The sequence below is a fragment of the Algibacter luteus genome, from assembly GCF_900141715.1.
In the GTDB taxonomy this organism is placed as follows: domain Bacteria; phylum Bacteroidota; class Bacteroidia; order Flavobacteriales; family Flavobacteriaceae; genus Arenitalea; species Arenitalea lutea.
In genome coordinates this window covers 1-57,671 of record NZ_FQYK01000004.1, presented here as the reverse complement: position 1 = coordinate 57,671, position 57,671 = coordinate 1, and the positions used below count along the sequence as shown (strand labels likewise).

At 33.1% G+C, this 57,671-nt stretch carries 33 protein-coding genes (1 of these 33 running past the window's edge); 6 read left to right on the top strand and 27 right to left on the bottom strand.

Going from position 1 to position 57,671, the window contains the following annotated elements:
- The 14 genes from BUA46_RS08685 to BUA46_RS08620 all read right to left on the bottom strand — a co-directional run.
- Window positions 1–177, bottom strand: the start of a protein-coding gene (locus BUA46_RS08685) for an alpha,alpha-trehalase (RefSeq protein WP_019386655.1). Its footprint begins 1,692 nt before the window's first position; the window shows 177 of its 1,869 coding nt (coding positions 1–177); its start codon is at window positions 175–177; the stop codon falls past the left edge of the window.
- Complete coding sequence (locus tag BUA46_RS08680) at window positions 177–1,403, bottom strand: MFS transporter (protein WP_019386656.1); 1,227 nt, start codon at window positions 1,401–1,403, stop codon at window positions 177–179. Before BUA46_RS08680 ends, BUA46_RS08685 begins: the two co-directional genes overlap by 1 nt.
- 18 nt (window positions 1,404–1,421) lie before the next feature.
- A complete protein-coding gene (locus tag BUA46_RS08675) occupies window positions 1,422–2,735 on the bottom strand; it encodes an MFS transporter (protein WP_019386657.1) in 1,314 nt (437 codons plus the stop codon).
- A 37-nt stretch (window positions 2,736–2,772) separates the two neighbouring features.
- On the bottom strand, window positions 2,773–4,911 hold the full coding sequence (locus tag BUA46_RS08670) for a glycoside hydrolase family 97 protein (protein ID WP_019386658.1): 2,139 nt from the start codon (window positions 4,909–4,911) through the stop codon (window positions 2,773–2,775).
- A 296-nt stretch (window positions 4,912–5,207) separates the two neighbouring features.
- On the bottom strand, window positions 5,208–6,533 hold the full coding sequence (locus BUA46_RS08665; protein ID WP_019386659.1) for a vanadium-dependent haloperoxidase: 1,326 nt from the start codon (window positions 6,531–6,533) through the stop codon (window positions 5,208–5,210).
- 19 nt (window positions 6,534–6,552) lie between these two features.
- Window positions 6,553–9,768, bottom strand: coding sequence for a VCBS repeat-containing protein (locus tag BUA46_RS08660; protein WP_019386660.1), 3,216 nt, complete (start codon window positions 9,766–9,768; stop codon window positions 6,553–6,555).
- Window position 9,769: 1 nt separating this feature from the next.
- Window positions 9,770–13,069, bottom strand: a complete 3,300-nt coding sequence (locus BUA46_RS08655) for a VCBS repeat-containing protein (protein WP_019386661.1) — start codon at window positions 13,067–13,069, stop codon at window positions 9,770–9,772.
- Between the two features lie 2 nt (window positions 13,070–13,071).
- On the bottom strand, window positions 13,072–13,644 hold the full coding sequence (locus tag BUA46_RS08650; protein ID WP_019386662.1) for a hypothetical protein: 573 nt from the start codon (window positions 13,642–13,644) through the stop codon (window positions 13,072–13,074).
- Entirely contained in the window at window positions 13,631–16,879 is a 3,249-nt protein-coding gene (locus tag BUA46_RS08645) for a VCBS repeat-containing protein (RefSeq protein ID WP_019386663.1), read from the bottom strand. Before BUA46_RS08645 ends, BUA46_RS08650 begins: the two co-directional genes overlap by 14 nt.
- A gap of 83 nt (window positions 16,880–16,962) precedes the next feature.
- Window positions 16,963–18,570, bottom strand: a complete 1,608-nt coding sequence (locus BUA46_RS08640) for a RagB/SusD family nutrient uptake outer membrane protein (RefSeq protein ID WP_019386664.1) — start codon at window positions 18,568–18,570, stop codon at window positions 16,963–16,965.
- An 11-nt stretch (window positions 18,571–18,581) separates the two neighbouring features.
- Window positions 18,582–21,596, bottom strand: a complete 3,015-nt coding sequence (locus tag BUA46_RS08635; RefSeq protein ID WP_026009950.1) for a SusC/RagA family TonB-linked outer membrane protein — start codon at window positions 21,594–21,596, stop codon at window positions 18,582–18,584.
- 375 nt (window positions 21,597–21,971) lie between these two features.
- Window positions 21,972–22,856, bottom strand: a complete 885-nt coding sequence (locus BUA46_RS08630; RefSeq protein ID WP_019386666.1) for a carbohydrate kinase family protein — start codon at window positions 22,854–22,856, stop codon at window positions 21,972–21,974.
- A gap of 12 nt (window positions 22,857–22,868) precedes the next feature.
- Entirely contained in the window at window positions 22,869–24,470 is a 1,602-nt protein-coding gene (locus BUA46_RS15300; protein WP_019386667.1) for a glycoside hydrolase family 32 protein, read from the bottom strand.
- A gap of 20 nt (window positions 24,471–24,490) precedes the next feature.
- Window positions 24,491–25,807, bottom strand: coding sequence for a sugar porter family MFS transporter (locus tag BUA46_RS08620; protein ID WP_019386668.1), 1,317 nt, complete (start codon window positions 25,805–25,807; stop codon window positions 24,491–24,493).
- Window positions 25,808–25,996: 189 nt separating this feature from the next.
- Between BUA46_RS08620 and BUA46_RS08615 the strand changes: the two genes are divergently transcribed.
- On the top strand, window positions 25,997–28,030 hold the full coding sequence (locus tag BUA46_RS08615; protein ID WP_019386669.1) for a kojibiose hydrolase: 2,034 nt from the start codon (window positions 25,997–25,999) through the stop codon (window positions 28,028–28,030).
- A gap of 85 nt (window positions 28,031–28,115) precedes the next feature.
- Window positions 28,116–29,138: a LacI family DNA-binding transcriptional regulator gene (locus BUA46_RS08610; protein ID WP_019386670.1), complete on the top strand. Its 1,023-nt coding sequence runs from the start codon at window positions 28,116–28,118 to the stop codon at window positions 29,136–29,138.
- A gap of 7 nt (window positions 29,139–29,145) precedes the next feature.
- Here BUA46_RS08610 and BUA46_RS08605 read toward each other — a convergent pair whose 3' ends face one another.
- A complete protein-coding gene (locus BUA46_RS08605) occupies window positions 29,146–30,039 on the bottom strand; it encodes a LysR family transcriptional regulator (protein ID WP_019386671.1) in 894 nt (297 codons plus the stop codon).
- A gap of 82 nt (window positions 30,040–30,121) precedes the next feature.
- Between BUA46_RS08605 and hutH the strand changes: the two genes are divergently transcribed.
- Window positions 30,122–31,615, top strand: a complete 1,494-nt coding sequence (gene hutH / locus BUA46_RS08600) for a histidine ammonia-lyase (RefSeq protein ID WP_019386672.1) — start codon at window positions 30,122–30,124, stop codon at window positions 31,613–31,615.
- Between the two features lie 7 nt (window positions 31,616–31,622).
- Window positions 31,623–33,620, top strand: coding sequence for a urocanate hydratase (gene hutU, locus BUA46_RS08595; protein ID WP_019386673.1), 1,998 nt, complete (start codon window positions 31,623–31,625; stop codon window positions 33,618–33,620).
- A 72-nt stretch (window positions 33,621–33,692) separates the two neighbouring features.
- On the opposite strand, the gene BUA46_RS08590 is transcribed toward hutU, so the two are convergent.
- From BUA46_RS08590 to BUA46_RS08530, 12 genes are all read right to left on the bottom strand, one after another.
- A complete protein-coding gene (locus tag BUA46_RS08590) occupies window positions 33,693–34,457 on the bottom strand; it encodes an SDR family NAD(P)-dependent oxidoreductase (RefSeq protein WP_019386674.1) in 765 nt (254 codons plus the stop codon).
- A gap of 34 nt (window positions 34,458–34,491) precedes the next feature.
- Window positions 34,492–35,781 (bottom strand): MFS transporter, encoded by a 1,290-nt coding sequence (locus BUA46_RS08585; protein ID WP_019386675.1) that lies wholly within the window; start codon window positions 35,779–35,781, stop codon window positions 34,492–34,494.
- A 74-nt stretch (window positions 35,782–35,855) separates the two neighbouring features.
- Window positions 35,856–36,560 (bottom strand): FadR/GntR family transcriptional regulator, encoded by a 705-nt coding sequence (locus BUA46_RS08580; protein WP_019386676.1) that lies wholly within the window; start codon window positions 36,558–36,560, stop codon window positions 35,856–35,858.
- Window positions 36,561–36,615: 55 nt separating this feature from the next.
- Entirely contained in the window at window positions 36,616–37,530 is a 915-nt protein-coding gene (locus BUA46_RS08575; protein WP_019386677.1) for a polysaccharide lyase family 7 protein, read from the bottom strand.
- A 95-nt stretch (window positions 37,531–37,625) separates the two neighbouring features.
- A complete protein-coding gene (locus BUA46_RS08570) occupies window positions 37,626–39,752 on the bottom strand; it encodes a PKD domain-containing protein (RefSeq protein ID WP_072794742.1) in 2,127 nt (708 codons plus the stop codon).
- A gap of 22 nt (window positions 39,753–39,774) precedes the next feature.
- Window positions 39,775–40,992, bottom strand: coding sequence for a hypothetical protein (locus BUA46_RS08565; RefSeq protein ID WP_237714682.1), 1,218 nt, complete (start codon window positions 40,990–40,992; stop codon window positions 39,775–39,777).
- A gap of 13 nt (window positions 40,993–41,005) precedes the next feature.
- A complete protein-coding gene (locus BUA46_RS08560; RefSeq protein ID WP_019388863.1) occupies window positions 41,006–42,565 on the bottom strand; it encodes a RagB/SusD family nutrient uptake outer membrane protein in 1,560 nt (519 codons plus the stop codon).
- Between the two features lie 6 nt (window positions 42,566–42,571).
- Window positions 42,572–45,799 (bottom strand): SusC/RagA family TonB-linked outer membrane protein, encoded by a 3,228-nt coding sequence (locus BUA46_RS08555; protein WP_026010165.1) that lies wholly within the window; start codon window positions 45,797–45,799, stop codon window positions 42,572–42,574.
- A 273-nt stretch (window positions 45,800–46,072) separates the two neighbouring features.
- On the bottom strand, window positions 46,073–46,450 hold the full coding sequence (locus BUA46_RS08545) for a cupin domain-containing protein (protein ID WP_019388866.1): 378 nt from the start codon (window positions 46,448–46,450) through the stop codon (window positions 46,073–46,075).
- Between the two features lie 10 nt (window positions 46,451–46,460).
- Window positions 46,461–48,725: a heparinase II/III domain-containing protein gene (locus BUA46_RS08540; RefSeq protein ID WP_019388867.1), complete on the bottom strand. Its 2,265-nt coding sequence runs from the start codon at window positions 48,723–48,725 to the stop codon at window positions 46,461–46,463.
- 211 nt (window positions 48,726–48,936) lie between these two features.
- The gene (locus tag BUA46_RS08535; RefSeq protein WP_019388868.1) at window positions 48,937–51,252 is read right to left on the bottom strand and encodes a chondroitinase-B domain-containing protein; all 2,316 of its coding nucleotides are present in this window, start codon (window positions 51,250–51,252) and stop codon (window positions 48,937–48,939) included.
- Between the two features lie 86 nt (window positions 51,253–51,338).
- Window positions 51,339–52,343 (bottom strand): T9SS type A sorting domain-containing protein, encoded by a 1,005-nt coding sequence (locus tag BUA46_RS08530; protein WP_035106686.1) that lies wholly within the window; start codon window positions 52,341–52,343, stop codon window positions 51,339–51,341.
- A gap of 277 nt (window positions 52,344–52,620) precedes the next feature.
- On the opposite strand from BUA46_RS08530, the gene BUA46_RS08520 reads away from it, so the two are divergent.
- Both BUA46_RS08520 and BUA46_RS08515 read left to right on the top strand, forming a co-directional pair.
- Complete coding sequence (locus tag BUA46_RS08520; RefSeq protein ID WP_019388871.1) at window positions 52,621–53,955, top strand: sugar MFS transporter; 1,335 nt, start codon at window positions 52,621–52,623, stop codon at window positions 53,953–53,955.
- A gap of 222 nt (window positions 53,956–54,177) precedes the next feature.
- Window positions 54,178–57,671: M14 family zinc carboxypeptidase (locus tag BUA46_RS08515; RefSeq protein ID WP_083588501.1), on the top strand; the 3,494-nt coding region annotated here is incomplete at its 3' end.

Genomic DNA, 57,671 nt, shown 5'->3' with positions numbered 1-57,671 from the left:
TAGCAAGTTAGATAGTTGATATGTTCCTTTTACAGTATGCTTTGTTCCATCCTCAGACTCTAAATGGAATGCTTTTGGTCCTTTATCTTCAATGGTAATTTTTTTATCACCATCGGTATCTTCTTGAAGTAGTAAACTGTTTAATGTTTCTTCAATTTGTAAATTAAAAATCTTCATTATACGACTACTTGTTTTTTAGACATTCTATCAATAAGCAATACAAAAACAATCAATAACCCCATTGGAATTAGTAAAAAGTAAAATGCATTGGCACCACCAACACTTTCAAAAAGTTCGCCAACTATTCTTGATCCAATTGTACCGCCCAATGCCGAAAAAATGATAATTAAACCAGACATGGGTGAATGTAAACTCTTTGGTAATGAACTTAATACCGTAGAGTTAAGCAACGGATAAATGGGCGCAATAAACAAGCCAATTAAAGGTAAAATAAAACCTAAAGTTGGCACATCTGATAAGCTGGTAATTTCGCCAATCGCTTCAACGTCGCCTTGCAGTTGCGGTAAAATATAAATCAAAATACCTCCTGAAATCACAACACAAACTACCACTAATACCACCCAATTTATATACTTGGTTAGGAAACCTGCAATGAATCTTCCTAGTGCCAAGGTAAGCGCTAGAATACTTGCCATTTGGACACTTAACACAGAATTAAAATTGAATATTTTTTTATTGAATGTTGGTAACCACGTCATAATACCTTGTTCTATCATAACGAACAAAAATGCTGAAATAATAAAAACCAAAACCAAAGGCACAATTATCAATTTAATAGACTCCATTAAATCGTCCTTTAAACTGCTACCAATAGCTTCAACTTCATACTCAACCTTTGAAAAAAGTAGAAATACAAAAGAAAGTGTAATAAGTCCACATAATAGATAATAGACATTTAACCAAGAATTTTCATCTTCAGAATAAAAAGCAGGGAATAAAAAATAAGCCAATGCAATTCCTACCATAAAAAACCCTTCTATAGAACTCATTAAAGAGGCGTGTTCTTTTTTTGATGATGTTAATATGCCTATAAGTGAATACACTGATAATTTTATCAATGCAAAACTTACACCTATAGTTAGAAATAACACTTTGGTGTAGAAAAATGAATTACCAAATATCATTTGCAAACAACCAAAAAACACAATAGCTAAAGCCACTAACATGGCTTTTTTATACCCAAAGCGTGGTAAAAACGAGGCAATTAAAAAGGATACTAAAGCAATTGGTAAATCTTTAAACGCCTCTAAAACGGATGCTTGAGACTCGGTTACTTTATAAACATCAATAGATTTCTCGATAACTATGCCAACACTATTTAATAAAATAGCAAAAACAAAATAGTTGAGGTAAATGGAAATCTTAATACCTAAATTTTTCATAATTATATTGTATTAAAATTACTCGTTTATTTCCGACTTCGGTTCGTTTAAACGAAACGCTAATAAAGCGGCAATAATAAAGAAAACACCTGCAAACAGAATAGCATTAATTGCATTTCCTCCTAAAAGATACTTATAAATAGGGCCAAAAGTTAGTGTTTCTATACCCATAGGTATAACTATCATCATATTTAAAATACCCATATAAACACCTCTTCTGTCTTGGGGTACAGCTTTAGAGACCATGGTATATGGAATCCCCATCATAGCTGCCCAACCAATTCCGAATAAAACCATAGGCGCTAAAACCAATGTCATATTTTCTATAAATGGTATTGAAAATAATGCTACTGCAGTACCTATTAAACTAAAAGCATACACTTTCTTACCTCCAAATTTCAAAGTTAGAGGTACTAAAGCAAGTGCTACTACCATCGTTACAATGTTATAAGTCAAACTCATTTGAGCTGATTGTGAAGCGGCATCAGAAATGCCATAATCCATCGTTTTCATAAACAGAGGCGTGATATACTGCCAATAAACAAATAACGCATACCATTGAAATAAGTATACCGCACTTATTTTCCACATAAATTTTGGCATCTCCTTTATGGCTAGACCAATTTCATTAAATGGTTGCCAAACCCGTTCCATAAATGGCTTGCTTTTGGCTTCATTAATCTCTGATAATTCCTCTTCTGAAGGCGGTATTTCGGGAGTTTTTAGAACAGACCATAATACCGTTGAAATTGATAATATGCCTCCTAAAGAAAAAGAATAAAACATCCAGGTTGGTATCACACCATCATCAGAAACAGCCTCGGCACCAAATATTTTTTGAAACAATACAATTGAACCCATGGCAAGTAAAATACCTGCTCCAACAAAAAGACTTTGCATTTGATATCCTAAACTCAATTGTTTTTCAGGAAGTTTATCGCCTACAAAAGCTCTGTAAGGCTCCATAGCCATATTGTTTCCAACGTCTAAAATCCACAACAAACCAACCGCAAACCATAAGACTGGACTTGTAGGAAAGGCAAATAAGCAAATACTACCAATAATGGCACCTATTAAAAAATAGGGCTTTCTTCTACCCCAACGCGGAGACCAAGTTTTATCTGACATAGCACCAATAATAGGTTGCACTACTAAACCCGTTACGGGTCCAGCTATATTAAGAATTGGCAACATATCTTCAGGAGCACCCAGATAAAGAAAAATTGGATTTATAGCCGTTTGTTGTAATCCGAAGCTATATTGAATCCCGAGGAATCCAACATTCATATTGAATATTTGCCAAAACGATAATCTTGGTTTAGTTAGTTTCATGTTTATTTTAGTTAGTTAGTTTAATCTTTATTTACACTTATTCATGCATTATACTGATTGCAAATCCTCCTCCTGGAGCTAGTTTCACATTGATTGTTGACTCATTTGTTACTTTCATTTCTTCTATTTCATAAGCTTGTGGATTGTTATCCCAATGCGCGGTAGTTGCATCCTTATAAATAGTAGCCTTGTACGTTTTACCAGACTCAAGAAAATCAAAAGTTACACTTTGGGTTCTTTCATTTTCATCTGTTACACCTCCAACAAACCAATTGCCAGTGCCACGTTCTTGACGAGCAATAGTAACATAATCTCCTATTTCACCATCTAAAACTTTTGATTGTTGCCAATCTACACCTACATCTGAAATAAATTTAAACGCGGGATGTACTTTCCCATCAACCATATAATGCTCTGGCAAATCGCAAGCCATTTGGATAGGACTATAAATGACCACATATAAAGCGAGTTGATGTGCTAACGTGGTATTTACTTGATTGCTTTTTTTGTATTCATCAAACTTAATATTGAAAGCACCAGGTGTAAAGTCTATGGGGCCAGATAACATTCTAGTAAATGCAACAATAGAAATATGGTTAGGAGGATTCCCGCCATCTGTAGCCCAGGCATTAAATTCTTGACCTCTTAATCCTTCTCTAGAAATAGTATTTGGATAGGTTCTACGTTTTCCTGTAGCTTTAATTGGTTCGTGCGCATTTACTGCAATTTTCATTTTAGCAGCTTCTTCTAAAACCTTATGATAATGATTTACCATCCATTGCCCATGATGATATTCTCCTTTCGGAATAATTTCACCAACATAACCTGTTTTAACAGAATTAATACCATTGTCTTTCATGAATTTATAAGCCACACCCATTTGTTTTTCGTAAGTTAGTGGAGCTGCCGAAGTTTCATGATGCATAATAACCTCTATACCTTTTTCTTTAGCATAATTCATAACCTCATCAAAATTATAATCGGCATAAGGTGTCATAAAATCAAAAAGACCTTCTCGCGCATCAGCATCTGCAAGCCATTTATCCCAACCAGTATTCCAACCTTCCACCAATAATCCTTTGATGCCATTTTGTGAAGCAAAATCAATATATTTTTTAGCGTTTTCAGTCGTTGCTCCATGCTTAGAAGTTGCCGATTTTCCTTCAGTCCAGGTATTCATATCTTGACTTCCTTCCATATCCCATGTCGATTTGCCAATATGCATTTCCCACCAAATACCTACATATTTCATAGGTGTAAAATAGCTAACATCGCCTATTTCGTTAGGGTCATTAAGATTTAAAACCATTTTGGACTCGATTAAATCTCCAGCTTTTTCTGCAATTTGAATAGTACGCCAAGGGGTATTAAATGGCAACGTTAGTTTTGCTTTTCCACCTAATCTGTCAGAACCAACCAACTCGCTATCCATTTTTAAATTTTCGTGGTCAACCTTTAAAGTCATACCAGGATAATTTGTTAAATCTGCTTCATGAAAACTCAAATACAAACCATCGGCAGTTTTCATGGTAACCGGTGTATTTACCGCATTTTCTGGAATGTAAGTTGCCGCTAAATTCTCATGATTTCGCTTGGATAAAGCATCAATTTCTGAAAATTTAGTTTCGTTATATAAATGCTCGTAGATATCCCAATCTCCGGGAATCCACCATACTTTATGATTATCTGTTAAGTTAAACTCCGTGTTTTCATCTGTAATTAAAACCTCTTTTAAGATTGCTTGTTCTGGAAATTCATATCTAAAACCAACGCCATCGTCGTAGACTTTAAAATGAATATTAAGAAGCCTTTTTGCTTCAGATTGTTCTTCTAAATTTACAACCAATTCATTGTAATTGTTGTTTACGGTTAACTGCTCACCCCAAGGCATATCCCAATCTTCGTTTACCGTGTTAGAACTTGTACTAACAATTTTAAAATTATCCTTTAGAGATGGTAAATCTTTAAAATCGAAACTCATAAAAGAGGTATCAATCACTGTTTTGCTTTTATGATTAACCATGTATAATGGTTGACCATTTTTTGAGAGTGTAAACTCAACTGAAATATTTGAGTCGGGTGAAGAAACATTAAAACTTGTTTCGTTTTTGTTACATGCTACAAAAAGAAATGCAACCGCTACTATTTTAGTACTAAGAAACTTAAATTTTTTCATGATGGATTCAAATCGTTAATTAAGTTCGTAATAATGAAATTGATTTTTTCCTTCCAGATAGTTTTTAATGCTACAAACCGTCCTAAGAATATCAATTTCATTATTTTTTTAAAATAAATTGAAATTTTGATAATAAAAACCTTTAAAGATAGCCGAAATCGTTTTCGGTTTTGTTTTAATTAAGAAAACATTACTTCAATACAACTCTCAACCACTTAGTGATCATGTAGGTAAGTTATTAATTTATGAGACTGTTATTTTTAAATTTTGGCTTTACTATTTCCTTAAGAGAAAGTTTAAAGACTTAATTTATTGGCAACAAAATGTCCTAAATCCTTTCCTTGTTTTAGTCCATTATCAATAGCAGCTCTATAATGAATACCGCCATATAAACGACTTAAAGCCGCTTCAGCAGAAGCATCATAAAACGAATTAAAACTTCTAACTGGTAATCCATAAGGGATTTCGGTATCGTCATCGAAATAAAAATTATCACCAAAAAGACCAGTTAGAACAACGGACGCAGCACCTGAAACTACCGAGTGTCCGCTGGTATATTCAGGAAATGGTGGTGTTTGTAATATGGGTAACCAGTCCGGATCGAGAGTTTGATTAATCAATGTTTCTGGTCTTACCAAATTACTTCTATATTTCTCGTCCCAGCAACTTATAAAAGCATCGGCAATAGCCAATGATGTTTTTGTATAGGTATTAACAGTTTCTTCTACGTTCGCGTTTGTTTTTCTAGAAGCAATTTTTGCAATTCCAATCCAGTGTGCACCCGGAGATATTTTCTTTGTTGCGAACATAAAATGCCCTCTTGTTACCGATACAAATGGATTACAATCCCAAAACCTGGCAATTGCAATTTCTTCAGATTCATCACCATCTTTAGTAATCGCTTTACTTACGTCATAAACTTCCATCAGTTCTTTATGAAACAAAGTGCCTTCTTTTAAAGAAAACTCTGGATGCGGTTCTGGTTTAAACTGTTGTGCTGAATCTAATAAAAAAGGTCTTATTTTATTCCAATGTGGTTCAATGCCGTCCATATATGATGGAGGTGTTGGCTGCCATCTGGTTTGATCATCGATATCAACTGTAAACTTCGGCATGGTTCTGGTTTGATTGTAATTATCAGCATCCATGTATTGTTTTATGTGCTCGACGACGTCAAAGGCGTAAGCCTTAGAAACATTAAACTCATCTTCGTTAACTTGCTCCCAAACCTTGTACAAGCTATCTTGCAATACTTCCATTTTTTCTTCAGAAAAAATGAGTTTTTTACTTACCTCCATATGTGCAATTAAAGCCGATAATTCCAGATTTACCTGTTGTGTAGAATCAACTTTCGGGATTGGCTTTAATTCGTTAATAGTCCCTACAAGGGTCTGTAACTTTGAGCTTTTTTGCGCTAAAATTTCATACGCAGCAATATTAGGATATGCAAAAATTCGACTTGCTACCGGTGGTGAGAATATATCATGTATTTGAATATCCATAACCTTATCCACTGATTTATGGAATAATTCTGGAGATACTTCAATAGGATTTGGCTTACTACAACTTGTTAAACCAACAATTGCAATAATTAAATAATATTTAGATTTTAAAATTTTCATTTGATACGTATTCAATTTTTTAATTTACGATATATGATTTGTCGTTATTACCAATAACTAAAAATTTACCATCTTTTAGTTTAAGAATTTTTCTACCACTAAAATGTTTAGGTAAATTCAGTGTTCTTACAGAATTAAAATTATCATTTTCAGAATATTTCAAAGCACCTCCGGAATTAGACGTACTTCGCCCAAGTTCAGAAACATAACTATTAGTGTTTCCTGTATAGAATATTTCCTTTCCATCAACATAAAAATCTTCAATTGTACTAAACTGTGCTTCATTTGGCAATGCTCTTTGTTCAAAAGCATTTCCTTTATTAAAATAAACCATGTTACGCAGCTCGTAAATATATTTTGTTTCTAAAATTTCTTTTTTATCGACCAAATCTAAAACATCTTGCACATTTGCAAAAGCTGCATAGGTCGTAAAATTCTTTTTTAACATGGGTATTTGTTGCATCACTTTGTCTTTCGATGCAAATGGAACATAAGTACCAAAATAATCGTAAAAAATAAGTTGGTCTAAGGTTTCATTATTATCAAAATCATCCAAGTACATTTTTACTGGTTTATCAATTGAGGCTTTCCATTTAAAATTTAAACCTGTGTTTCCAGCTAAAATATCCAATTTTCCATCGTTGTTTAAGTCGGTAACATGAACCACATTCCACATGCCATTGGTTTTATCTAGGCCAATTGCTTTGGTTTTATCTTCAAAATTGCCTTCAAGGTTATAAGTATAAATACGAATAGGCATCCAATCGCCAACTAAAACTAACTCTGTTTGTCCATCATTTTCAAGGTCTGCCCATTTACTGTCAGTAATCATTCCCATTCTTGCTTTGCTAACAATTTCAAAATTGTTATTACCTGTGTTTTTTAAAATAAAACTGAAAGGTGTTAAGCCATAAGCACCAGGAATTGAGCGGTTTCCAATAAACAAATCTGGATAACCATCTTTATTAAAATCTGCACTTGAAACCGAACCTCCGTTGGTAGCAAGCAGTTTTGAGTTTAATTTGATAAAATTACCCTTACCATCATTTATATACACACGGTCTTCCAACATAGGGTCGCCTTCAGGAAAATCATTACCCCCGCTTAATGCGTAAATATCTAAATCGCCATCGTTATCTATATCAAACGCAGTGGCATCAACATCCTCATAAATTTTATCATTTTCTAAATAACTATTCGACTGCAAATTGAAGTTTCCTTGAGTATCTTGAAAATAAAGCGAAGGCTCTTGGTCTCGAGCACCACCAATAAATAAATCTTCTAAGTCATCTCCATTAAAATCTGCTTGCACGACTGAAGGCCCTTCAATAGATAATTTTTCAGGAATTAAACCTTCCCTTTCGTAATCTAAAAAATTGTTTTCTTCATGTGAATAATTGAAAGTTTCAAAATTACTTTTAGTAGATTTTACAAACTCAAATTTAGAAGTGATTTCTTTTTTAATTGATAGAATTCTATTCTTTTCGATATTCGTTTTTACAGTTTTTGTACCATCATTCCAAACGACAGAAATGGAATCAATTTTTGATACTTCACCTAATCCAAAATGTACTTTATTTGATGAACTAGACATAAATCCTCTAACTGTAATCTGTTCATTTAAGTACGTTTTCCCATTGGCATAAAGATAAACTTTAGCTCCGTTGGTATTTATCCCAAGGTTTTCTGTATTTAAATCAACAGTTAAATAATTGTTATTGGTAGTTGTATTTTCTAAAAGTGTGGCTTTTTCATTTAAATTATTAACCACAATATCTAAGTCGCCATCATTATCTAAATCTCCATAAGCTGCGCCATTAGAATACGTTGCCAAATTATTGGCATCAACTGGTGTTTTTTCAAAGTTTAGCTCACTTCTATTCGTAAATAACACATTTGGCAAACTTAACATCGGCATCGTGTTTATCAACTTGTATTCAATTTCATCAGCTTCTGATTCTTTATATTTTGCAAAATCAACCGTACTTAAATAATTAATATAATCAAGATCGTTAGGGCGTTTATAAATGCCATTCGTAATATAAATATCCTTTAAGCCATCATTATTATAATCTAAAATTAAAGGCGACCAACTCCAATCTGTAGCATGGGTTTGGGTTAACAAAGCAACATCTGCAAAATGATTACCTTGATTAAGATGGAAGTGATTTCTAGCGTATTGTTGTTCAAAACCAAATGATGCTTTTATTTGATCGATTTTATCGGAATCTTCACCACCAGATTTTAAAAACACATCAGCTTTGTATGGCATCATATCTAATGTGAAAATATCGAGACCTTGGTCGTTATTGATATCTGCAATATCGACACCCATAGTAAATCTTGACGTATGATTAAAATATTCTGCACTAGATTCAGTAAAAGTTTTATCGCCATTATTGATGTATAAATAATCATTTTCATGAAAATCGTTACCCACATAAATATCTATATACCCATCATTATTAACATCCGAAGTTGAAAGCGCTAAACCATATCCCAATGGACTGTTGTAGATACCAGCGCCATTAGTTACATCAACAAATTTAATATGTTCGCCTTCTTGTTTATTTTCATACAGAACATCTCCTGAAAGTGCATCAGATGTTTGGCGAATTCTTATATTTCCGTACGAATGCGTTGAATGCACAGAATGATTCATCAAATACATATCTAAATCGCCGTCATTATCATAATCAAAAAATGAAGCTTGCGTTGAAAACCCTGAAAAATCTAAACCATAGTTTTCAGCTTCATCCTTAAAGGTATTATTCCCTTGATTGATGTACAGTTCGTTTTTCGCATGTAATCCTTTATAATTACCGACTTTCGATACATAAATATCTAGTAAACCGTCTTTATTTACATCTGCCATAGTAACTCCTGTAGACCAAGTACTATCTTGACTAATGCCACTTTCTACAGTAATATCTTTAAATTTCAGGTCGCCTAAATTTAAAAATAGTTTATCCGCCTGCTGGTTTGCCGTCAAGTAAATGTCTTCTAATCCGTCGTTGTTTATATCACCAATTGCTACACCGCCGCCATTGTAATAATATAAGTATTCAATAATGTTTAGATTGCCATCTGGCTTTAATTGATTAGAGAAATCTAAACCAGACACATTCGCATCAACCACTTTAAAAGGTGCAGATGCTTCAATATGGGCAGTTGTTTTTTCTTCTTTGGAACAGCCTAAAATGATTAGAAAAATAAAAACTAATTTTTTCGCCATATTAATAGTTATAGACTTCTAATAAGTCGTTATTTTTTGAGATAAACACTTGGTTGTTAACCACTTTAATATCTCTAATTTGACCTTTGATATTCAGCCCTTTTCCAGTTTTAAAATGTTTAAACTTACCGTTACCTAAATTTTCAAGATAGTTACCAAATGAAGCATCATATCTTCCAAATTCAGGCATAACACCAAAAAGATTTCCTCCTAAAATAATATCGAGATCGCCATCATTATCAAAGTCTGATATCGATATGGCATAAATAGGTGTTAACTGTGTTTCAAACGGCAATTCTTCTACTTTAAAATTAAAATCGCCTTCATTAAATATAACTAAAGAACTTAATGTATTAGCTTCAAGTTGTATGCTACCTTCAAGTTCTTCTTTTGAAAATATATCTTGAATTGTAGCATGCTTAAACGATTCGTAATCCGGATATTTTTTTGATAAATATTTTAACTGATCCACTAGATTATGACGTAAGGCATATGGATATTCCTTACCATTTTCAGCAGTAAACCCAAGTATAGGGTCTACATAACTATTTCTATCAAAATCTTTAGCATATAGTTTAATTGGCTGCTCATTACTCGCTTTAAATCGACTGTTTAATCCATGGTTACCAACAACCAAATCTTGGTCGCCATCATTATCTAAGTCTGCAAATTCAATAGTATTCCACCAACCTTTAAGATTTGCCAGTTTGTTGTTTTCAGATTTGCTAAATTTACCATTCTGGTTTTCAAATACTTGAATACCCATAAACTCGCCAACTACCACTAAATCTTTAAAATTATCTTGGTTCAAATCTACAAAAGTGGCATCTGTAATCATGCCTAAGTCTTTAAAATCTGGCGCTAAAGTTGAAGACGACTCGGTAAAATTACCTGTACCATCATTAATTAATAGAAAACCAGACCCTGGCGAAGCATATGCATTAGGAATACTTCTTTCACCAACAAAAAGGTCTAAATCGCCATCGTTATCTACATCTGCAACTGAAACAGTACTACTACTATGAAAACCTTCTGTGGTCGGTAATAGTTGAGTAGATAAGGTAAAATTACCCTTTCCATCATTTAAGTAAAGCTTATCCAAATAATTAGCACTGTATTTTGAAGCTTCTATACTACCATTGCATACATAAAGGTCTAAATCGCCATCATTATCAGCATCAAAAAACACGCTTTCTGCAGCCTCAGAGGCCTTTTGCCTGTCAAAAGCTTTGGTATTACTTTTTATGAATTTTTTATTTTTTTGAAGAAATAAGGTCGAAGCAAATCCTTTTGCACCTCCAATAAATAAATCAACTTCACCGTCATTATTAACATCGCCAAAAGCCATTTTTGGTCCTTCTTGACTTCTCATGAAAGGTAATAATCGATCCATATTAAAATCTACATAATTATTCTCTTTATGACGGTAATTGATTATGCTTTCGTTTTTATTAAAAAGAATTTCAGGATTAATGGTAGTGTTAACGTTTTCTGGTAATACTGCATCTGTTTCGTTAACTGTAATGGTCGTATTTGGTTTTAAGCTAGTTAAAGTAGATACTTTTCCAGAAGGCCATTTTACTGTTAGTTTCAACTCTTCGGTTTCCGTAAAACCAAAATTAGGTCTGAAATCCATAGACGATTGAAAACCTCTAACTGGTTGTTGTTCAAGAGAAATGGCATTGTTTTTTGTATTTAACTCAAGTTTAGCACCTATACCGTGTATGTTTTGTCCTTCGCCTTTTAAAATCACTTTTAAATAGTGTGCATCTGGGTTTTCTAAATTGTTTCTGTAAAGAAAAGAAGGCATATTCACATTGTTAACCACAAGATCTAAATCACCATCATTATCTAAATCGCCATAGGCAGAACCGTTTGAAAAACTTGCTGTGTTCAAGCCATTGTTAACACGTTTAAATTTTAAATCGCCATTATTGATATAGGCATGATTTTCAACTTTATTTGAAGGTATAATGTCTATTAATTTCTTGTAATTGACTTTGTCACCCGAGACGATTGTTTGAATGACTTCTTCATTTGAAACATACTTTAAATAATCCTGATTGGTAAGGTCTTTATAAATACCGTTTGCGATGTAAAGATCTTTTAAACCATCATTATTCATATCAAAAAACAGGGCTCCCCAACTCCAATCGGAGGCTTCAACTCCACTAAAACGACCAACCTCACTAAAGGTGAGATTACTGTTATTTAGTTGCAACATGTTTCTTGTAAATTGGTGGTAGTAACCATTTTTTACATTGTATTGGTATTTGTTCCAGTCTTCAAATGTGGTTACAGTTTTTAAACGGTCGTATTCACTTGGGAGCATTTCCGTCACAAAAATATCGTTATATCCATCATTATCTATATCTGCAGCATCAGCACCCATCGATGCTCCACTAATAGAATTTAAAGATGTTGTTAGTGTTTCTTTAAATGTCCCGTCTTGTTGATTAATGTATAAATAATCACGTTCGAAAAAATCGTTTGATACGTAAATATCTTGCCATCCATCGTTATTCATGTCACCAACGGTAACACCAAGTCCGAAACCAATAACACTTCCGTATATACCCGCCTTTTCACTAATATCTATAAATTTTCCATTTCGGTTTTCAAATAATTTATCACCACCCAATACATCGCGTTTAGGGCGTTCATTCTTTTTTAAATTGAAACTTCCAATAGATTGATATGAATTATTAAGTAAATAAACGTCTAAATCGCCATCATTATCAAAATCGAAAAAGGAAGCATGTGTAGAAAACCCTTTATCGTCAAGACCTAATGCTTCAGCTTTATCGGTAAATGTACCATCGCCATTATTTATAAAAAATTCATTTTGTTTATTATCGCCTTTTACATCGCCAGAATTACATACGTAGATATCCAAGAATCCATCAGCATTAATATCGACCATAGATACACCTGTAGACCATGCTTTTGTTCCACCAACTTTTGCTTTTTCTGTGATGTCTTCAAATTTAAAATCGCCTTTGTTGATGTATAATTTATTCTGGTTTAGGTTAGATGTGAAATAGATATCCTCTAATCCATCATTGTTAACATCGCCTATTGAAACGCCCCCTCCATTATAAAAATTTCGGTATCTATAGACGTTAAATTCATCGGTGGAAACCAGATTATTTTCAAAGTTTATTCCAGTAGTTTCAGATGAAAGCAACTCAAACTGAGGCTCTTCAGTAATATGAATACCTTCTTTGTTTTCTTCCGTTTTTTTACAAGCTGCAAACAAAGCAAATGCCAAAAAAGTTAATATTATTCGATTAAATTTCATTTTTACTTCTTCAAGTTATTGTATTTATAATCTAAGTCTTCAATTAAAACAGCAACATCCTTAACAGTTTCGGCATTAAGCTGTATTTGTCTATTACCATCCACTTTTACCAACACATTTTTGACTTTTATAAAATCGTTTCCTGGATACCATTTCATTAATGAATCTTTAACCACAGGCAACAAATCATCAGACTCTAAATTTTCATTCCAAGGCGACCAAGCCAAATAAGAAAACTTTAGCCTCATAGCAATAATAGTATTCTCTTTACTAAAATCTGGGTAAAACAACATCTCTATAGTTTCTGTGGTTTTTGAACTATCCTTAGGGTACAAAACCTTTTTTACATTTTGGTTATTTCCTCCATGTGTAACCAATCTTTTTTTATTCAAATTCCAGCAGATTTCAAAAAACTCTTTTTGCGATTGCCCAAATTCTAAACCATGAAAAATGGCGTGGTGTTTTACTCCACTATTTAATTCACTCTTTACTAATTTTGTGTATTCTGATTGACAACCTATTATAAAGCTAACCACTATTAAAAGTAATGCAATGTTAGTTTTATTGAATTTCATAAAATGTTACGCTTTTATTATTAATTGCTGTTAGTAAGTATCGTTTATCGTCTTTCTTAAAAACTTTAAAATCTCTTATTTGTCCATTAATTCTTAGTGGTACGACCTCATTAAATAAGCCATTTTTATTGCCATAAACCAACCAACCTTTAGAAGCATCTTGACGTCCAAATTGCGGCTTTACTAAGTATTGATTACCTCCTAAAATAAGATCTAAATTTCCATCATTATTCATATCCAAAATTTCAATTGCTTCAACGTTAGAATATTGAATTTCATTGGGTAATTTTTGGCTTATAAATGTATCATTTTTATTTAAAAACACAGAAGTTTTAACAGTGTTAATATCAACAAAGATTGCATTTTCTAGCTGTTCTATTGTGAAAATACTTGACATGTTTGCATTTGCATAATCTTTATAATACAACAATTTTTGCTTTAAACTTGGTAATTGCGCTATAAGCTCATCTCTATCCATAATTGGATAATATTTATCGTCTATTTTATGACAAATAATTTGCTCTTTAGTGCCATTATTATCAAAGTCTGCAATGTACATTCTAGCGCCGTCTTTAAAGAACGTATTTGTGCCTTTATTTCCAGCAATAATATCCAACTTCCCATTATTATCTAAATCCGATAATTTCAAAGATTTCCAATAGCCTGATGAATTTTCCAGACCATAATTGATGGTTTTATTTACTAATTCACCTTTTTGATTGATAAAAATTGAAATAGGCATCCATTCGCCAATAACAATTAAATCTTTTAGGCCATCATTATTAAAATCTTCCCAAGCAGCATCCGTAATTAATCCGATATTTTGAAGTGCTTCGGGCTCAATAATTTCAAAAGTATTGTTCCCTTGATTTTTTAAAATATATCCGCTTGTTGGAATTCCATAAGTTTCAACTTTAAAACGTTCTCCAATAAACAAATCTTGATCGCCATCTTGATCGTAATCATAAGCCTTAACGACAGAAGTGCTTATGGGCGACTTAAATGGGAGCGCATCATGCTTTAAAGTAAAATTTTGTTTCCCATCATTAATGTATAATCGATCATTTAAAGCGAAATCAAATTTTGAAAATGATTTCCCTCCGCTAGCCACATACAAGTCTAAATCGCCATCATTATCGCTATCAAAAAAAACTGCATCTAAATCTTCAGATTTTGTATTCAAATGAAACGGGGATGGAACATCTCGATATGTGCTGTTTTTTCCTGAAATAAATAATTTGCCCGATTGTCCTTTAGCCCCACCAATGTAAAAGTCTTGGATGCCATCAATATTCAAATCAGCTTCGGCAATGCTTGGACCTTCATTATTATACATCTCAGGTAATAACTGCTCTTGATTAAAATCTACCGCATTATTCTCACTATGATTGAAGTTGAAAAAAGGTTCTACTTCCTTTAATATAGAAAGTGAATCAAACTTCTTAATAAAACTATTTATGTTTGATGAGTCAGATTCTGAAAATGAATAGGATTTATTAGTTTTAACATTTTTTTGAATCAACTTTTTCCCACTAGTCCAAGTAATGATTAAACTATCAATTTTTTCGGTATTATTAACACCGAATAGTAGATGATTTGATACCGAACTTTGAAAACCTCGAGACGGATAATTCTCTAGAACACTGTATTGGTTATTATAAAAAATTTCGACTTTTGCCCCAATAGCTTTGGTGTTTTTTGTACTGCCATTTAGTTTAATGGTTAAGCTTTTTAGCAAAGTGGTGTCAGTGGTATTTTCATAGACGAAGGCTTTTGCATTTACGTTGTTTACTACTAAATCTAAATCACCATCGTTATCCAAATCAGCATAGGCACTTCCATTACTAAAACTAGGATGATCAAGTCCCCAATTTTTAGATTCATCTGAAAACTCAAAATTTCCAAGATTTCTAAATGCCGAATTAGGTACAGGTTGAGAAGGCATTAAATTGATTAATTTTTCCATGACTTGTTTGTCATTCTTTATCATGTCTCTTATCTGATCATCATTAGCCATATACACCAAATAATCTCTATCCAAAAGATCTTTAGCTATACCATTACTAATAAAAATATCTTTATAACCATCATTATCTGCATCAAATAATAGCGAAGCCCAACTCCACTCTGAAGCGGCAACGTTTGAAAATCTACTAACTTCTAGAAAAGTGCTATCTCCCATATTTCTATGTAAAGCATTTCTAGAAAACTGATAATGATATCCTTTTTTTACGGCTAAATCATACTTATTCCAAGATTCGAAAATTGTTTTTGTGCGCTGTCTATCTAAAGTTTTAGGTAACATTTCTGTAACCATAATATCAGTTCTAGAATCATTATCCAAATCTGCAGCATCAGCACCCATTGATCCCATAGAAATGGAATTGAATTGTTGCTCTAAATTTTCTTTAAACGTACCATTCTTCTGGTTCGTGTATAAATAATCACGCTCGAAAAAATCGTTAGAAATGAATATATCTGGCCAATCATCATTATTATAATCACTCACCGTAATTCCTAAACCAAACCCAATAGCGCTGGAATACACATTAACTTCTTTCGTTACGTCAACAAATACATCATTATCATTTCTTAAAAATTTGTTTCCAGAATTAGTAGCCGTGTTCCTTTGGTTTGTAATTAAATCGTAGTTACCAACAGAGCGTATGGAATTACTTAGCAAATAACAGTCTAAATCACCATCTTTATCATAATCGAAGAAGTTAGCCTGTACAGCTAAACCGGTAATATCTAAACCATATTTTTTTGATTGTTCAGTAAAGGTTAAATCACCGTTATTTATAAATAACTCGTTATGCCTATTACTTTTATTACTTGGGGGACCCGCTTTACATACGTACATATCTAGAAAACCATCGTAGTTTATATCAACAAAAGTTACTCCTGAAGACCATATATCTTGACAAGCAACACCAGCTTTCTCAGTAATATCTTCAAATTGCCAATTGCCTTTGTTTAAATAAAGTTTGTTATCTACTAAATTTCCAGAGAAATAAATATCTTCTAGACCATCATTATTGATGTCTCCAATGGCAACACCACCTCCATTATAAAAATTTTTATATGTATATGGATTTAAGGCTTCGGTTTCAATTAAAGAATTTTCAAAAGATATTTCTGTTGGTTTTAATTTGAACAATACAGCGTCTTTTTTTTCTTCTGAAGTGCAAGAAAAAACAATGGATAAAACCAGAATGTAGTAATATATTTTCAATGTAATATGTAATTATTATGATAAGAAAAACGGGTTATCAAATATAGTTGATAACCCGTTTAATATAAAACTCAAACTACAAATTAATAACCAGGGTTTTGGGTTAACGTTCCTCCACTCGCATCTATTTGCGCTTGTGGAATAGGGAACAGATTTCTAAATGCTCCTGAAGCAGGCTTTTCCCACCATGCTTCATTAAACTTACCAAAACGAATTAAATCTTGACGACGTGTTACTTCCATAAACATTTCTCTTCCTCTTTCTGCTAAGAACTCATCGGCAGTTATTGATGTGAAAGCAGGCATTCCCGCTCTTGCTCTAATTGTGTTAACATCTGTTAAGGCTAAAGACCAATCTCCAGCTGCTCTAGCGTCTGCCTCAGCACGAATTAAATACATATCACCTAATCTAATAATAGGCATATCATTATCCATTTCCTGTTGTCCACCTTGTCTAAAACTAAATTTACCTAAACGGGCTCCACCCTCTCTAGATGCATTCGGTTCTAATTCATTAATTTCTGGTGTGTAAATCAATTCTAGATCTGAAGATTCAGCATAATCAACTATAACAGAGCCTTCATAATCGTATTGCGTACCTACTATAAAGTTTGCAGTCTTACGTTCATCAGAATTATCATAAGAATTATAAAACTCTTCCAGTGCAGAATATCCATTCCAAGGTTGATTAGAAAAATTATACGAGAATTGGCTAGCATAATGTAATGTCATTCTAGAAAAATTCATACCTCCACCAGTAACATTGTCATAAGGAATTGACCAAATAATTTCAGGGTTATTAAAATTGTCTGGTGCAAAAATAGTCGCGTAACCAGTAAGATTATCAGGATCTGAATCAACGGCAGGCCTTTTAGCTAAATTAGGAACTGAATAATTAGAATCTACAAGCGTATATCCACCATTATCAATAACGTATCCAGCAGCTAGCGCAGCTTCTTGATATCTGGGTGTACCAGTATATACTTCAGCATTTAGATATAATTTTGCCAGCAATCCTAAAGCAGCAAACTGATTTATTCTGTAATTATTAGGCGAAGCCGATAAATCACTAGATGACAAATCCATTAAGGGTGTTACTCCTATTATCCCTAGTGCATCTAAAATTTCACCTTCTACAAAATTAAAAACTTCTGCCCTTGTAGATTGTGGCGGATTTACATTTGATTCAGTTACAATTTTAACTCTACCATACATATCTAGTAATCGATAGTAAAAGAAAGCTCTTAATACCTTTACTTGAGCAAGTTGATTTGCTGACAATCCTCCATCTGCAATACTTGTATTACAAGACCCTATGGCGTCATATTGTTGCGTCCATGCGCCACCAATTGGGCCATTTGTAGAGGTAAAAGTATGTCTATGCATATCAATCCAGATACCACCATCATACCAATCACCTCCCTTTTGAGTAACCGCCATTTCATCTGTTGAAACAGATTGAACAGACCAGTATCCTCCATGGTTTGCTGAACCTGAATTTCTTAATTGTCCGTAGGCAGAATTTAATTCATCTGAAGGTCCTGCTCCACCACCCTGAAATGTTCCAAAACTTGGTTCTGATTCATCGACCTGATCAGTAACTTCACCTACTAATACTTCGTCTAAATCTGTACACGCACCAGCGAATACTAATGCAGCACATATTAAAGTTGATTTAAAAATATTTTTCATAGTTTTTTTAATTAAAAGTTAACATTTACACCCAATGTAATCGTTCTAGCTGCAAAATAATTATATCTTCTATCGATACCAGGTATTAATGGGTTAGAATTTGTGCCTAACACACCTCCATTATCAACCGATCCTCTATCACCTAGAGAAGGTTCAGGGTCAGCACCAGTATAGCCAGTAATTGTAAATAAATTTTGCCCACTTAATGATAAACGCACTGAATTTAAATACTTGTTATCTTCTGCTATATCAAACGTATAACCAATAGACAAATTATCTAATCTAAAGAAATCAGCTTTTTCTACATATAGGGAACTATATTTAGCATTTGTTATTGCCGGGTCTGCATATTTAGTATTAATAAAGTTATATGATCCTTGTGAACCTACTCTTGGCTCATAAAATACTCTAAAATTATTCACTAAACTATGACCAAAAGCACCTCTAAATAAAGCATTTACATCCCAGTTTTTATAACTTAGAGAGTGTGTCCAACCTAATTCAAAATCAGGAATACCTTTTCCTAATTTTGTTATATCTCCATCCACTACACCATCTCCATCATTATCTCTTGCATTACCAATTTCTTGGTTTACATTAATACTTCCGTCTCCGTTAACATCCACAAAATTTTGACTTCCATCTGTAACTGTTCCGTCCCAAAGCGCACCATAAATTTGACCAATTTCTTCTCCTTCAGCCACTAAAATTACAGCGGTATCATTCTGTCCTGGTGCACCTAAATTACCTTGTAAAGTTGGGTCACTATTAAATTTCTCTAAAGTTGATTTGTAAGTCGAAAATACAAGCCCCGAATTATAAGTTAAATCTTCTTTTTGAATAATATCATAGTTCACCGTAAATTCGATTCCTTTAGTATTCAGTTTACCTGAATTTGCTAACCAAAAATCACTAATTTTTGGAATTCCAGCATCTTGTAAAAACTGATCATCTTCATCAGTTAATCTACTTGTTTGTATAAAATCTGTTACATCTCTTGAATACAAATCTAAAGTAGCGGCTAGTCTTCCCATATTAAATTCAATACCCAAATTTGTTTCAGCTTTTTGTTCCCATCCTAAATTAGGATTCTTTTGCCTAAACGCATCAGACCCTAAAAGTGTACTATTTGGGTTATAGCCATTTTGAGACGCACCGTTTACGCCCGGAATCGCACCGGTAACACCATATCCTAAACGCACTTTAAATAAATCTACATTAGTTAGGTCTAAATATTTATTCAAATCTACACCCAGACCTATAGAAGGAAATGTTCCCCATTTATTTTCTTCACCAAAACGCGTTGATCCTTCTCTACGTATAGAAGCATTAAAGTATATGGCATCATCAAATGTGAAATTTAATCTTCCAAAAAATGCTATTATTCTATCCTCTGGAGATCTATTACTATTTATATTAATAAAACCACCATTTAATTGGTCTTGAGACCATTCTAATGCATTTAAATATACAAGATCATCATTAGGAAAATCTCCTGTTTCTATAAAGTAATCAAAGAAATTGGTTTCCTGCCATGAGTAACCTCCTGTAAATTTCATGTTTATTCTATCCCCAACATTAAAATCATAATCGCCAAATAACTCAAATAATTTAAAATCGTTGTCTTGTGTATATAATTTTGCCAAACCTTTTCTAAATGGGTTATCAGCACCACCTCTAAATAATGAAGTTGTTCTGTAGTATTCTGAATTATTAATTTTTGTTTTTTGCTCAGAATATAATGCATTTAATGAAATATCATCAGTTAGGTCGTATTTAAAGTTTACCGAATAAGTAAATTCATTTTTATCACCTTGGTTGATGTTTTGGTTTTGAATAGACACTGGATTAAAACTATCAAATAAACCTAAAGTCTCAAAATAACCTCCATAGGGATCAGCATTAAAAGGGTATGGTGAATCTACACCATAAATTGGAGCAGTAGGATTGTATAAAACTGCATATCTTAGTGCTTCGTTAAATCCAAAATCTGATTGACGCTCTGTGTAAGAACCATTAAAATCAATTTTTAATTTATCGTTCAATATTTTTGTACTTGCCTGAACTCTTGCATTAAATTGATTAAACCCTGAGTTTTTCAGAATCCCTTCGGCATCTCTAAAGTTTGTAGAAACACGAAATGAAGAATTTTCATAACCACCAGATATAGCTACATTATGCACATTTGTAACAGCTGTTCTTGTAACTTGATCCATCCAATTAGTTCGGCTACCTAAATCGGTTCCACCAGCAGCAACGAAAGCATCGCCAGACATATTTTCAACTTCATTTGCTATAGATGCCGAAGCAACAGAACCGTTATACGATACTTGTGTTGTACCTACTTTTCCTTTTTTAGTTGTTACAATAATAACACCTGCAGATCCTCTTGTTCCATAAATAGCGGCAGCAGAACCATCTTTAAGAACAGTCATACTTTCAATATCATTAGGATCAATATTATTTAGTGACGCACCAATTACACCATCAATCACAACAAGCGGTTGAGAGTTTGAACCTACTGTTGAAATACCTCTTAACCGAATTACCGCATCATCATTTGGGTTACCTCCTTTGTTATAAATACTTAAACCTGCAACCTTTCCTTGTAATAACTCTGAAGGAGCATTAACAGTACCACGGTTAAATTCTTCTTCTCCAACTTTGGTTACTGCTGAAGTAATCTCCTTTTTAGTCGTACTACCATAACCAACAACAACCACTTCATCCAATTGAGCAGCATCTTCACTAAGGGTTACATTTAAAGTTGAACCCGTTACCACAACCTGTTGAGTTAAGTAACCTAAAAATGAAAATACTAAGGTATCTCCATTGTTAGCGTTAATTTCATACTCTCCATCAAAATTTGTTACAGTTCCAGTTGAAGTTCCTTGAACCAAAACATTTACTCCTGGTAATGGACCCGACTCATCAGAAACTGTTCCTGATACTGTTTGCGCATACATAAAACTTCCACTCAAAAACAGGAGTAGAAGCAGCGTTTTTTTTAGTAATTTGTTTTTCATATTTAGTTATTTAATTAAGTTTAGTTACATAAAAAGCACTTAAAAACTTTCCATGCAATACAAACTTTGGATTTTTCTCTTGAAGGCGCAAAAAATAGCAAAAAAAACGTCCATTATATTTCCGAAAACGTTTTCGATTTTACCAAATCACAAAAAAAATATGACAAAAATCATAGTTTGAGAATAAATTAAGGACAGAATTATGAAATTGATAATTTATTGAAAAATTTAATAAATGACCTTATATAGAAATATTGCTAGGTTTTTCAGCAGTAAATAAGTAGAAAATGAAAGGTTTTTAATATCAATTAATCCTTTTAAGAATAACTATTCTAAAAACAAATGAAGTCTTGAAAGGAATTCCAAAAATGAATACTAATTATTTTCTATTAAAAGATTAATAGTATCATTTGAAATTTTAGGGTTTGCTCCCACGCTAGATGCTACTATTGCACCTACTGCACATGCAAAATCGATAGCATTTTGCGGATGTTCATTATTTAGAAGTTTATGAGATAATGATGCTAGAAAAGAATCTCCGGCACCCACAGTATCTTTCACTGTCACTTTGTAACCTTTATTGGTATAAAAAACACCATCACTCAACAACATTGCACCTTTGCCTCCTAATGTTACACAAATGGTTTTCGTGTTTGTTTTGTTAGAAATAAACTCAATATTCTCTTTTAAGTTTTCAGAATTAAAATTGAGTGCGCTGCAAAGTTCAAAAAGCTCTTCATCATTAAATTTAATGAGGTTCGCTTTATTCATCAATTCTAGTAAAACATTTATTTTATAATGTGGAGGTCTTAAGTTAACATCAAAGATCTTGAATTTGGCTACAGTTAGTAGGTTAAGTAAGGTCTTGTACGATAAAGTATTTCTTGCAACTAAGCTTCCAAATATAAAGGCATCTGCCTGTTTTACTGTATTTACAAGCGTATCATCTAATTTAATATAATCCCAAGCACATGGATATTCTATGGTATAACTGGCTGTCCCATTGTCATCCAAAAATACGTTTACTTCACTGGTTTTATAATCTTTATTTATCTGAATTTGGTCAAGGTTCAGTCCTTCACTTTCAACATACTTTAATAATTGATTACCCCGTTCATCATTACCCACGCTACTAATCATGGTAACTTTGTTATTAAACGAATTAAGCCTTAATGCCACATTAAGTGGAGCGCCACCAATTTTTTCGTATTCAGGAAATATGTCCCACAATACTTCGCCATAACAAACAATATTCGCCATTCTAAAAATGATTTAATTAAATTGAAATTCTTCAACTTTTATATTTTCAACTAACAGTGTTTCATCAGAAGTTTGAATAGATAACGTTTCGAATGGTTTATTTGGAAAAAACAATTCTGTTATAACTGTTTCTCCTTCGTTAAAAAATACTTCAATAGAGGTTTTATCCATAAGCACTTCTATGGTAATATCTTTTGCAATGTTATCCCTAAGCACCTTTGATATCTTTGGTGCAAATTTTTCCGAGAATTTAACCTGTCCTGATTTTGTTCTGTCTAAAAAATAATACTTCTCTTTGTTATCTATTCCAAAGGAAAGACTATCTCCCTGTTTATTTTGAAAAAGAAATGTGTACTTCTTATCTTTTAAATTATTCAATTCCAATTTAACTCTTAATTTAGAAAGATTGACATCATTACTCGATACGATTACCTTATTTTGATCCACTTTTAAGGAATCTACACGAATAGTTTTTGAGGTGTATTTATCGAGTTCTGAAACTGGCATGCTAACTAATTGATAACCATCATCCTGTTTTTTAAGTTTCAATTCTCTTGCTATAGTCATTGTACTTCGCCATGTTTCGGTAGGAACATCTCTGGCATAATCCCAATTAGACATCCAACCTATAAATAGTTTTCTTCCGTCTGCTTCTGGAATATTAGACCACGTTACCCCTGCATAGTTATCTCTTCCGTAATCCAACCAAACAGCATTATGTTCTTTTAATTGTTTAGTAAATGTAGCATCTAACTTGAAAGTTTTACCATCAAAATCACCTATAAAATATTGAGTAGCACTACCTCCATTTGGTCCGCCAGGGTTTATACTAACAATGAGCACCCATTTTTGTTCGTTTGTACCTTCAATGGTCATCGGAAATAAATCAGGGCATTCCCAAACACCACCATGTGCCCCAACTCCATCTCCAAATTCAGAAATTAACTTCCAATCTTTTAAATTCTTCGAACTATAAAACATAATTTTTTGGCCCGCAGCTAAAACCATAACCCATTGTTCCCTAGCCGTATCCCAAATCACTTTTGGATCTCGAAAATCTTTAATTCCTGGGTTTTTAATTACTGGATTTTGAGTATATTTTTCAAACGTTTGTCCCTCATCCAATGAATAAGCTATAGCCTGCGTTTGAAAATCTAAACGCTTTGCTTTTTCACCATCCATATTGTGATAAGTATACATAGCTACAATAGGCGTTTTACCATCTTTACCAAAGCCAGACGTGTTGTTTTTATCTACTACGGCGCCTCCTGAAAAAATTAGACCAATACTATCTGGATAAATTGCAATGGGTTGTTCTTCCCAAGAAATTAAATCTTTACTTTTTGCATGACCCCAATGCATAGGGCCCCAAACATTTCCATCTGGATAATACTGAAAATATAAATGATAAACTCCATTATAATAGAACATACCGTTAGGATCGTTCATCCAATTAGCCTTGGGTGTAAAATGATAATTAGGACGGTATAATTCCTCTTCAAGATTAACCGAAATATCTAAAACTGTTTCAGGGTTTTCTGCTTTTTTATCTTGCTTACATCCTAAAATTAAGAACGATAATATCAGACCTATTATATGCAAATATGTTTTCATTATACTTTTGGTTAGTTAGATTATCTAGCAAGTTTTTTACTTAATTCTTCAAGTGAAACCCCTTTGGTTTCCGGCATCATAAATATAACAAATAAGAGTTGAAATACCATCATGATGGCAAATACCATAAACACTACACCTGCTCCTATTGTAGAAAACAATACTGGAACTAGCGATGGAATTATTGCTGCCAATACCCAATGTGTTGAAGTTCCGAACGATTGACCACTTGCTCTTAAGTTATTCGGGAAAATTTCTGAAATAAACACCCAAATTATAGCACCCTGACCTATGGCATGTGAGGCGATAAATAGAAATAAAAATATAGGAACAGCCATTCCTCCCCAATTTAAAAAGAAGGCTGCCGAAACCAAGCTTAAGGAAATTATATAGCCTATAGAACCTATATACATGAGTGTTTTTCTTCCTAATCGATCAATTAGAAACACTCCTAAAAGTGTAAATATCAAATTAGTAACACCAATTCCTATACTACTTAATAAAGCCGTACTTTCACCTAAACCGGCTTCTTCAAAAATTCGAGGGGCATAATATAAAAAGGCATTAATACCAGAAAGTTGATTAAAAAAAGCAATTAGAAAAGCGAGTATTAACGGAAATCTATACTTTTTCATAAATATATTTTCGCCTTCAATATGGCTTTCGCTTTCTGTTTTTATTTCTTGCATTAAAACTTCGGCATCATCATTAGGATTGATAATTTTTAACACCGCTTTGGCTTCGTCATACCTATGTTTGGAAACCAACCAACGCGGACTTTTAGGTACTGTAAAAATTAAAACGGTATAAATTAAAGCAGGAAAGGCTTCAACACCAATCATCCATCGCCATGCATTTTCACCTACATTGCTTAACAGGTAATTTGATAAGAATGCAATTAAAATTCCAAGTACAATATTAAATTGATACAACGCAACTAGTCGCCCTCTATTTTTCGCTGGCGAAATTTCAGAAACATAAGCGGGAGCTGCAATTGTAGAAGCACCAACTCCTATTCCACCTAAAAATCTAAAAACGGCAAACGTATACGGGTCGTTAGATAAAGCGGACCCAACGGCAGAAATAAAATAAAATAACCCAATCCAAATTAAGGTCTTTTTTCTTCCCAGCCTGTTGGTAGGAATACCACCAAAAAGAGCACCAAATACAGTTCCCCAAAGGGCCATCGCCATTACGACAGAGCCATGAAAGGCGTCAGAAGTACCCCATAATGCTTGTAATTTTTTATCTGCTCCTGATATTACAACGGTATCAAAACCAAATAAAAATCCTGCCAATGCTGCAGTAATAGACCAAATTAATATTTTTTTGTTCATAGTTTTAGTTCAGTTAGTTAAATACCAAATTAGCTAAAAGCCAAGAAAGAACACTTTGCAATTATGAATTCTTCAAGGATTCCATATCGAAATCGATTTCGACAAGATGATTTTATTTTTTTAAACATTAAACAATATTGTTTGACAAATAGTATAAATTCGTAATTTTATGTACCTAAAATTAAATATATGAAATTTTATTGGTCTCTTTTACTATGTTTTAATGTTGTTTTATTATCTGCTCAAAACGACGGATGGCACATTTCAACAACCAACAAAGCTAATTACACAGGTATTGTTGTGGCTAATGGACGCATTGGTGTTTTACCTTCTGAAAAGCCTTTTAAAACCAAACAAATAATTCTAAATAATGTCTATGAAAAAGCTTCTCAATTGGGTGTGAGTAAAATTTTAGAAGGGATGAATTTTGGAAATCTCGACATTTCTATTGATGACGAAATGGTTGATGAAACTAACATTTACAATTGGAAACAAACTCTAAATATGAAAGCGGGAAGTTTTACAACCTCGTTTAAATTTAAAGACAAAGCGACCATTTCTTATACTTTTTATGCCTTAAGAAATGTGCCTTATAGTAGTTATATCGATATTAAAGTTGAAGCTTTACAAAGTTTAAAAATCAAAGCTATTGGGAAAATTGAAAGTAATGATTTGTATAAAAATCCAATAAGCACCTTCCGCATTTTAAAAGATTTAGAAACCACAATGCCTATTTTACAAACTGTTGCAAATACTGAATTTGGCAGGCATACTGTAGCTACTTCGGCAACGTTTATTTGGCATGATATAAACTCTACCCGAGAACATCAAAGACCAGAACTTCATCATAATAAAGTAAGCGATCTCGATAATCAATTGTCTTTTGAAAAGTCAATCAAAAAAAATAACACCTTAGAATTTGCGTGGACTGCTGCGCAATGTACAACACAAGATTTTGATGATCCGCAAAATGAATCTGAACGCTTTGTAATTTTTAATTTATTAACACCAAAATCTGATTTATTAAAGCAACATTTTGATTTGTGGGCAAATTTATGGGAAGGCGATATAATTATTGAAGGCGATTTGCAAACCCAACAAGATGTTCGTTTGGCTCTATACCATCTCTACGCATTTGGCAGAGGCGATTCTAATTTGAGTATTGCTCCAATGGGGCTTTCTTCGCAAAACTATAATGGACATATATTTTGGGATACAGAACTTTGGATGTATCCTCCCATATTATTGCTCAATCAGGATATCGCGAGGTCTTTAGTAAATTATCGTTCCGATAGAATTAAAAAAGCACAAGAAAAAGCTATAAACTTTGGTTATAAAGGTGCTATGTTTCCATGGGAAAGCGATGATACAGGTGAAGAAGCAACCCCTGCATGGGCGCTAACAGGAACTTTTGAGCATCATATAACTGCTGATGTTGGCATTGCTTTTTGGAATTATTATCGAGTTACAAAAGATAAAAAATGGCTTATAGAACGTGGATACCCTATGCTTAAAGAAGTTGCCGATTATTGGGTAAGTCGCTCTACAAAAAATGCAGATAATACATATTCCATTAAAAACGTGGTTGGAGCTAATGAAGATGCTCCGAATGTTAATGATAATGCGTTTACCAATGGTTCCGCTATTACAGCTTTAAAATATGCTGTTCTGGCTGCTAATGAATTAAATATTCCTGCAAACCCAATGTGGCAAGACGTTGCAGACCATATTAAAATTCATAAATTTCCTGATGGTACTACCATGGAGCACAGTAAGTATGCTGGGGAAAATATAAAGCAGGCCGATGTGAATTTATTGGCCTTCCCATTAAATGTGATAAATGATAAAGAAACCATTATAAAAGATTTAAAATATTATGAGCCTAAAATTAGAATTGATGGCCCTACAATGGGGAAATCTGCACTAGCAGCAATTTACGCACGCTTAGGTGATGCCAATAATGCTTACAGGCTTTTTAAAGAAAGCTATGTGCCTAATAAAAGACCACCATTTGGCGCACTTTCTGAAACAGCCACAGGACACGAACCTTATTTTGCAACTGGTGCTGGAGGCATGCTTCAAACTATTTTATTTGGCTTTGGCGGATTGCATTTAACCGATGAAGGGATTGTACAAAAACAACCAATTTTACCCAAAGAATGGAAATCTTTAACCCTTAAAGGGATAGGTGTTGATAAAAAAACGTATTCCATAACACATTAATTTAGATTAACCCATCAATAAGTCTATCTTGTATAATATTTATAAAGTTTAATTCTCAGAAAACTTATTAATAGCAAAAGTATTCATGAAACCAGTTAGCCTAAAACAAATTGCAAAGGAATTAGGAATTTCTATCACTACAGTATCTAAAGCACTGAATGACTACCCCGATGTAAGTGAAAAGACTAGAAAAAAGGTAAAAGATCTGGCTTTGAAATTAGATTATTCGCCAAATTCATTTGCACTTGGGTTGCGTAAAAATGAATCAAAAACCTTAGGTTTAATTATACCAGATAATGTGCATTATTTCTTCTCCAGTGTTATTAAAGGTATTCTTGAAGTTGCCGAAAAACATGATTATTTGGTGATTGTAATGCAATCTAATGAAGACTATGAACTTGAAAAAAAACAGGTTGATTTGCTTATTAGCAAAGGTGTTGCTGGTATTTTAATATCGCTCTCAAATAGAACACATATTTTTGACCATTTAAATAAGATAATTAATAACGGTATTCCTTTACTTCTTTTTGATAAAATTTCAAAAAATGTAAATTGTTCTAAAGTATTTATTGACGATAGAAAATCTGCTTATGAAGCTGTATCCTATTTAATTAAGAAAGGATACAAGCGAATTGCTCATTTTAGAGGCGATTTAAATCCACAAAATTCTATTGACCGCTTTTTAGGTTATAAGAAAGCTTTGGCTGATAATAATATAGAATTCGACCCTTCATTAGTCTATCTGTGTAATAATAATTCAGATTTTGAAGATGGTTATAATAGCGCAAAAAAACTTATTAGCGATCATCAAGGAAATGTAGATGCCCTTTTTACCGTAAACGATTTACTCGCCATAGGAGCTATTAAATACTTCAACCAAAATAATATTAAAATCCCCGAACAAATAGCATTAATGGGATTTAGTAATTGGTTTATGGCATCGGTTATAACCCCAGCGCTTACCACAGTTGAACAAAACGGTTTTGAAATGGGTAAAAAAGCTGCAGACATTTTATTTCATGAAATAAACTGTATTCGAAAAGGAATTTCTTATGAACCACAAAAAGTCGTTATTCCAACTGAATTGATTTTTAGAGAATCTAGTTAATTGATTACTAATTCGGTAATGCATCAAACAGATTTAAAACTCCTGTTAAAAGTGGATTTCTATTCATTTTATTCCAGACTAATGACAAATCTGTTCTTTGTGAAATTGAATTCAATTCAATAAATTTTACACCATCTGGATTGTTTAATGTTAATGACTTTGGTACTATAGACACTCCAAAATTATTCTCAACCAATTTATAAATAGAACTTGCATGAATAGTTAGATGAGAAATTATAGGTGAAAAACCACTTTCATGAAAAATATCAAGAACTTTATTGTAGTAAGATTTACTGTACTCAGGATCAAAAAGAATAAATGATTCGTTTTTAAGTTGTGATATACTTTTAAAAGTATTAAGATTTATAGCATGATTCTCGGGTAAAACCAAACAAAAAGTATCACTTAAAACACAAAGTTTATTTATTGTTTTAGGAACTTCTTCTAATCTTACAAATCCAAAATCGATATTAAAATTGAGTAACTCTTCAATTTGCTTTTGATTATCCATTTCCTTCAAACTAAAAATAATATCAGGGTTTTTAATTTGGTAATTAATCAATAACTCAGGAATAATTTTCTGCATTGCAGACCCAACGTAACCAAGTTTCAGTTGGCCTTTTTTACCATCTTGAAGCAATTTAGCATGATCGACTATGTCGTTCAACTGCTTTAAATTTCGAGATAATTCGCTTTTAAGATAAGTACCTGCTTTGGTTAAAACTACTTTTCTGTTATGGCGGTCAAACAATTGCACGCCTAAATCTTCTTCCATTTGCTTTATTTGTCTGCTCAATCCTGGTTGAGAAATATACAAACGTTCAGCGGCCTTTCTAAAATGTAAATCTTCTGCAACGGCAAGGAAATACTTTATATGTCGAATTTCTAATTGATTACTCATAGTTATCAATAATGTGATTAAATGGTCTTTTTAAACATTAAAAATAGGAATAACTTTGTAATAATCAAGTAATTCAATTAAAATGATATTTAAATACGGTATTGATAAATTAACATTAGAAAAGGTTTTAGATATAGCCAACGGCACTATTAAAGGTGAACTTACCACTGAAGCAAAGGATAAAGTTAATGCTTCGAGAAAAAAAGTAGAAGTTTTGGCAAATTCTAACAAACCTGTATACGGCGTAAATACTGGGTTTGGTCCTTTATGTGATGTACAAATTAGTTATGATGAAACTAATAAACTTCAAGAAAATTTATTAATTACCCACGCTGTTGGTGTTGGAAAACCTATTGATAAAAACCTATCTAAACTGATGATGATTTGCAAAGTACATGCATTAAGTCAAGGGTATTCCGGTATTAGACTGAAGGTATTAGAGCGAATCATATTTTTTATAGAACATGATTTATTACCTGTTGTTCCTGAACAAGGATCTGTTGGTGCCTCAGGAGATTTGGCCCCTCTAGCCCATTTGTTTCTACCATTAATAGGCGAAGGCGAATTTTGGGTAAAGCATAAAATTATTGATGCCAAAAAAGTGTTATCAGATTATAATTTGAAGCCTATTAAATTAAAAGCAAAGGAAGGATTAGCTTTAATAAATGGCACACAATTTATACTAGCACATACCATAATTGGCTTAAAAAAAATGGAATACTTATTGGATTTAGCCGATGTTGCTGGAGCAATGAGTATAGAAGGATACCAAGGAAGTAGTTCACCTTTTAGGGATGAATTACACAAACTACGACCATTTAAAGGAACGATAGAAGTCGCAGAACGTATGTTTATGCTGCTTTACAAATCACAAAATGTTGATGCTCATGAAGACTGCGAACGTGTACAAGACCCCTACTCTATGCGATGCATACCACAAGTTCATGGTGCTTCAAGAAATGCCTTTTTTCATTTAAGAAAGCTGGCACAGATTGAAATGAATTCCGTTACCGATAATCCTATTATTTTAAGCGAATCTGAAGCGATTTCTGGCGGTAACTTTCATGGACAACCATTAGCCATGGCTTTAGACTATTGTTCGATTGCTGTATCAGAATTAGGGAATATTTCTGATAGACGATGCTTCTTATTGCTAGAAGGTAAATTCGGTTTGCCTCGATTATTGACAACGGGTGGCGGATTAAACTCTGGTTTTATGATTCCTCAATATACCACTGCAGCATTAGTTTCAGAAAATAAATCGTTGTGTTTTCCAGCATCTGCAGATAGCATTCCGACGGCATTGGGACAAGAAGACCATGTTTCTATGGGCAGTATATCAGGGAGGAGATTTAATGAAATACTAGGCAACTTAGAAAAGATTTTAGCTATCGAGCTTATGTATGCAGCTCAGGCTTTAGAGTTTAGAAGACCAAATACTTTTTCAGATATCATTGAAGAGAATTTTAAAATAATAAGAGAAAAAGTTCCCAAACTTGAAAACGATCGTTTGTTAAAAGATGATATCAATGCCATGATTAACTTGGTAGTAAATAGAACTTTTATTTTAAAATAAATATAAAATGACATTTAAAGAGCAAATTTTACAAGGGATTCCAGATAAATTACCAGCTATAAAAGAATATCCTAATAGTGTTAATCGAGCTCCTGGAAGAAAAGAGATACTCACTTTAAACGAAAAAAAATTAGCCATAAAAAATGCTTTACGATATTTTCCAAAACAATGGCATAAGGAGTTAGCTCTTGAGTTTTCAGCGGAGTTAAAAATTTACGGACGTATTTACATGTACAGGTTTAAACCAGATTATCAGGTTTATGCTAGACCAATTTCTGAGTATCCAGCAAATACTGAACAAGCTGCCGCTATTATGATGATGATTCAAAACAACTTAGACCCAGCAGTAGCTCAGCACCCTGAAGAATTAATTACCTATGGAGGTAACGGTGCCGTTTTTCAAAATTGGGCGCAATACCTGTTAACAATGCACTATTTAGCTACCATGACGAATGAGCAAACCTTGCACATATACTCAGGTCACCCAATGGGTTTGTTTCCGTCGTCTAAAGAAGCTCCAAGAGTTGTTGTAACCAACGGCATGATGATACCAAATTATTCTAAACCCGACGATTGGGAAAAATTCAATGCTTTAGGCGTTACACAATACGGACAGATGACAGCAGGATCGTACATGTATATTGGTCCACAAGGCATCGTGCACGGTACTACAATTACTGTTATGAATGCATTTAGGAAAATATTGTCGCAACAAGAGTCGTTAGCTGGAAAAATATTTTTGACTTCTGGTTTGGGAGGTATGAGTGGCGCTCAACCTAAAGCTGGAAATATAGCCGGTTGCATTACAGTTTGTGCTGAAGTAAACCCTAAAGCTGCAAAAAAAAGGCATGAACAAGGTTGGGTTGATCTTTTATTAGATGATATCAATTTACTCATAAAACGCATCAAACAAGCCCAGACCAATAATGAAGTCATCTCAATTGCCTATGTTGGAAATGTAGTTGAATTATGGGAGCAATTTTATGAACACAATATTTTTGTGCATTTAGGGTCCGATCAAACCTCATTACATAATCCTTGGTCTGGTGGTTACTATCCAGTAGGTTTAAGCTGGGAAGAATCAAATACTTTGATAAAAGAAAATCCTAAACTTTTTAAAGAAAATGTACAAAATTCACTCATTCGTCACGTTAATGCGATAAATAAGCATACTAAAAGAGGAACTTATTTTTTCGATTACGGAAACGCGTTTTTGCTAGAGGCCTCACGTGCGGGAGCCGATATAATGGCAGAGAATAATATAGATTTTAAATACCCATCATACGTACAAGATATTTTAGGTCCATTATGTTTAGATTATGGTTTTGGTCCATTTAGATGGGTGTGCACTTCAGGAAAAGATGAAGATTTAGAAAAAACCGACGCTATTGCAGCGAAAGTTCTTGAAGATATGATGATAGAAGCACCAAAAGAAATTAAAATGCAAATGCAAGACAATATTAATTGGATAAAAAATGCAAAAGCAAACAATTTGGTTGTAGGCTCAAAAGCGCGCATATTGTATGCCGATGCTGAAGGACGAATGAAAATAGCATTAGCTTTTAATCAAGCGATTTCTAAAGGCACTATAGGTACTGTAGTGCTTGGTAGAGATCATCATGATGTTGGTGGAACTGATTCTCCATTTCGCGAAACGTCAAACATTTATGATGGTAGCAAATTTACAGCTGATATGGCAATTCACAATGTAATTGGCGATAGCTTTAGAGGCGCAACCTGGGTTTCCATTCACAATGGTGGTGGCGTTGGCTGGGGCGAAGTTATCAATGGTGGTTTTGGAATGTTTTTAGATGGTACCGAAGATTCTGAGAAACGATTAATAAATATGCTGTTTTACGATGTAAACAATGGCATTTCTAGACGAAGTTGGGCAAGAAATGAAGGCGCATTATTCGCCATAAAGAGAGAAATGGAACGTACACCAAATTTAAAAGTTACCATTCCCAATATTGTTGAAGAAGAAATCTTAGATAATTTGTTCTAACTCTAGTAATCTGAATAAAAAAAGTCAAGATTTAAATCTTGACTTTTTTTTAAAAAATTTATTCTAATTTAACTAGATTCCTAACCCTTGACCACCTGTAACTTGAATAGTTTCAGCAGTTATGAAAGATGCATCTTCACTTGCAAGGAAAGAAACAACACTCGCTACATTTTCAGGTTGACCTAATCTTCCTAACATGATGTTATTTTTCCAAGAAGCAAACACTTCTGGCTTAGTTGATTTAATTTGTTTATGGAAATCTGTATCAATAGTACCTGGAGATACGGCATTTACTCTAATACCATATTCTGCTAAATCTTTTGCTAATGCTCTAGTAATTGCATGAACTGCTGCTTTAGATGTACCGTAAACTCCTGCACCAGGACCACCAGCATTCCATCCTGCAATAGATGTATAATTAATAATCGAAGCATTTTCTCCTTTTTTAAGGAATGGAATTGCAGCTCTTGAAGCAAAAAATGTAGAATCAAGATTTAACGCCATAACAAATCTGTAAAATTCAGTTGTCATATCTTCGAATCTTGATCTTCCTCCTAAACCACCTGCGTTGTTTACAAGAACATCAATTTTACCATATTTCTCTCCAATTTTATTAATGTTTGAAGTTACTGCTTCTTCGCTAGTAACATCAAAACCATAATATTCTGCTTTTATACCTTCAGCTTCTAGTTGTTTAACTCTTTCTGCTCCTGCTTCATCTTCAATACCGTTTAAGATCACTGTAAATCCATCATTACCTAATCTTTTCGCGACTTGAAAACCTATTCCACCAGTTGCACCTGTTATAACAGCTATTTTACCATTTAATTTGCTCATTTTTTTTAATTTTAAATATTCTTGTTTTTATTATTTATTCTTCTACTGATTTAATATTTCTTGCAAAGAAATAAATTGCCCCTACTCCTAGCGGAACAAATATTGCGATTGCCACAAAAATTGGTGTGTACGAAAAGTTTTTAACCACGATAGGAACCAAAAAGTTCATTACAATTACCGAGAAAACTCCAATCATACCTCCAAGACCTGCTAAAGAACCAACCGATTTTCCACTGAAAAAGTCACTTGGAAGTGTTTGTACATTACTAATAGCAAATTGAAATCCGAAAAGCACCACAAATACGATAGCAACAAACTTTTCAGCAGTATTACCCATAAGTACAGTAGCTATTAATCCCAATAGCATTATAATACCACCTATAAAAATAGTTGTTTTTCTTCCTTTATCTATTGAATTTGTTTTAGCAATTATCTTACCTGAAACATATCCTCCTGCAATACTACCTATAGCTGCACCCACATAAGGAACCCATAAGAACATACCTACTTCTTTTACATTAAATCCGTAAACATCGAAAAGGTAAATTGGCATCCAACCTACAAATAACCACCAAATTGGTTCTAAAAAGAAACGACCTATAACTACTGCCCAAGATTCTTTAAAAGAAAGGATTTCTTTCAAACTTTTTCCTTTAGTATCTTCAGTAGCGTCTTGATCTGCTTTACTTTGACCTTCTAATATAAATTTTTGTTCTTCTGGAGTTATCCAAGGGTGCTTTTTTGGTCCTGCCTTATTGATTAACAACCAAGGAATTACCCATAAAATACCGAAAGAACCAATAACCATAAATGTAATTCTCCAACCAAAAGCCACAAATAAAGCAGCAATAAGTGGTGGTGCAACTACTGATCCGATAGATGCTCCAGCATTAAATAATCCTTGTGCAATGGCGCGTTCTTTAATTGGAAACCATTCTGCGTTACTTTTTACAGCACCTGGCCAGTTTCCAGCTTCTGAAATACCTAAAGTACTTCTAAAGAATCCTAATGAGAATAAACCACTTACAGTAGAGTGCAAGAATGAAGATATACCCCAAACTCCAATACTTATAACATAGCCTATTCTAGTTCCCACTTTATCAAAAAGCTTACCAGAAAATAGTTGTCCCAAAGCATAGAAAACCATAAAGATGTTCAAAATTAAGGCATAATCATCCTTAGTTAATTGTAGTGAATGCGCGATAGTACCTTCTTTATCAATACCACCCCACATAATACCGAGGGCACTCCTATCAATATAATTTATAACTGTGGCGAGAAATATTAGCCCAATTATGGTCCATCTTAATCCTTTGACTTTCATATAATTTAGTTTTAGTTAGTTTTAAACTTATTTTTACTTTAATAAGAATATTAAATTCTTTTTTAATTTCTCTTTTATTTTGTGTTGTAACAGTATTGGTATAAAACACTAAAATGATCTTTCATTTTTTGTTTAGCGAGCTGCGGATTTTGCTCTTTTATAGCCTTATATATCGCTTTATGTTCTTCAATACCAATTTGTGCTAATCTTTTATCACAAACATGATACTTTTCAAAATCGATAATGATCTGAGGTGTAATACTCAACATAAAAGCATTTATTGTTCTATTACCACTAGCTTTTGCAATTGCTAAATGAAATAACAAATCTTCTTGAACAGCATCTTTTCCTGATAAAGCTACCTTTTCATAAGCATCTAATGCCGATTTTATATTTTCTAAATCTTCTTCTGAACGTCTAATTGCTGCTAACCTGACCGTTTTTAATTCCAATAGAATTCGAGTTTCAACCAACGATTTAAAATCAGGATCTTTTAAACGCAAGATATCATCAATCATTCCATTCATAGCGACTACTCCTATATTAGCAACAAAGGTTCCGCTTTGAGGAATAGATTCTAAAATACCGTAATATTCTAGTCTTTGAATAGAGGTTCTAACATTACCTCTACTCACTCCAAATTTCTCAGACAACATTCGTTCTGAAGGTAGTTTATCTCCAGGCTCAAGATTTTTGTAATTTATTAGCTCCTTAATTTTACGAATTATATCGTTTTGTAATTCTACGTTATCACTGACTGCTATTGATTCTAACTTCATACCTTTTAATTTTAATTATACAAGTCTATGGCAAATATATACATTACAACACATATTAATGACTTACTTCTAATTCATAAAACCTTACTTTGGAATATGCACCATCATCTCGAGATTGAAAGTAATTCCCAGCTTTGAAATAATTTTCAAAAACGCCCCATCTTCTTATATGTATACTGTCATAAACTTTGTATTCATTTCCATTTAAAATAATAACCATTTTACCATTCGAAACTTGCACTTCAAGGGTGAATTTTCTAAACCCAACTTCCTGTTCAAAATTAAACCCTTCATCGTCATCCCAAGCATCTTCATGAAGTATTTCAGATCCTATTGCATTTAAATTTTTAAGAACCTTGGTTTTTACGCGTACTTTGCCGTTATCCCAATATATCTTTAAGATAGGCGGTGCATTATTATCGTCTTCACTTATTAAATCACGCTGCTCATTTGTTAATCGTCCATGAATTTGCATTATAATAGTTCTATGATACTTTCCTCCAGTGTCTCTTGTGGTCTCTTCCATCTGGATTTCACCTTTCATTATCCCTCCTTGTGTAAATGTCCAGTTTTTATTATTATTTCCTGGTTCCATTTGTTCTCTAAGTTCCGACCTTGTGTACTTTGTGTTTTTGGTTTTAGATTCGGTAGGCATTGCATGAAAAACAATTGCCCCTTTTGTAGAATCTATATACATATATGGTTTAGCAATTTCATTAGAAGCAAAATTAAATATTTCTGGCGGCTCTATTTCATATGGTTTCCCCATTTCATTATTAACTGGTAAAGTTACCTTCCAATGACTCAAATCTATGTCTGGTAATTTCACCCTTTTTTTCTTCTTCTTTTTTTTCTTTTTTACTTTTTCAGTGGTTGAAGGTGTTATTTGATCTGATTGTGCATTTAAAAAATTATTAAATGAAATTAGAACAAGAAGAATAGTTAATATGTTTAATTTAAAATACCTCATCTCTTTTTATTTATTGACTATTGAGCCTACTACGTATAGACTCAATAATCAATTTTCCACAATTATACCAGATTAATTTTTGTATAAAACATCAATTAAAATCCAGGTGTAATTATATCTATATTATCAATAAATACTTCATTACTACTATCTATCGCATTTAATGCTCTAACATAAATTACAGCTATATTAGATGTAGCTATAAATGTAAATGAACTTGTGGTAAAGGTGTCATTGGTGCTTGAAGACTTAGTGGTATTAAAATCATTTGTAATATTATAATATGCATCTGAATTAGCTTCAATTCCTACCTCTGTAGTTATTTCATTATTTAATATAAATACTTCAGTATTAATACCTTCGGCTTCAGAGCGCGTGTCAATAGTGAAAGTATACTCCACACCTGGTTCTACTGCCACTACTTGATACAGTCTACGACAATTATTACTTAATTTAACTCCTCGGCCTCCACCAGCTTTGGGACCAAACTTGTTCCCATCACTTGTTGATCCTGGTTGCTCGTTTGTACAATATGTAGCATCTATGTAAGCATTTAAATCAGTATTATTCCAAATTGCTCTATAAGGGCTATCAATTGTTCCTAACACATCATCAACAACCGTACTATTTGGAGTCATATCCCAAGCGTCTGCATTATCACCTGTTACACTTGTATGATCATTACATTCACCATTTAGTACTTCAGCAGCAAAAGTTGCATCAACTCCAGTTGGATCTCCATTTTCATCAAATCCAGGAGTAAGTATATTGATATTATCAATAAATACTTCATTACTACTATCTATCGCATTTAAAGCTCTAACATATATTACCGCAATATTTGAAGAAGCTTGAAATGTAAATGTAGTTGTGGTAAATGTGTCGTTAGTACTTGAAGACTTTGTAGCATTAAAATCATTTGTAATATTAAAATACGCATCTGAATTAGCTTCAATTCCTACCTCTGTAGTTATTTCATTATTTAAAATGAATACTTCAGTATTAATACCTTCGGCTTCAGAACGTGTATCTATAGTAAACGTATACTCAACACCAGGTTCAACCGCCACAACTTGATACAGTCTACGGCAATTATTACTTAATTTAACTCCTCTACCTCCTCCAGCAAGTGGACCAAACTTGTTACCATCACTTGTAGATCCTGGTTGCTCGTTTGTACAATATGTGGCATCTATGTATGCATTTAAATCAGTGTTATTCCAAATTGCTCTATAAGGGCTATCAATTGTTCCTAACACATCATCAACAACCGTACTATTTGGAGTCATATCCCAAGCGTCTGCATTATCACCTGTTACACTTGTATGATCATTACATTGACTGTTAAGAACTTTAGCTGCAAATGTTGCTTGAATACCTCCTATAGGAACTGTTTTAGTTATACTTCTTGAAACTCCAGCTAAATTTGTAGTGGTTAATGTTACTTCGTAAGTACCTTCACCAGGAAACATATGAACAGGGTTTTGCTCAGTTGATGTACTTCCATCTCCAAAATCCCAATTATGCGATTCCGCTAAAATTGATTCGTCTGAAAACACTGCTGTAAAGCCTGAAACTACAAATGAAAAATCGGGAACTGTTGATAAAACTAATCCTTCAATATTTTTAGTAACAGAAACCTGAACACCCAGAAATGTTGTTGCCGTTAGTGTAGCTTCAAAAGTCTCAGCCGATTTATATGTATAAATAGGACTAAAATCAGGATCATCCTCTGTGTCTTCTACATTCCACTCTACACTTTCACCATCTCCAAAATCCCAAACTAAATTCTCAGCTCCTGACGATAAATTTTCGAAAGTCACTTCAGAATCTATTATAGTGAAGTTGAAATCTAGAAAAATAGGCGCTACATCTGATGAATCTGAGGCTTCTAAACCATCAGAACTAATTGTAGTTAAAGTTACTGTATATAATCCTCCTTCTTCATATGTATAATTTGGATTTTCCTCTGTTGAGGTATTCCCATCTCCGAAATCCCACAAATACGACTCAGCATCTGTTGAATAACTTCTAAATACGAATGACATTGTATCATCAGCACTTGTAGTAGTTGTAAAAAGGGTATTAGGCTGAATGTTATTTACATTACCAGTTGGGGGTTCAAAATCTTCGCTAACACTATCATAGCATGATATTAATGAAAGTGTTAATACTAATGTAAAAATACTAACTAAGTATTTTATTTTTTTTTCGTAAGTCATATTATTAAATTTTAAAACTTATTTACTGTTTAACTGTAATGGCAAAAGCATCCAGTCTACTTTCTACACCAGAATTTGTTGCAAATATTATTACAGACTCATTATCACCTGCTTCAAACGTAATAGCATGTTGTTTAAAAACATTATCTATTCTTCCTTCGTTTGTATCAGTTCTAGTAGCAATTATATTTTCTTCTAATTGAGCTTCGGCATAAGTTGATGTTGTTGGCGCTAATATTGAAACTTTCATATCGCCAAATGCATTTTCTTCAAATGCACTAAAATATGTCATCACATAGGTTGCTCCAGGTGTAACTTCTATTTCTTGATATGCCACTCTTGCTCCGTCTGCTGGGAATTTTGCAGCTTGTACGCCATCAGGTAAATTTGGAGGGTCTACTGGATTAGTATCTGTATTAATTTGTATTACAGTAGTACCACCACCTAAAGGACTCCAAGCAGAATTACTTGGTGCTCTCCATGAATCTCTACCATCTCCTGTTCCATCAAATAAGCTGTTATCTTCAAAACTAGGTTCAGCAATTTCCGGTGTTGGGATTGTTGGTATAGCCTGGTTTACTGTTATCAAAGTCTCAGTATAATCAGATTTTCCTAAATTATCTGTTACTGTTAAACCTACTTTGTAGATTCCAGGTTCTGGAAATTCAATAATTAATTCTTGATCTTGTAATGTTGCTGCTGGTAAAGCCGCTATTTGTGCTTCTAAATTGGCTACATTTTGCAGAACTTCATCAGAAAGCCCGCTCACTGCTGCTGCTAAAGCAGCTTCTAGTGAAACTAATTCTGCTTCTAATACTGTAACTTTAGCCGGATCATCCTCACAAGGGATTTTAAATTCTATGTCTGCTATATCTTCTTCTAATGCTACTACTGAAGCTAATTCCGCATCTATAAGTAGTTCTAGAATTTTTTTATCTGGGTTAACTAAATTGATATTATTAATAGGATTTCCGTCACTATCTAAAACTACCCAGTCATACATAGTTCCATTAACTGCTAAATTTGAACCTGCTTGAAAATTAAATTCATATTTCGCCCATAATTCTATGTCTTCACAATCAAATTCAGATGTGGTTACTTCTGAGAAATTGTAAAATGGTGTTGGCCCTGTTATATCTTCTAAATCTCCCACACCTGCTAAATCGTCACTAATACATGATGCTAAAGAGACAAAAGTCACTAATGCAATCCATTTTATATTTGATAAGTATCTTTTCATAATTTTGCTTTTTTTAGTATCCACTATTTTGAGTGTATAAACCAGGTGAATTATCTATTTCTCTCTGTGGAAATGGAAGATATTTTTTATCTGGATTATAAGTTAAACTATTAACATTAGAAAATTCTTGTAATACATTATCTGCCTCACCAAATCTTATTAAATCGTATAATCTTTGATTTTCGTAAACAAATTCTAGTCTTCTTTCTTCTAACAGTTCTGCTTTTGTTAAACTAGCTACTTCTTCTAATCCCGCTCTAAGCCTTACTTGATTAAATGCTTCTATTGCTCTAGTATCTGTTGTACTATTTCCTCCGGCTAAAATTGCTTCTGCATATAACAATAATACGTCGGCGTATCTTAATACTACCCAATCGTTATCTCCAATTTCGCCATCTGTTGGGAATTTGTTGTTAAAAACATCTGCAGTAACATTTGAAAGGAAAGTATTGTACTCATTAGTATTTATTGTTCCATAAAATCGAACTGGTTGTAACTCTGGTGTCATTACTTCTAAAAGACTTACTGTTGCTAAATTTACACCATTTGAACCTCCTTGTAATGTCATTGCGAAACTGTGTGATTCTGAATCTGTTTCTACTTGGTCATCTAAACCACTATCACTAGTTGTATAATTATCACTATTTACTAAATCGTAAGCAATTGAAAAAATAACTTCATTATTAATTTCTAAACCAGAATTATTTGTCCAAGTTCCATCTGGCGTTCCATCATTATCTGATAATTCACCTATAAACTCATTGCCAAGTACATTTCCAAAATCTAATACTAAATTGAAAAAATGTTCAGCATCAGTTGCTCCAGGTTCACGTTCTGTATATAATAAGTCAAAGCCATAACTATCATTATTTTCTACTACAGATGCTAAAAGCAATTCTGCTTCTTCGTAATTAGGTGTTGGCTGACTTAAATAGGCCTTAGCTGCAAATATAATTGCTGCTCCCTCCGATGGGCGATATCTATTTAATGTTTCACCATTTAAATAGGCTATTGATGTTTTAAAATCGTCTATGATTTTTGCGTAAACTTCTGCCTCTGCTAATTGTGGATAATCATTAGCTTCATTTACATTAACGTCTAAAACTTTATCTATAAAAGGTACATTTTGATATGCTCTAACTAAATTAAAATGGCATAATGCTCGCATAAAATAAGCTTCACCTACGGTGTACTGTTGACTTTCTGGCGCTAAAAACCTATTTTCTATAATCGTATTTGCATGCTTAATAGTATGCATGTTGTTAGAATAATAGGTAGCTACATCTCCATTGTTTGGATCTACTATATAGGCACTTATATCTGGTAGGTTACCATTAGCTGAGTTTGCCCTACTGTTATCTGAACGTAACTCGGTTAATAAAAATTCGTTAGCTGGTACTTTTTGATATGCATCTAAAACACCGTTTGCTAATAACTCGAATCCATCGTTTGTCTGTAATAACTCCTCTAACGTAAGTGCAGTAGGGTTAGTAAGATCTAATTCTTCTTCACAACTTGTAAATAAAGCAATGAAAGAGAAACATACTATTAAATTTTTAAATATTCTTTTCATAATAAATTAAAATTGTAAATTAAGTCCAGCTGATATTGTACGTACTATTGGCCCGTCACCTCTTTGATAACCTGCAGTTAATGGCGTATTGGCGTTATTTGAAGTTTGACCTTGCGCTTCAGGATTGAAACCTTCATAATCTGCAGCGGTAAAGTATAATAAGTTTTCCCCTGTTATATATAATCTTAAAGAAGTAATATTAATTTTAGATGTAAATGTTTCTGGCACTTTAAATCCTAAAGTTATATTTCTTAATGTTACATATGATGCGTCTTGTATATGATCATTAGTAAATCTTCTATGAACTGTTAAATCATAATCTGGGAAGTTTGAAACTGGGTTAACTGCTGACTCACTTGCATAATACAACTGGTCTAAGTCTGCAACTCTAACCTCTGCTCCGTGTGAACCCTCCAACTGAAAAGAAAAATCGAAATTAGATAACGTGAAATCTGAATTGAATCCCCATGTAAAATCAGGGTAAGGATTTCCTAATTCTGTTCTATCTTCATCATCAATAATTCCATCGTTATTTAAATCTTTTACATAAACCCTTGCAAAATCGTTATTAAATCTATTAAAAGGATTATCTACCCATTCTAACGGTATTTCTTTATCGTATACCCAACCATAAAAAGAAGTAATTGGCTGACCTACTCTTGCTATAAATTCAGTTGGTCTTGTATCTTGATCTATTCTAGAAATAATTTGTTCATTGCTTCCTAAACTAACTACTTCATTTCTGTTTAATGAGAATTGACCTCCAACAGACCATCTAAATTTTTCGTTTGAAATAAGTCTTGAGTTTAGCTCTACTTCTACACCTTCATTTTTAACTTCTCCCAGGTTTTGTAACCAATTATCCGCACCGTAAACTGCTGCTTCTGGGGCAAATAGAATTAAATCATCACTTGTTCTTGTATAATAATCTAAAGATAAACCTACAAGACCTCTACCAAAACTTACATCTAAACCTGGGTTAAATTCTATTAATTTTTCCCATCCTAAATTGCTGTTTTGAAGTGTTATTGCTTTAACACCTAAATCTCCGTTGTAACCAATTGTACTATAGGTTTCTTGAGATCTATAAAGTGACTCATATATATTTCTTGAAATTTCGTTTGAACCAGAAATACCATAACTAGCTCTGAACTTTAAAAAAGTTACTACATCGCTTGAAGATAAAAAGTCTTCGTTTGAAACTATCCAACCCACAGAACCGGCTGGAAAGAATCCCCATCTAGAATTTGAACCAAATCTAGTACTACCATCTGTACGAGCAGATAACTGTAAAAGGTATTTCTCATTATAATTATAATCTATCCTACCAAAATAAGATACTAGCTTTTCAGACGCATTATCAGTAAAGGTTGTTCCTGCATCTGCTAAGGCTATATTATTTGTAAAATCGTTTGTATATCCAACAGCTTCAGAGTCTTGTCTAAAATTTTCACTATTCATAAATTCAAAACCTAATATAGAATTAAAGTTATGTTTTTTAAAACTTGTATTGTATTTTAATAATGATTCGAAAGTAAATTGATTTAATTCATCTCTTCTTTCTAACCTATAAGATTCTTGGTCTCTATTTTCTTGACCATATAAATAATCTGCTTCATTTGATTTGTTATGTCTAAAAACACCTGAAATAGTTTGTCTAAAATTTAGTCCTTTAGCTAAATTAACATCTATGTAAGAAGACACATTTAAACTTAATTTCTTTTTAGTTCTAGATCTTTCTAAAAAGTGTACTAAAGGATGTACGTTTTTTGTTGTAGAAAGCGTTAAACCTCCTGATGTTAAACCACTTGCTATTGGCAAACCATTCGCGTCTCTTAGAATATTTCTTGGGTTATTCGGGTCTACAGTAAATGTATGATCGAATGCTCTAGAAAATCCGTAACTACCAACACCTAAGTTTTCAAATAATTTACCTGCGTCTGTAGATACACCTATGTCTGTTGAAAACGGTGTTACATAAGGTAAATGATCTTCTGTTATATGAAGTGGTAAATGTCCATATTGTCTTAAAGGGTCAGTAAATCTTGAAGGCAATTTATCTTGGTCATAATAGTTTACCCGAATATTAGCGCCATATTTAATCTTCTTATTTTTTGATTTACTATCAACTTTAATTCTTGCATTATATTTATTAAAGTTATCTATCAAAGCGATACCCTCGTCTTTAACATAACCTAATGATGCAGAGTAACTTGTTAATTCTGTACCACCTCTTACAGCTAATGAATGACTCTCTATAGTACCTCCAACAAAAATTTCGTCTTGCCAATTCTTTTCACCATCTCCTAAAGATGCTAAAAAGTCCATCGCTTCTAATTCAGCGTATGCTGAGTTATAATCGCTTATAACTCTATCGTAATTTTGACTGTCTGTAGGAATGCCATTTACTATACTTTGTAAACCATCTAATCTTAACCTTTCATCTGCAATAGAAGTATTAAAATTGTCATTTTTATTAGAAAATCTATAACCTGTAAACGTATTATATGAAAATCTTGTTTTTCCAACAACACCTTTTTTAAGTGTAACTAAAATTACACCATTTGCACCACGTGATCCATAGATTGCAACCGAAGAAGCATCTTTTAATACACTTATAGATTCAATATTATTATTATCTATAGATCCTAAAATATCAGCATCAGTACCTAATATTATTCCATCTACAACTATTAATGGTGCAGATTCTCCTGTAATAGAACCAGGGCCTCTTAAAGTTATTTTTGGATCACCACCCGCTTCAGAAGCAACAGTTTGAATTCTTAAACCAGCAACTTTACCTCTTAATGCGTCTTCAACACGAGATACCGAAATATCTTCAATATCTTTACTGTCTATTTTAGTTAATGCACTGGTAATAGTCTTTTCTTTTTGGTCCCCATAAGCTACTACTACAATCTCATCTAACTGAGCAACATCCTCAAGAAGCGAAACATTAATTGTTTTTTGTTCACCAACAATTACTGTTTTAGAGGTGTAACCTACATATGAGAACTGAAGTACATCATTCTTTTGAGCTTTTATTACGTAATTTCCATCAAAATCTGTTGTTGTTCCATTGATTGTTCCTACGACTATAACATTAACACCTGGTATAGGAATACCATCTGACTTGGCAGTTACTACACCTTGTATAACTATTTCGCTTTGCGCGAATAACATCATATTGAAGAACAATAATGCTATTAAAGTTAGTTTAGTTTTTATATTCATTATTAGCTTGTTTTGTTTAACGAAAGTTTTAGTTTTATACTTACTACTTTATTTCATTCAAAAAATAAATTTAGATTTTAAGAGTAACAACCTATCTCAATTACTTAATATAGTTAATATGAAAGAATCTATTTTAAATTTCAAAAAATCAATTGGTTGCCCAAAGTGGTTTACCAAATTTATGTTAAATTTTTATGAAAACCAATTAATTCTGATATTTATAATCTGACTACGGCAATTATTCTTCATTTATTAGGAATTAAAGTTTCTTTTTTAAGCCTCTTTATCTCCAAAATAAGACACTCCGCCACCACTTAAGAAATCTTCTCTTACAGGACTAAATGTATCAATTAGCATCCCTTCTTCTAAGCATACTGCACTATGCAATAAATTAGGCTCGATATAAACCCCATCGCCTGCTTCTACGATTTGCTTTACGCCATCAATTTCAAATTCAAATTTTCCTGAAACACAATAGGTTGCTTGCGTATGAAAATGTTGATGAGGAGAACCTAATGCACCTTTTTCAAATTTTACTTTTACCATCATGATTTGGTTATCGTAACCTAGGAACTTTCTTGATACGCCGCCACCAAGTACTTCCCATTCCATATCTTTTGTGATGATGTACTTTTCACTGAATCTATTCATAATTTATAGTTTATTGATTTTCTGTAAATGTATAAGGACCTACCCATGAATACACTTTATTGTTTATTGTTAATTTATGTTCTGCTTCTTTTTCACTGTTTTCATTTGATAGGATAAAGACATTGGTTTTACCATTATTTGTTTTTATACTAACAGCTGTATACGCTTTTGAGTTATGTACCACCTTAATTTCATCAATATTACTATAAGCATTTAAAGCTAACTCAGTAACAGGATTGTAGGTTCCGTGAGATTCTATAGTAGATACATATAATGCATCTTTCGCATTTTTCTTTCTTAAAATTAATGTTTGTTCATTACGCAAATTGTATTCTGGATCGTTAGATCCTATTCTTCCAATAATAACTTCATCGTTATTTGAACAAACTGCAGTATAGGAGTAAAATTTATTATTCAACAACCAATTCAATTTTACATTGCCTTCATTAACCAAAGCAGAAGCCTCTTTATATAGATGCTGATATCCATGCGATTTACCCAAAATTTGCGGAGTATTTAGTTTCGTATACTCAAAATTGGTTTGCATGATATGTCCTAAAAAGTAGAATGGCACATCGTATTGATTTGAAGTTGCAGAAGATACCCGCATGATATCCAACACATAAGGCTTATCATATCCTTTATCTTTTATTGTTACGAATGTTCTTTGAATTTTAGTACCCGGATAAGCGTTGTCTTCTTTCGCGCTTGCAACTTGCACACTATCGTTAACACTAAATATGTACTTATTAGAATGATGTTTACTACCTATGTCATACTTTCCTTGAAATTGAGAAGTTTCATTTTGCACTAAAGTATTATGCGCAACAGTCTGTTTAGCCCAAGTTGTATTCTCTTTTAAATAGTTTCCACCACCTTTTTGTTCAATATTTACAAAACGACTCATACCGTAATCTTGTACCACCTCATCACCATCTTCAAATAAGGCAAACGATAATTTATCGTAATGTCCATGACTTAATCCGTGTGCGGTATATTTAAAAACTAATTCTAAACCTTCACTTCGTAAAATTCCAACTGCACCTTGATTGCCATTGGCACCATCTGATAATTCAATAGATTTTTTATTAAATGGTTTTTCCATTCCTGATTTCAAACCTAAAGCCACAGCTAAACCTGCATCGTCAAGCGCCACCTTTCCTTGTTTTTTTGCTATACTTAATAATTCTGGATTGTTGCCACCAAAATGATAAGCAATATCTACCGCAGAAACTAACGACGCATTTCTGTAAGACATCCCCTTTTGTGCATCATTCAATAAAAAGAACTCTCCATCGGCATCCGACAGATTTATTAAAGCAGAAACACTTTTAAGTAGTACACCATCTTTATGTTGCAAAACTTTTAATTCTGGTTTTTTATTTTGAAGTGCTTGGGCAAAAATTAAAAACGGATAAGACGCATACCTTTGATAGTATGGTCCTTCGGTAAAATAACCGTCTGGTGAAAACGGCTCTTCAAGATTTGCATAAAATCCCATATCACCTTCTCTATTAATATAACCGCCGTCATTATCTTTTAAATTAGGATCTATTTTAGCCTCTTTATAGCCATACAATGCCCTTTGCAACAAACTGTCATCATCCATCGCTAAAGCGATCATACCTACTGCGGCATTACCCCAAGTACTGTGGTTATGTACTCTGTTAAAAAACTGAGGGTTTTCTTTGGAAATATAATCTGCAAAAGGTCTAAACAAATCGGTTTCTAAAGTATTTCGTTCAGCTTCAGTTAAAAAATCGTAAATACAATCATAAGCCTGACTTGTATATACCAACCAATTAGAATCATTTAAACATTGCCAAAATACTTTTCCTCGAGAGTAAGAGCGTGGCTTGGGATGAATAGGCCATGTTGGATATTGTTTAGCATACTCAAACAACATATCTTTTACAAAATTCGCATACTTCTCATCATTAAGAATTTGATATAACACACCTGCTTTTTGCATTAACACATAATTTTTTTTGTGTGTTTCGTGCGTATAACCTCCAGAATAATCTTTAGGTAATGGCACATCAAAACCCTTTTCAATCTCAGCATCAATCTCCTCTTGGGTAAGCGCTAAAGTTTCATCAAAAATCGGAATACTTCCTAAATTTGCGCGAATTTCTTTAACTCCTTGTTTGGTCAAAATCAAACTTGGATGCCCTAGATTGTTGTCTTGAGAACTATTATTATCAGCGTTTTTTTCATTACAAGAAAAAACTGCAATTAAAACACCTAATAGCAAGATTCGAATTTTTGAAGTCATATTAATTGTTAAAAATTATACTCAGAACTTACTCATATTAACTATAATTTGTTAATTATCAGGAAGTTAATTGCTTAATGTTAATTGGTTTACCAGTTTGGTTTACCAAAAATACGATATTTTATTAAGTTAACAAAAGTTAAGTTGTTAAAAAAACAACTTCGTGTTTTTTGAGCTTTACAACAGTTCAGGTCATTTATTAAGATATATCTTAATACATCAACTTCATTTCTAAATTTTCTTCAGTCTTTATTTTACCAGAATTACTTAAAGTATTGTTAGACTCCTTGTTATTTTTAGCGCCCCATAATACCGAAACAAAGTTTACTGCATTGTTTTTAAACACATTATTAGTAATGTTTACATTAACAATTCCTGTATGATTGACTAACCTTTTATTTTTTTCTTTGGCACCACAGTTAGCAAATGTGCTATTTGAAATTAAAAGATTTCCACCAATTGTAGACTCATCGTAGCCTCCTCTGTAATAATCTATCACATTCGCTTTAACATTATTGAAATTACAGTTGTTTATCGTTAAATATTCGGTATTATAATCACCTTTATCATTCGTTTCTTCTGATAATTCAATCCCGTTTTCACAATCGGAAATTGATGTACCCTCAAAGGTAATACGTTCTGCAAAAGATTCTTTATACACTTTTAAAACATAGTTAAAATCACTGATTTCAACATTGGAAACTGTTAAACCAAAATGATTAGACATATTTTCTTTTAAACTTGCAAAAGCAAAATTTGAATTATTTCCTTTTAAAACTAAATTATTAACCGTTAATTTTCCTTTAGGATTTAATGCAAACAATGGTGTTTCTGCAGCTCCAGTATAATTTAACTGCACTTTAGTCTTGTCTTTTGCTTGAATAGTAATTGTTTTATTAATTTCTATTGAATTCTGAATGTTATAAACTTCACCACTCAATGCAATAATGTCGTCATTACTCGCTGCATTAATTTTATCTTGTAACTCATTGGCGTTTGAAACATTGTGAGTAATTGGTTCGCGTGGTTCAACCACGTTTGAATACCACGAGGTTCCATATTTAGTTTTATCTAAAATATTAGGGTTTGCTATATCTACTCCTACAACAGCTCCAATACTATTGTTTTCTTTTCTAGAATTACCAAACAAATCTTTTTCAATAGTATTAAAATCAAAACCCATATAAGGTTCTAAATCATTTGGAATACCTACCGGAAGTTGAATATTTTCAGATATCGTTTTTAATTCTAAAGATACTTCTTTTATGCCACCATCAAAGTCTTTAAATGCTACTCCTTTATTATCAACTATATTATTTTTAAAAGTGACACCATCTGCTTTATCATTTTCAACCACAATGGCATCGATTCCTTTTTCATTATAAATAACATTATTGGCAACTGTAGTTCTAACTGCTCTTGCAGATCGAATTTCAGATAGTGGTAAAACATCAGCTTGATCAATGTTTGTTCCAACTCCAAATTGCCAAGGTGATGCACAATTTACATACGTATTATATGCTACAACTACATCGGTAACTTGATTATATCTGTTTTGTGGAGATTTTGGAATTCCATTCATAACAGCAAGCGGACTCCTAAAGCTTTTTCCTTTTAAATTAAAGAAATAGTTATTAATAACCCAATGCCCTGTGTTTATTATACGTATACCTCCAATATTTTCATTTTCAGAATCTCCGATAAAATAATTTCCATCAATGGTGCAGTAATTTCCATGACGCGTTACTAAAGAGCCTTCACTCTTATAAAAAACGTTATTTCTAAATTCATTAAAATTAGTTTTACTAGAAATAATTTCCACTTCACCATTACAAGCTTCAAACAAATTGTTAGCTACCATAGTGTAACAAGGCGCCATAGATGTATAACTATTACCAATTTGAATAGTTTCTCCGCTAGGACCTCCTTTCACAGGTCTTGGTCCGAAATGATTATTAACTATTTGATGATAATTGTTTATACTTTCAATGCCTTCAAGATTCACACGAACCGTAGGACCACGATTGGTTTTTCCTGCGATGTAACAATTGCTCAACACATTATGTCTTCCCCAGAAATTAACCCACAAATCGGTATCATCTCGTTTTAGCTTGTTAAAATCTTCAATAACACAATTAGTTAATGTGCAATTATTGGCAATTTCTTCGTCGTTAATTTTAAAATCGACAACAGCTCCAGATGGTGAATAACCATTTTTAAAATGTAAACCTTCAACAATTAAAAATTGACCTCCAAATTTTAAATATGATTTACCTTCAATACTTACTTTACCAGCAGTTTCTGCTTTTAAAATTATAGGCTGATCTTTAGTGCCTTGACCTCTAAATTTAATTTCTACATCGTTCCAAACGCCATTGTTTAAAACAATTTCTGTACCTGGCGATGCATTTTTGATAGCGTCATACAATTCTTGATTTGTTTTAACTAAATTGGTTGTATTCTTTTTAGTTTCAGAACAAGAGAAACAGAGAATAAATACGGTAAGGAAGTAAAAATAAATTTTCATATTTGAGTTATAATTGTATTGATGAAATATTAATAATAAAAAAAGCCTTTTACAAGTTAAAAGGCTTTTTTTATTATTTATTTGTTTTATTCAATAACTACTTTTTTCGTAACGCTTCCGCCTTCTTCAGCATTTATTTTCATGAAATAAACACCTTTAGTCAAATTAGCAACATTTATACGCTTATTTAAAATTTTAGATGTCATAATTTTAGATCCTAAAACATTAAATATATCTACAGAAGATAATTTCACAGTTTTTGATTCAATATAAATGAAATCTTGAGCTGGATTAGGATATAGTTTAAAACTAGAGGAAAAATCAGATACGGATGCCGTTGCATCCTTAACGAGCGAAATATTATCATAAAAAACCTCAGTACTTCCATCTATAGAATTAAGTGACCTAACATAAATCACAACATCAGTAGTTGTTGCCGTAAAAGAAAATGTGCTTGTTACCCACGTACCTTCATCATTAGTAATATCCATTCCTGCAACAACCGATGTATCGGTATAACCATTAGTGTTAATACCTGTCTCATCGGCAATTTCGTTATTTAGTATATACACTTGTGATGGTGTACCTGCTGCTTCAGAACGAGAATCTATAGAGAAATTATAAACATTACCTATAATAAGTCCTACTACCCTCTGATATAACCGACGTGTAGATTGAGTTATAACAGGCTGTCCGTCGGCATCGTCGTATAATTTAACTCCTCTAGTACCGTTATTTCCACTAGATGTAGAACCTGGTTGTTCATCAGTACCATATAAATCCATAGGATCTGTTGTATATGTAGCTTCAATATAATCTTCTAAAGCATCATTTCTCCATCCATCAGGATTAGTAGTTGCATCGTACCTATAAGGACTAGTTATACCGCCATTTAGTGTGCTATTAGGAGTCATATCCCAAGCATCTGCATTATCACTAGTGTTTGAGGTGTCAGCGCCTGTTCCGTGCTCATCACAAGTACCGTTTTTAACAAGTTCTTGGCTCCATCCATTGTTAAAACATAGGCATAACATCATAAAGATGCACAGTGATTTAGAATTTTGCCTTGTAAAAAGTATTTTTGTTTTCATACGTTTTGTTTTAAATAATTTGTTAATAGTTAGTTTATTTATAACACCTGTAGGAAAAAGGGAAGATTGTGGGTTAATTAAACTGGTTAACCAGTTTGGTTTTCCAAATATAGATAATTCTTTCGGATTGAAAAAATATTATCGTTAAAATATTTCATAAAACTGAATGCTTTCAAATCTGAGTCTTATAAAATAGTATAATAACTCCACAAGAAACTTAGTTTATAAGTACCAAAATTTATCATTACATTTAAAACCTTTAAACATATTGATAAAGATGACTAATAAAACCAATACTGCTCAAAATAATTCTAGTAATACGTTAATCCCAATAATCATTATTGCTGGTTTGTTTTTCATTTTCGGATTTGTGACTTGGATAAACGGAGCGCTCATTCCTTTTATGAAAACCATTAATGAATTAACTGAAGCTCAATCGTATCTTGTCGCTTCTGCTTCCTACATTTCTTTTGTAGTTATGGCGCTACCAGCATCTTATATATTAAACAGAATTGGTTATCGAAAAGGAATGTCTTTAGGCTTAATTGTTATGGCCATTGGTGCCTTAGTTTTTATTCCAGCTGCTGAAGCAAGAACGTATTGGATGTTTTTATTAGCCATATTTATTCAAGGCACGGGAATGACTTTATTACAAACTGCTTCTAACCCTTACATTACCATACTGGGGCCCATAGAAAGTGCTGCAAAACGTATTGCCATAATGGGAATAGCTAACAAAGTAGCAGGGGCTTTAGGATCAGTTATTTTTGGAGCTATTCTATTGTCTGGAATTGATGAAATAAAAGAAAAACTGAGTACAGTTGATGATGTAGAAAAAGCAACATTATTAGATACCATGGCCGATAGTGTGGTAACACCTTATATTGCAATGGCAGTGGTTTTGATTATTTTAGGAATTTTAATTAGAAAAGCGCCATTACCGCATGTGGAAGCGAAACCAATAGAGGTCTCGGAATCTGGAGGAAAGGCAAAATCAAATATTTTTCAATTTCCACACTTATGGATGGGCGTTTTAGCACTTTTTGTTTACGTTGGTGCTGAAGTGATTGCAGGAGATACCATTATTGCTTATGGTATTTCATTAAATATACCCGGTGAAGAAGCCAAGTTTTTCACTTTATTTACTTTAATGGCAATGGTTGCTACATATGCGTTAGGTGTATTTTTAATTCCTAAATACATGAGTCAATCTTTTGCTTTAAAGGCTAGTGCTATTTTGGGTGTCATTTTATCTTGTTGTATTTTATTTACTAACGGATTTACTTCAGTACTTTTTGTTGCAGCACTTGGTATTGCGAATGCTTTAGTATGGCCTGCAGTATGGCCCCTAGCCTTGAATGGATTAGGAAAGTTTACAAAAACAGCGTCTGCGCTATTAATAATGGCTATAAGTGGTGGTGCTATCATACCGCCGTTATACGGTACTTTAGTTGATAATAAAAAAGAACTTCTCATCAACTCGGGTATTAACGAACTTAATGCAACTGCTGAAGCCGCATCTTATGGTTACTGGATTTTAATCCCTTGCTATTTTATTATTCTTTATTATGCCTTTTACGGTCATAAACTTGGTCTTAAAGAACGTGTTTAACCATTTTTTTTAAAGAAATATACTATAAAAATTTATTATTGTAATATTTCACCTTCATATATGATCATAAAAATATATCTTACAAATAACTAATATTCAGTGTGTTATAATTTATTGTAAAAAAACATGTTGCATTTCATCGGATTTTTTTGCGTTTCACGGATATTAATAGATTAAAATTCTATCTTAGCCCCACAAAATTCATTCAAACCCCAAAATCTGATGAAGAAAATTACTCTCTTAGGCTTAATGCTTATTTTAATAGCGCAATTTAGTTTCTCTCAAAACCTAAATCAGACCGCAAAAAGAATTGCGGTTCCTAATCCCTCAACAACTACCTTACAAAATATTCAAAAAGCAGGCATAGATTTGTCTTGTGGGCCAAAATTTGTGAACAATAATTTGGTCATGGAGCTGAGTGATAGTGAATTAAAAGTATTACAAAAAAATGGAATCACATATAATGTCTTAATAGATGATTTATATCAGTATTATGAAGAACGAAATGCTATTGAATTGCCAAAAGCTCAGGCAGCACTACAAGCTGAGAAATTAAAGACAATTCAAAATAGAGCATTAGCAGCAAAAACGCTAAGTAAAAAAAGTAGTTTAATTGATAACCCAGCGCAACATGACGATTGTGACGAAATTGATTGGGCGACACCAACAAATTTTAAATTAGGTGCATCATTTGGAGGTGCCTTAACACTCAGTGAAGCTTATGCTGAGCTTGATTTAATGAGAACACTTTACCCCAATTTAATATCGGTAAGAACAGATGCGTCTCCAACAAATCAAACTACCCATGGTAACAGTACTGGAGGTACAACTTGGTCTGGGCAAACAGTGTATTATGTTCGAATTTCGGATAATCCTGATATCGATGAGCCCAACGAACCTGAAACTTTAATAACTGGCGCAATGCATGCCCGAGAAATAAGTAGTGTTATGAACACCTTTTATTTCATGTGGTATATACTTGAAAATTATAGTACCGATCCGTTTATAAAAAATATTGTTGATAATCATGAAATTTATGTGATGCCAATAAGTAACCCTGACGGGTATCGCTGGAATGAAGTAATTGCCCCAGGTGGTAATGGTTTACAGCGTAAAAATTTAAGACCTGGTGTTGCTGATAACGGAACTACAGATCTTAATAATAATGTACGAGGTGTAGATTTAAATAGAAACTTTAATTACTATTGGGGATGGGATAATACTGGATCTTCAGGAACTACATCAAGTAATACCTATAGAGGACCTTCAGCCGGATCTGAACCAGAAACTCAAATTGTACAAGATTTTATTACGAGTCATGATATAAAAGTAGCGGTAAACCATCACGGTGGATTAAATTCTATTGTTACTTCATCATATAATGGCGAATCAACCGCGGCTGATTCAGGTAGAGAAGACGAATATGCTAAAATTTGTCACGATCTAACACAATACAACAGATATATTTATGGTTCGGCGCCAAATACTTTATATGAAGCTAATGGTGATATAAATGACTGGATGCTAGGTGGTCCATCAGTAACTTCTGGAACGCCTAGTCAAACTAGTTCAGGCTCCGGTAAAGATGTTTTAGCTTTCGCTCCTGAAAATGGAGATGATTTTTGGCCGTCAACTACATTAATTACTGAAATCTCTAGACGCGCTATGAGAATGAACTTTTTGTCTGTTCTTTATTCTGGAAAATTTGCTAAGTTTCATGATTTAAACACGAGTGATATTTCTAACACTTCCGGAAATTTTACATTTGGTATTGAATATTTGGGAAAAACTTATAACGACATTACTTTAACCGTTACACCAGTTTCTTCAAATATTACTTCTTTGACCTCTCCGGCTGTACAAACAGGTTGGTCTAAATTAGAGCAGAGAAATTTAACAGTTCCATATACTTTAGATGCGAGTATACAACCAAATGATGAAATAGAATTTCAGATTACATTAAGTAACAATGACTTTATAATATACCGTGCTAATTATGTAAAATACTTTCAGCAAGATGTGCTGTTTCAAGATAATGATACTAACATTTCAAACTGGACAGCATCTGGTGGGTCCTGGGGTACAACCGGTGATTCTTATATAGGTTCAGTAGCCATAACTGATTCTCCTTCTGGAGCATATACGAACAATGAGAACAAAACATTAACATTAAACTCTTCTATTGACCTGTCATCCTCATCTCATTCTCTAGTTCAATTTTATGCGAAATGGGATTTAGAAAGAAACTACGATATGGTACAATTTGAAGCAAGTATCGACGGAGGAACTAATTGGTCAGCACTTTGCGGGAAATACAACAAACCAGCTGCCACTTCGTTAACCAATTTTCATTTAAACAAAACGACAGATACTCACCAATCATCAAACGGTAATACTGTTTATGATGGAGACAGCATGGATAAATGGGTTATGGAAGAAATTCTTATCAATAATGATGATAATAGTTTTTTGACTGGTCAGAGTAATGTACAATTTCGTTTTAGATTTAAAACAGATAGTTCTAATCGAGAAGATGATTTAACAACTACTTTTGACGGTTTTATTTTTGATGATTTTAAAATACTAAGTTTTCCAATCCCTTGTGATAACACAAATCCTCCTGCAAATATAACTGCAGATACAACTACAACTGCTTTATCCGCTATAATAGATTGGGACAATATTCCATCAGCAACATATGATTTAAAATACAGAGTCATTGGTGCTCCTTCATGGACAGAATATACTAATATTACAACAAACACCTATACCATTAATAGTTTAGTTGATGGTACAAATTATGAAGTACAAGTTCGTACAAGATGTAATATTGCCACTTCTGTCTATAGTGCATCTATAAATTTTACAGCTACTAATCCACCTCCGTGTTCAGGAACATTAATTAGTACCTTCCCTTATAATGAAAGTTTTGAAAACAGCCTTGGCGATTGGACCCAAGATACTGGCGACAATTTTAATTGGAGCTTTGGTACAACAAGTGGAACACCTTCTGGAAGCACGGGACCTTCAGGTCCATCTGATGGCACATATTTTCTTTATACAGAAGCAGATAATGGAGGTGATTTTCAAACTGCTATTATCAATAGTCCATGTTTCAATTTAACTAATCAAACGAACGCAATGTTTTCTTTCGATTATCATATGTATGGCTCTCAGCTCGGGAGTATATCTTTAGAAGCATCTACAAATGATGGTAGTAGCTGGGTAGAAATACAACGATTTGACGGTGAGCAACAAACTAGCAGTTCAGCAGCATGGAAAACTCATACTGAAGATTTATCTGCATATGAGGGAGGATATGTTCGATTAAGAATTATTGGAACTTTAGGAAATATTAATGGACAAGCTAGAAGCGATATAGGTATCGATAAAATTGGTCTAACTTCTACAAATGGAGTTACAACGTGGTATCAAGATTTAGATAGTGATACTTATGGGAATCCGGCTGTAAGTCAAGTTGCTGCATCCCAACCTGTTGGATATGTTGCAGATAATACGGACTGTGATGATACGGATGCTAATATCAACCCGACTACAGTGTGGTACTTAGGTGTAGATAATGATTCTGATGGTTACTTCGGTAGCCAGTTAACCGCTACTCAGTGTACAAACCCTGGTGGATACTCAACTACAGCGCCTACTATTGACGACTGTGATGATACGGATGCTAATATCAACCCAACTACCGTGTGGTA

Coding starts and splice junctions, on each gene's coding strand:
- BUA46_RS08560 (WP_019388863.1), bottom strand. CDS start 42,565: ATGAAAAGAATATTTAAAAATTTAATAGTATGTTTCTCTTTCATTGCT.
- BUA46_RS08585 (WP_019386675.1), bottom strand. CDS start 35,781: ATGAAAGTCAAAGGATTAAGATGGACCATAATTGGGCTAATATTTCTC.
- hutU (WP_019386673.1), top strand. CDS start 31,623: ATGACATTTAAAGAGCAAATTTTACAAGGGATTCCAGATAAATTACCA.
- BUA46_RS08680 (WP_019386656.1), bottom strand. CDS start 1,403: ATGAAAAATTTAGGTATTAAGATTTCCATTTACCTCAACTATTTTGTT.
- BUA46_RS08570 (WP_072794742.1), bottom strand. CDS start 39,752: ATGACTTACGAAAAAAAAATAAAATACTTAGTTAGTATTTTTACATTA.
- BUA46_RS08665 (WP_019386659.1), bottom strand. CDS start 6,533: ATGAAAATTTTAAAATCTAAATATTATTTAATTATTGCAATTGTTGGT.
- BUA46_RS08630 (WP_019386666.1), bottom strand. CDS start 22,856: ATGGCGAATATTGTTTGTTATGGCGAAGTATTGTGGGACATATTTCCT.
- BUA46_RS08540 (WP_019388867.1), bottom strand. CDS start 48,725: ATGACTTCAAAAATTCGAATCTTGCTATTAGGTGTTTTAATTGCAGTT.
- BUA46_RS08565 (WP_237714682.1), bottom strand. CDS start 40,992: ATGAAAAGATACTTATCAAATATAAAATGGATTGCATTAGTGACTTTT.
- BUA46_RS08635 (WP_026009950.1), bottom strand. CDS start 21,596: ATGAAAAACAAATTACTAAAAAAAACGCTGCTTCTACTCCTGTTTTTG.
- hutH (WP_019386672.1), top strand. CDS start 30,122: ATGATATTTAAATACGGTATTGATAAATTAACATTAGAAAAGGTTTTA.
- BUA46_RS08605 (WP_019386671.1), bottom strand. CDS start 30,039: ATGAGTAATCAATTAGAAATTCGACATATAAAGTATTTCCTTGCCGTT.
- BUA46_RS08580 (WP_019386676.1), bottom strand. CDS start 36,560: ATGAAGTTAGAATCAATAGCAGTCAGTGATAACGTAGAATTACAAAAC.
- BUA46_RS08530 (WP_035106686.1), bottom strand. CDS start 52,343: ATGAAAACAAAAATACTTTTTACAAGGCAAAATTCTAAATCACTGTGC.
- BUA46_RS08555 (WP_026010165.1), bottom strand. CDS start 45,799: ATGAATATAAAAACTAAACTAACTTTAATAGCATTATTGTTCTTCAAT.
- BUA46_RS08675 (WP_019386657.1), bottom strand. CDS start 2,735: ATGAAACTAACTAAACCAAGATTATCGTTTTGGCAAATATTCAATATG.
- BUA46_RS08640 (WP_019386664.1), bottom strand. CDS start 18,570: ATGAAAAATATTTTTAAATCAACTTTAATATGTGCTGCATTAGTATTC.
- BUA46_RS08535 (WP_019388868.1), bottom strand. CDS start 51,252: ATGAAAATTTATTTTTACTTCCTTACCGTATTTATTCTCTGTTTCTCT.
- BUA46_RS08520 (WP_019388871.1), top strand. CDS start 52,621: ATGACTAATAAAACCAATACTGCTCAAAATAATTCTAGTAATACGTTA.
- BUA46_RS08650 (WP_019386662.1), bottom strand. CDS start 13,644: ATGAAATTCAATAAAACTAACATTGCATTACTTTTAATAGTGGTTAGC.
- BUA46_RS08590 (WP_019386674.1), bottom strand. CDS start 34,457: ATGAGCAAATTAAATGGTAAAATAGCTGTTATAACAGGTGCAACTGGT.
- BUA46_RS08660 (WP_019386660.1), bottom strand. CDS start 9,768: ATGGCGAAAAAATTAGTTTTTATTTTTCTAATCATTTTAGGCTGTTCC.
- BUA46_RS08620 (WP_019386668.1), bottom strand. CDS start 25,807: ATGAACAAAAAAATATTAATTTGGTCTATTACTGCAGCATTGGCAGGA.
- BUA46_RS08670 (WP_019386658.1), bottom strand. CDS start 4,911: ATGAAAAAATTTAAGTTTCTTAGTACTAAAATAGTAGCGGTTGCATTT.
- BUA46_RS08545 (WP_019388866.1), bottom strand. CDS start 46,450: ATGAATAGATTCAGTGAAAAGTACATCATCACAAAAGATATGGAATGG.
- BUA46_RS08615 (WP_019386669.1), top strand. CDS start 25,997: ATGAAATTTTATTGGTCTCTTTTACTATGTTTTAATGTTGTTTTATTA.
- BUA46_RS08575 (WP_019386677.1), bottom strand. CDS start 37,530: ATGAGGTATTTTAAATTAAACATATTAACTATTCTTCTTGTTCTAATT.
- BUA46_RS15300 (WP_019386667.1), bottom strand. CDS start 24,470: ATGAAAACATATTTGCATATAATAGGTCTGATATTATCGTTCTTAATT.
- BUA46_RS08655 (WP_019386661.1), bottom strand. CDS start 13,069: ATGAAATTTAATCGAATAATATTAACTTTTTTGGCATTTGCTTTGTTT.
- BUA46_RS08610 (WP_019386670.1), top strand. CDS start 28,116: ATGAAACCAGTTAGCCTAAAACAAATTGCAAAGGAATTAGGAATTTCT.